The 55,040-nt window shown below is 66.7% G+C and carries 55 protein-coding genes and 1 riboswitch (1 of these 56 running past the window's edge); of the genes, 26 read left to right on the top strand and 29 right to left on the bottom strand.

Going from position 1 to position 55,040, the window contains the following annotated elements; translation table 11 throughout:
* Positions 1-868: the beginning of a M16 family metallopeptidase gene (locus ACVOLJ_RS14360; protein ID WP_481564422.1), read on the bottom strand. Its footprint begins 1,982 nt before the window's first position; 868 of the gene's 2,850 nt are visible here — the first part of the coding sequence; the start codon lies at positions 866-868; its stop codon lies beyond the left edge, outside the window.
* Between the two features lie 404 nt (positions 869-1,272).
* Between ACVOLJ_RS14360 and ACVOLJ_RS14355 the strand changes: the two genes are divergently transcribed.
* Both ACVOLJ_RS14355 and ACVOLJ_RS14350 read left to right on the top strand, forming a co-directional pair.
* Entirely contained in the window at positions 1,273-1,749 is a 477-nt protein-coding gene (locus tag ACVOLJ_RS14355) for an XAC0231 family protein (protein ID WP_475281187.1), read from the top strand.
* A 70-nt stretch (positions 1,750-1,819) separates the two neighbouring features.
* On the top strand, positions 1,820-2,299 hold the full coding sequence (locus tag ACVOLJ_RS14350) for a tRNA (cytidine(34)-2'-O)-methyltransferase (RefSeq protein WP_475281186.1): 480 nt from the start codon (positions 1,820-1,822) through the stop codon (positions 2,297-2,299).
* Between the two features lie 139 nt (positions 2,300-2,438).
* Here the strand turns inward: ACVOLJ_RS14350 and ACVOLJ_RS14345 are convergent, their stop codons facing one another.
* The gene (locus ACVOLJ_RS14345; RefSeq protein WP_475281185.1) at positions 2,439-2,831 is read right to left on the bottom strand and encodes a tautomerase family protein; all 393 of its coding nucleotides are present in this window, start codon (positions 2,829-2,831) and stop codon (positions 2,439-2,441) included.
* An 11-nt stretch (positions 2,832-2,842) separates the two neighbouring features.
* A complete protein-coding gene (locus tag ACVOLJ_RS14340; protein ID WP_475281184.1) occupies positions 2,843-3,160 on the bottom strand; it encodes a carboxymuconolactone decarboxylase family protein in 318 nt (105 codons plus the stop codon).
* A 103-nt stretch (positions 3,161-3,263) separates the two neighbouring features.
* Here ACVOLJ_RS14340 and ACVOLJ_RS14335 point away from each other — a divergent pair, with 103 nt between their 5' ends.
* Positions 3,264-4,139, top strand: coding sequence for a LysR substrate-binding domain-containing protein (locus ACVOLJ_RS14335; RefSeq protein WP_475281183.1), 876 nt, complete (start codon positions 3,264-3,266; stop codon positions 4,137-4,139).
* A gap of 151 nt (positions 4,140-4,290) precedes the next feature.
* On the opposite strand, the gene ACVOLJ_RS14330 is transcribed toward ACVOLJ_RS14335, so the two are convergent.
* Positions 4,291-5,454: an acyl-CoA dehydrogenase family protein gene (locus tag ACVOLJ_RS14330; RefSeq protein ID WP_475281182.1), complete on the bottom strand. Its 1,164-nt coding sequence runs from the start codon at positions 5,452-5,454 to the stop codon at positions 4,291-4,293.
* 305 nt (positions 5,455-5,759) lie between these two features.
* Between ACVOLJ_RS14330 and ACVOLJ_RS14325 the strand changes: the two genes are divergently transcribed.
* Together ACVOLJ_RS14325 and ACVOLJ_RS14320 are read left to right on the top strand one after the other, a co-directional pair.
* Positions 5,760-7,436 carry an electron transfer flavoprotein-ubiquinone oxidoreductase gene (locus ACVOLJ_RS14325; protein ID WP_475281181.1) on the top strand — a complete coding sequence of 559 codons (1,677 nt, stop codon included), beginning with the start codon at positions 5,760-5,762 and terminating at the stop codon, positions 7,434-7,436.
* Between the two features lie 65 nt (positions 7,437-7,501).
* Positions 7,502-7,903 (top strand): c-type cytochrome, encoded by a 402-nt coding sequence (locus tag ACVOLJ_RS14320; RefSeq protein ID WP_481564421.1) that lies wholly within the window; start codon positions 7,502-7,504, stop codon positions 7,901-7,903.
* Here the strand turns inward: ACVOLJ_RS14320 and ACVOLJ_RS14315 are convergent.
* Positions 7,897-11,499: an ATP-binding protein gene (locus tag ACVOLJ_RS14315; RefSeq protein ID WP_481564420.1), complete on the bottom strand. Its 3,603-nt coding sequence runs from the start codon at positions 11,497-11,499 to the stop codon at positions 7,897-7,899. The two genes, ACVOLJ_RS14320 and ACVOLJ_RS14315, sit on opposite strands and share 7 nt — an antisense overlap.
* Before the next feature lie 75 nt (positions 11,500-11,574).
* Between ACVOLJ_RS14315 and ACVOLJ_RS14310 the strand changes: the two genes are divergently transcribed.
* The 7 genes from ACVOLJ_RS14310 to pnuC all read left to right on the top strand — a co-directional run bounded on the left by ACVOLJ_RS14310 (position 11,575) and on the right by pnuC (position 20,341).
* The gene (locus tag ACVOLJ_RS14310) at positions 11,575-12,213 is read left to right on the top strand and encodes a response regulator (protein WP_475281178.1); all 639 of its coding nucleotides are present in this window, start codon (positions 11,575-11,577) and stop codon (positions 12,211-12,213) included.
* Positions 12,214-12,567: 354 nt separating this feature from the next.
* A complete protein-coding gene (locus tag ACVOLJ_RS14305) occupies positions 12,568-13,338 on the top strand; it encodes a hypothetical protein (protein WP_475281177.1) in 771 nt (256 codons plus the stop codon).
* Positions 13,339-13,446: 108 nt separating this feature from the next.
* Positions 13,447-15,477, top strand: coding sequence for an XVIPCD domain-containing protein (locus ACVOLJ_RS14300; RefSeq protein ID WP_475281176.1), 2,031 nt, complete (start codon positions 13,447-13,449; stop codon positions 15,475-15,477).
* 251 nt (positions 15,478-15,728) lie between these two features.
* Positions 15,729-16,127: a glycine zipper 2TM domain-containing protein gene (locus tag ACVOLJ_RS14295; RefSeq protein WP_481564419.1), complete on the top strand. Its 399-nt coding sequence runs from the start codon at positions 15,729-15,731 to the stop codon at positions 16,125-16,127.
* A gap of 118 nt (positions 16,128-16,245) precedes the next feature.
* Entirely contained in the window at positions 16,246-17,370 is a 1,125-nt protein-coding gene (locus ACVOLJ_RS14290) for a phosphotransferase enzyme family protein (protein ID WP_481564418.1), read from the top strand.
* 43 nt (positions 17,371-17,413) lie between these two features.
* Positions 17,414-17,509: riboswitch (TPP riboswitch) on the top strand.
* 70 nt (positions 17,510-17,579) lie between these two features.
* Entirely contained in the window at positions 17,580-19,760 is a 2,181-nt protein-coding gene (locus tag ACVOLJ_RS14285; RefSeq protein WP_481564417.1) for a TonB-dependent receptor, read from the top strand.
* A gap of 8 nt (positions 19,761-19,768) precedes the next feature.
* Positions 19,769-20,341 (top strand): nicotinamide riboside transporter PnuC, encoded by a 573-nt coding sequence (pnuC, locus tag ACVOLJ_RS14280; RefSeq protein WP_481564416.1) that lies wholly within the window; start codon positions 19,769-19,771, stop codon positions 20,339-20,341.
* A gap of 57 nt (positions 20,342-20,398) precedes the next feature.
* Here the strand turns inward: pnuC and ACVOLJ_RS14275 are convergent, their stop codons facing one another.
* The 7 genes from ACVOLJ_RS14275 to ACVOLJ_RS14245 form a co-directional block, all read right to left on the bottom strand.
* Complete coding sequence (locus ACVOLJ_RS14275; protein WP_481564415.1) at positions 20,399-20,815, bottom strand: TonB C-terminal domain-containing protein; 417 nt, start codon at positions 20,813-20,815, stop codon at positions 20,399-20,401.
* 160 nt (positions 20,816-20,975) lie between these two features.
* Positions 20,976-21,950, bottom strand: coding sequence for a Dyp-type peroxidase (locus ACVOLJ_RS14270; RefSeq protein WP_481564414.1), 975 nt, complete (start codon positions 21,948-21,950; stop codon positions 20,976-20,978).
* Between the two features lie 105 nt (positions 21,951-22,055).
* Positions 22,056-22,325, bottom strand: a complete 270-nt coding sequence (locus ACVOLJ_RS14265; RefSeq protein WP_481564413.1) for a hypothetical protein — start codon at positions 22,323-22,325, stop codon at positions 22,056-22,058.
* 123 nt (positions 22,326-22,448) lie between these two features.
* Complete coding sequence (locus tag ACVOLJ_RS14260) at positions 22,449-22,817, bottom strand: VOC family protein (protein ID WP_481564412.1); 369 nt, start codon at positions 22,815-22,817, stop codon at positions 22,449-22,451.
* 84 nt (positions 22,818-22,901) lie between these two features.
* The gene (locus ACVOLJ_RS14255) at positions 22,902-23,654 is read right to left on the bottom strand and encodes a DUF6597 domain-containing transcriptional factor (protein ID WP_481564411.1); all 753 of its coding nucleotides are present in this window, start codon (positions 23,652-23,654) and stop codon (positions 22,902-22,904) included.
* Between the two features lie 116 nt (positions 23,655-23,770).
* On the bottom strand, positions 23,771-24,343 hold the full coding sequence (locus ACVOLJ_RS14250) for an OmpO family porin (RefSeq protein ID WP_475281201.1): 573 nt from the start codon (positions 24,341-24,343) through the stop codon (positions 23,771-23,773).
* A 209-nt stretch (positions 24,344-24,552) separates the two neighbouring features.
* A complete protein-coding gene (locus tag ACVOLJ_RS14245; protein WP_481564410.1) occupies positions 24,553-24,783 on the bottom strand; it encodes a hypothetical protein in 231 nt (76 codons plus the stop codon).
* A 356-nt stretch (positions 24,784-25,139) separates the two neighbouring features.
* Here ACVOLJ_RS14245 and ACVOLJ_RS14240 point away from each other — a divergent pair, with 356 nt between their 5' ends.
* Both ACVOLJ_RS14240 and ACVOLJ_RS14235 read left to right on the top strand, forming a co-directional pair.
* Positions 25,140-25,409 carry a hypothetical protein gene (locus ACVOLJ_RS14240; RefSeq protein WP_475281165.1) on the top strand — a complete coding sequence of 90 codons (270 nt, stop codon included), beginning with the start codon at positions 25,140-25,142 and terminating at the stop codon, positions 25,407-25,409.
* 149 nt (positions 25,410-25,558) lie between these two features.
* A complete protein-coding gene (locus ACVOLJ_RS14235) occupies positions 25,559-26,239 on the top strand; it encodes a hypothetical protein (RefSeq protein ID WP_475281200.1) in 681 nt (226 codons plus the stop codon).
* 77 nt (positions 26,240-26,316) lie between these two features.
* On the opposite strand, the gene ACVOLJ_RS14230 is transcribed toward ACVOLJ_RS14235, so the two are convergent.
* Positions 26,317-26,691 carry a hypothetical protein gene (locus tag ACVOLJ_RS14230; protein ID WP_475281164.1) on the bottom strand — a complete coding sequence of 125 codons (375 nt, stop codon included), beginning with the start codon at positions 26,689-26,691 and terminating at the stop codon, positions 26,317-26,319.
* Between the two features lie 93 nt (positions 26,692-26,784).
* Between ACVOLJ_RS14230 and ACVOLJ_RS14225 the strand changes: the two genes are divergently transcribed.
* Together ACVOLJ_RS14225 and ACVOLJ_RS14220 are read left to right on the top strand one after the other, a co-directional pair.
* On the top strand, positions 26,785-27,099 hold the full coding sequence (locus tag ACVOLJ_RS14225; protein ID WP_475281163.1) for a hypothetical protein: 315 nt from the start codon (positions 26,785-26,787) through the stop codon (positions 27,097-27,099).
* A gap of 454 nt (positions 27,100-27,553) precedes the next feature.
* Positions 27,554-27,928: a hypothetical protein gene (locus tag ACVOLJ_RS14220; protein WP_475281162.1), complete on the top strand. Its 375-nt coding sequence runs from the start codon at positions 27,554-27,556 to the stop codon at positions 27,926-27,928.
* 60 nt (positions 27,929-27,988) lie between these two features.
* Here ACVOLJ_RS14220 and ACVOLJ_RS14215 read toward each other — a convergent pair whose 3' ends face one another.
* Together ACVOLJ_RS14215 and ACVOLJ_RS14210 are read right to left on the bottom strand one after the other, a co-directional pair.
* Entirely contained in the window at positions 27,989-28,672 is a 684-nt protein-coding gene (locus tag ACVOLJ_RS14215; protein WP_481564409.1) for an Ivy family c-type lysozyme inhibitor, read from the bottom strand.
* Between the two features lie 127 nt (positions 28,673-28,799).
* Positions 28,800-34,358 carry a putative Ig domain-containing protein gene (locus ACVOLJ_RS14210; protein ID WP_481564408.1) on the bottom strand — a complete coding sequence of 1,853 codons (5,559 nt, stop codon included), beginning with the start codon at positions 34,356-34,358 and terminating at the stop codon, positions 28,800-28,802.
* 310 nt (positions 34,359-34,668) lie between these two features.
* On the opposite strand from ACVOLJ_RS14210, the gene ACVOLJ_RS14205 reads away from it, so the two are divergent.
* From ACVOLJ_RS14205 to ACVOLJ_RS14190, 4 genes are read left to right on the top strand one after another with little or no spacing between them, the layout of a single operon-like run.
* Positions 34,669-35,169, top strand: a complete 501-nt coding sequence (locus ACVOLJ_RS14205) for a phage tail protein (RefSeq protein WP_475281159.1) — start codon at positions 34,669-34,671, stop codon at positions 35,167-35,169.
* A gap of 14 nt (positions 35,170-35,183) precedes the next feature.
* Positions 35,184-35,714, top strand: coding sequence for a phage tail protein (locus ACVOLJ_RS14200; protein ID WP_481564407.1), 531 nt, complete (start codon positions 35,184-35,186; stop codon positions 35,712-35,714).
* 31 nt (positions 35,715-35,745) lie between these two features.
* Entirely contained in the window at positions 35,746-36,279 is a 534-nt protein-coding gene (locus ACVOLJ_RS14195; RefSeq protein WP_475281157.1) for a phage tail protein, read from the top strand.
* Complete coding sequence (locus tag ACVOLJ_RS14190) at positions 36,276-36,833, top strand: GNAT family N-acetyltransferase (RefSeq protein WP_475281156.1); 558 nt, start codon at positions 36,276-36,278, stop codon at positions 36,831-36,833. The genes ACVOLJ_RS14195 and ACVOLJ_RS14190 overlap by 4 nt, the downstream gene beginning before the upstream one ends.
* Before the next feature lie 5 nt (positions 36,834-36,838).
* On the opposite strand, the gene ACVOLJ_RS14185 is transcribed toward ACVOLJ_RS14190, so the two are convergent.
* Entirely contained in the window at positions 36,839-37,132 is a 294-nt protein-coding gene (locus ACVOLJ_RS14185; RefSeq protein ID WP_475281155.1) for a DUF6916 family protein, read from the bottom strand.
* Positions 37,133-37,195: 63 nt separating this feature from the next.
* Between ACVOLJ_RS14185 and ACVOLJ_RS14180 the strand changes: the two genes are divergently transcribed.
* A complete protein-coding gene (locus ACVOLJ_RS14180; RefSeq protein WP_475281199.1) occupies positions 37,196-37,672 on the top strand; it encodes a YybH family protein in 477 nt (158 codons plus the stop codon).
* Positions 37,673-37,812: 140 nt separating this feature from the next.
* Here the strand turns inward: ACVOLJ_RS14180 and ACVOLJ_RS14175 are convergent, their stop codons facing one another.
* The 5 genes from ACVOLJ_RS14175 to ACVOLJ_RS14155 all read right to left on the bottom strand — a co-directional run bounded on the left by ACVOLJ_RS14175 (position 37,813) and on the right by ACVOLJ_RS14155 (position 40,903).
* Positions 37,813-38,838 (bottom strand): NAD(P)H-dependent glycerol-3-phosphate dehydrogenase, encoded by a 1,026-nt coding sequence (locus tag ACVOLJ_RS14175; protein ID WP_475281154.1) that lies wholly within the window; start codon positions 38,836-38,838, stop codon positions 37,813-37,815.
* A gap of 20 nt (positions 38,839-38,858) precedes the next feature.
* Complete coding sequence (gene secB, locus ACVOLJ_RS14170; protein WP_176019295.1) at positions 38,859-39,377, bottom strand: protein-export chaperone SecB; 519 nt, start codon at positions 39,375-39,377, stop codon at positions 38,859-38,861.
* A gap of 99 nt (positions 39,378-39,476) precedes the next feature.
* Entirely contained in the window at positions 39,477-39,914 is a 438-nt protein-coding gene (locus tag ACVOLJ_RS14165; RefSeq protein WP_481564406.1) for a rhodanese-like domain-containing protein, read from the bottom strand.
* 57 nt (positions 39,915-39,971) lie between these two features.
* Entirely contained in the window at positions 39,972-40,403 is a 432-nt protein-coding gene (locus ACVOLJ_RS14160) for a hypothetical protein (RefSeq protein WP_475281152.1), read from the bottom strand.
* Between the two features lie 32 nt (positions 40,404-40,435).
* Positions 40,436-40,903 (bottom strand): YiiD C-terminal domain-containing protein, encoded by a 468-nt coding sequence (locus ACVOLJ_RS14155; protein ID WP_475281151.1) that lies wholly within the window; start codon positions 40,901-40,903, stop codon positions 40,436-40,438.
* A 33-nt stretch (positions 40,904-40,936) separates the two neighbouring features.
* Between ACVOLJ_RS14155 and ACVOLJ_RS14150 the strand changes: the two genes are divergently transcribed.
* The 3 genes from ACVOLJ_RS14150 to ACVOLJ_RS14140 all read left to right on the top strand — a co-directional run bounded on the left by ACVOLJ_RS14150 (position 40,937) and on the right by ACVOLJ_RS14140 (position 44,124).
* Complete coding sequence (locus tag ACVOLJ_RS14150; protein ID WP_475281150.1) at positions 40,937-41,725, top strand: uroporphyrinogen-III synthase; 789 nt, start codon at positions 40,937-40,939, stop codon at positions 41,723-41,725.
* A 104-nt stretch (positions 41,726-41,829) separates the two neighbouring features.
* Entirely contained in the window at positions 41,830-42,810 is a 981-nt protein-coding gene (locus ACVOLJ_RS14145; RefSeq protein WP_475281149.1) for a uroporphyrinogen-III C-methyltransferase, read from the top strand.
* A gap of 6 nt (positions 42,811-42,816) precedes the next feature.
* Positions 42,817-44,124, top strand: a complete 1,308-nt coding sequence (locus ACVOLJ_RS14140; RefSeq protein ID WP_481564405.1) for a heme biosynthesis HemY N-terminal domain-containing protein — start codon at positions 42,817-42,819, stop codon at positions 44,122-44,124.
* A gap of 230 nt (positions 44,125-44,354) precedes the next feature.
* Here the strand turns inward: ACVOLJ_RS14140 and ACVOLJ_RS14135 are convergent, their stop codons facing one another.
* Entirely contained in the window at positions 44,355-45,650 is a 1,296-nt protein-coding gene (locus ACVOLJ_RS14135; RefSeq protein WP_475281147.1) for an acetyl-CoA C-acetyltransferase, read from the bottom strand.
* A 93-nt stretch (positions 45,651-45,743) separates the two neighbouring features.
* Here ACVOLJ_RS14135 and ACVOLJ_RS14130 point away from each other — a divergent pair, with 93 nt between their 5' ends.
* A complete protein-coding gene (locus ACVOLJ_RS14130) occupies positions 45,744-46,631 on the top strand; it encodes a hypothetical protein (RefSeq protein ID WP_475281146.1) in 888 nt (295 codons plus the stop codon).
* 151 nt (positions 46,632-46,782) lie between these two features.
* Entirely contained in the window at positions 46,783-47,226 is a 444-nt protein-coding gene (locus ACVOLJ_RS14125; protein WP_481564404.1) for a hypothetical protein, read from the top strand.
* 47 nt (positions 47,227-47,273) lie between these two features.
* On the opposite strand, the gene ACVOLJ_RS14120 is transcribed toward ACVOLJ_RS14125, so the two are convergent.
* From ACVOLJ_RS14120 to mltA, 7 genes are all read right to left on the bottom strand, one after another.
* Complete coding sequence (locus tag ACVOLJ_RS14120; protein WP_481564403.1) at positions 47,274-47,891, bottom strand: superoxide dismutase family protein; 618 nt, start codon at positions 47,889-47,891, stop codon at positions 47,274-47,276.
* A 31-nt stretch (positions 47,892-47,922) separates the two neighbouring features.
* On the bottom strand, positions 47,923-48,492 hold the full coding sequence (locus tag ACVOLJ_RS14115) for a superoxide dismutase family protein (protein WP_475281143.1): 570 nt from the start codon (positions 48,490-48,492) through the stop codon (positions 47,923-47,925).
* A 93-nt stretch (positions 48,493-48,585) separates the two neighbouring features.
* A complete protein-coding gene (ntrC, locus tag ACVOLJ_RS14110) occupies positions 48,586-50,034 on the bottom strand; it encodes a nitrogen regulation protein NR(I) (RefSeq protein ID WP_481564402.1) in 1,449 nt (482 codons plus the stop codon).
* Positions 50,027-51,088, bottom strand: coding sequence for a two-component system sensor histidine kinase NtrB (locus ACVOLJ_RS14105; RefSeq protein ID WP_475281141.1), 1,062 nt, complete (start codon positions 51,086-51,088; stop codon positions 50,027-50,029). Before ACVOLJ_RS14105 ends, ntrC begins: the two co-directional genes overlap by 8 nt.
* A gap of 114 nt (positions 51,089-51,202) precedes the next feature.
* On the bottom strand, positions 51,203-53,248 hold the full coding sequence (locus ACVOLJ_RS14100; protein WP_481564401.1) for a TonB-dependent receptor: 2,046 nt from the start codon (positions 53,246-53,248) through the stop codon (positions 51,203-51,205).
* Between the two features lie 79 nt (positions 53,249-53,327).
* A complete protein-coding gene (locus ACVOLJ_RS14095; RefSeq protein WP_475281139.1) occupies positions 53,328-53,630 on the bottom strand; it encodes a hypothetical protein in 303 nt (100 codons plus the stop codon).
* Between the two features lie 97 nt (positions 53,631-53,727).
* Positions 53,728-54,900 (bottom strand): murein transglycosylase A, encoded by a 1,173-nt coding sequence (gene mltA, locus ACVOLJ_RS14090; RefSeq protein ID WP_475281138.1) that lies wholly within the window; start codon positions 54,898-54,900, stop codon positions 53,728-53,730.
* Positions 54,901-55,040 lie beyond the last annotated feature (140 nt).

Here is a 55,040-nt window from a genome sequence, read left to right as displayed (position 1 = left end):
TCCAGGCGCGGTAGATGCGGGCCTGCGGCACCTTGTCGGTCATCACTTCGCGGCTGTCGGCCGCCCGCTTGGCCACGTCCACCTTGGGCTGCGCCATGCTGGGGCCGGCCGGGATGCTGCCGAAGTACTTGGCTGCCTTTTCCTTTGCCGTGGCCAGGTCGATGTCGCCCGCCAGCACCAGCACCGCATTGTTCGGGCCGTACCAGGTGCGGAACCAGGTCTTGACGTCATCCAGCGAGGCCGCGTTGAGATCGTTCATCGAGCCGATGACGCTGTGGTGGTACGGGTGGCCTACCGGATACAGCGCGCGGTTCAACTGCTCCCACACCTGGCCATAGGGCTGGTTCTCGCCCTGGCGCTTTTCGTTCTGCACCACGCCGCGCTGTTCGTCCAGCGCTGCCTGGTCGATCGCGCCCACCAGGTGGCCCATGCGATCCGATTCCATCCACAGCGCCATGTCCAGCGCGGTGGTCGGCACATTCTCGAAGTAGTTGGTGCGGTCGGTATTGGTGGTGCCGTTCTGGCCGGTCGCACCCACCTGCTTGAAGGGCTCGAAGTATTCGCCGTCGTGGTTCTCGCTGCTCTGGAACATCAGGTGTTCAAACAGATGGGCAAAGCCGGTGCGGCCAGCGGGTTCGTCCTTGCTGCCGACGTGGTACCAGATGTTGACCGCCACGATCGGCGCCTTGCGGTCGGTGTGCACCACCACGCGCAGGCCGTTGGGCAGGGTGAACTGCTCGAAGGGGATATCGACCTTGCTGGCTGCCGCCGGCTTGGCCGCCAGCGCATGGGTCGGCGCAAGCGTGCCGAGGGCGGTACTGAGGGCGACGGCGAGCAGCGCAGCGCGCGGGCGCAGGGCAAGAGACATATCCGGATCCTTGGTCACGTAGATGAAGGCCGATCCTAGCGTGCGGCTGCGGCCTCGGGTATCGGCCACCAGTCACTGGGGGTGATTGCGCACAGGGCCCTCCACGGCCTGCCCACCTCGGTCACGTACACCGCCAATCCGCGTCCGGACAGTGTCCGCGGTCCATCGAATGGACAGGTGTCCGCCCTGCGGACACTTCGACACCTCCAAAAAACCCTTTCAAATCAACGATTAAAAGTTGGCACGGGGATTGCTTTGTACTTCCTGCGCCAGGAAGGGCTTCAGACGAAATATGACTGGAGACTGAACACAAGCAGGAAATTGAAAATTCTCCTTGCATGCCCAGATTCGGTGTACTACCTTACTACCACACCACCGCTCACCAACACTAAACAGGCCCCGTCATGAACGCCAAGACCATTGCCATCGCCATCGCCCTGATCGCCGGCACCGCGGTTGTTTCGTCGGTGCAGGCCTCCGAATCCATCAAGACCCTGTCCTCGGTGCAGGTCCGCCCGGCCGCCGACCAGCTGGCCCAGCAGGCCTGGGAACAGGCCAGCGGCATCCCGACCCTGGCCACGGTTGAAGTGCGCCCCGGCGCCGAGCTGCTGGTCGAACGCACTGGCCTGGCCGCTGCCCCGGTCGCTGCCGCGCTGCCCATCACCACCCTGGCATCGGTGGAAGTGCGTCCCAGCCTGGAACAGCGCGTCGCACTGGCCGCCGAACTGGAAGCACAGCGTTATGCCGCCACCCTGGCCGCCGCCGCCACCAGCGTGGCCAACCAGGTGATCGTCAACCTGCCGGCCCTGCAGGTCCGTCCGAGTTCGGCCCAGCTGCAGGCCTTCGCCGCCGAAACCGCCCAGGTCCTGCTGCGCCCGTAAGCGACGTTCGCCCTGCCTTGCGCAGGGCGCGCGTCGTAAAGGCGGCAGCCGTCGCAGGTACACTGCGCCGATGAATGCCGCGCCCCAGTTCCACGTGATCCTGTTCCAACCGGAAATCCCGCCCAACACGGGCAATGTGATCCGGCTCTGTGCCAACACCGGCGCGCAGCTGCACCTGGTCGAGCCGCTTGGCTTCGCACTGGAAGACAAGCAGCTCAAGCGCGCCGGCCTGGACTACCACGAGTACTCACGCCTGCAGGTGCATCCGGACCTGGACACGGCGCTCGCGCGTATCGCACCACAACGATTGTTTGCCCTGAGTACGCGTGCCAGCGTCCGCTATGACAGCGTGGCGTTCGAAGATGGCGATGCGTTCCTGTTCGGCCCGGAAAGCCGCGGCCTGCCGCAGGACGTGCTCGATGCGCTGCCCGATGGGCACCGCCTGCGCCTGCCGATGCGGCCGGACAACCGCAGCCTCAATCTTTCCAACACGGTTGCCGTGGTGATGTACGAGGCGTGGCGCCAGCACGGGTTTGCCGGCGGCCAGTAGATCCACGCCATGCGTGGATGATCGTCTGGCAGATGTCGACCCTGGTCGACACGGGAGCGCCAGCCAAGGGTGACGACTACCGCCATCCCGGTAGATCCACGCCATGCGTGGATGCTTTCGCGCGCATCCTCGAAGCCGGTCAGTCCACCGCCTCCAGCAGCTGCGCGCGCCCCTGCGAGAACGACCAGTCCTCCTCGCCCGTGGTTCCAATGACGATCATCACGTCCTCCGCGCGTATGCCGGGACTGGCCGCCAATCGCTGCACCAGCCGTGCGTAGAACGCCTGCTTGCGCGCCGCACTGCGGACACGCCCGGCGGTGAGGTGGATCAGCACGAACCCATCGCTGCGCGGTCCACCCGCGTAATCCGGGTCGAATACCAGTTCGCCTGGATCGCATTGATGGAACACCTGGAAGCAATCACGCGGCGGAACATCGAATGCCTCTTCCAGGGACTGCTGCAGGCTGCGCGAGAACGCGGCCAGCCAATCACGGGAACGGCCCTTGTGCAGGCTGATGCGTGCGTACGGCATGGAGATGCTCCTCAGGGGGAAGGTTCGAGCGCGGCGAGCGCGGTCGCGGCCGAGAACGCCGCCGGCCAGCCCACATAGAACGCGAGGTGGGTGATGACCTCGGCCAGAGCGCCGCGGTCGAGACCATTGCCGACGGCACGCCGCAGATGCCCCGGCAGCTGTTCGGGGCGGTACAGCGCCACCAGTGCGGCGACGGTCACCAGGCTCCGTTCGCGCGGGGACAGGCCCGGTCGTTGCCAGACATCGGCAAACAGCACCTGTTCGGTCAGATCGACCAGCTTGGGAACCACATCGGACAGGGTCCGGAGCGTAGTGGATGTGTCTTGCATGGGGCCGGCCGATGAGAAAGAACGGCCACCCTAGCAGTCACTATCGTTCCAATAAATTGGAATAATATTGAGTGTCGATCCCCTATATGTGGACATTCGCAGCATGTCTCGTTTACATCTGGATCTGGACGTCCTGCGCAGCTTCGTGACCGGCGTGGAGCTGGGCAGCTTCGCTCTGGCCGCACAGCAGTTGCATCTCTCCACTTCGGCCATCAGCGCCCAGCTCAAGCGATTGCAGGCGCAGATCGGCACGCCACTGCTGGAGAAGACCGGCCGCGGCCTGACACCCACCGCGCAGGGAGAAGCCCTGCTCAGCTATGCGCGTCGACTGCTGGACTTGAACGACGAAGCCATCCACGCGGTGCGCGGCGCGCCGCTGCAGGGCGCCATCCGGGTCGGACTCGCCGAGGATTTCGGTGCATCGTTGCTGCCGGGCATCCTGTCGCGCTTTGCTCAGGCGCACCCACAACTGCGCATCGATGCGCGGGTCTGTCGCACGGCAACCTTGATGGAGGCATTGGCCCGCGACATGCTGGATCTGGCATTGGTCTGGGACGATGACCATGGCTGGCCCTATTCCCAACACCTGTGCCGCCTGCCGCTGCACTGGATCGGCAGCGCCGAACCGGCCCCCGCTGGCGGAGCGGTGTCCCTGGCCACGCTTGAAGCCCCGTGCCTGATGCGCCAACGCGCCTGCGACGCCCTCGACCATGCCGGTCTTGCCTGGCGGGAAAGCTTCTCGAGCAGCAGCCTGGCAGCGGTCTGGGCAGCGGTGGCTGCCGGGCTTGGGGTTACCGTGCGAACCACTGCCGGAGTGCCGGACCACCTGCGGATCCGCCAGGATCTGCCGGCATTGCCGGCGATCAATCTGCTGCTGTGCTGGAACCAGGCACACCCCGACACCGCCGTGCAGCAGCTCGCAGCCATCATCGAAAACGCCGTGCAGACGTCGCTGCCAGGGATGGCTCGAACCGCCTGACCACAGGTAGATCTACGCGCCCTGTGCTCGTGGATCCACGCCACCCGTCGATGATCGCCTGGTAGGCGCCAACCTTGGTCGGCACGGGAGCGCCAACCAAGGTTGGCGCCTACCGCCATGCCGGCAGGTCCACGCCATGCGTGGATAGCTGTCAGAACGCGCTGATGCCTGTCAGCTCACGGCCGATCACCAGCTGGTGCACGGTCTCGGTGCCTTCATAGGTGATCACCGATTCCAGGTTCAGCGCATGCCGGATCGCCACGTGCTCGGTGGTGATGCCGGCGCCGCCCAGCAGATCGCGGCACTCGCGGGCGATATCGATCGCCATGCGGCAGTTGTTCCACTTGGCCAGGCTGACCTGCTGCGGCTGCAGCTGGCCGGCTTCCTTCAGGCGCCCCAGCTGCAACGCCAGCAGCTGCGCCATGGTGATGCGGCGGGCCATCTCGGCCAGCTTGATCTGCGCGCTCTGGGTCGCGGCCAGCGGGCGGCCGAACAACACGCGCTCCTTGGCGTAGCCCAGCGCTTCGTCCAGGCAGGCAATGGCCGAGCCGATCGGGCCCCAGCTGATGCCGAAACGGGCCTGGGTCAGGCATCCCAGCGGCCCCTTCAGGCCCTTCACGTTGGGCAGGCGATGGCTGTCGGGCACGCGCACGTCATCGAAGAACAGCGCGCCGGTCAGCGACGCGCGCAGGCTCATCTTGTGCTTGATCTCCTGCGTGGTGAACCCCGGCATGCCCTTTTCCAGCACGAAGCCCTGGATGCCGTCCTCGGTCTGTGCCCAGACGATGGCCAGGTCGGCCACCGGGCCGCTGGTGATCCACATCTTGCTGCCGTTGATGCGCCAGTCGTCGCCGTCGCGCACCGCACGGGTCTTCATGCTGGCCGGGTCGGAGCCACCGTGTGCTTCGGTCAGGCCGAAACAACCGATCAGCTCACCGCGCGCCATCGCCGGCAGCCATTGCCGGCGCTGTTCCTCGCTGCCGTAGGCGTAGATCGGGTACATGCACAGCGAACTCTGCACCGACACGAAGCTGCGCAGGCCCGAATCGCCGCGTTCCAGCTCCTGGCAGATCAGCCCGTAGCTGACCGCGCCGAGGTCGCCACCGCCGTATTCGCCGGGCAGCGTGGCACCGAGCAGGCCCAGCGCGGCAATCTCCGGCACCAGCTCCTCGGGAAACCGCGCCTGGTCGAAGGCATCGCCGATGATCGGCAGCACGCGCTCGTTGGTGAAGCGGGCCACGCTTTCCTGCACCGCGCGCTCTTCCTCGCTGAGCAGGGAACGGACATCGAACAGGTCGTACGGATCCAGAGCCATGGCACTCACATGCAGTTGGGACTGCGCCATTGTCGGTCATCCCGATGGGTTGGTGTGCCGGTGGAAGCCGACCCTGGTCGGCGCGGATGTCTAGGCGAGCGCCAACCAGGGTTGGCAGCTCCCCGACCACGCGCATTACGCTGCACTGCAGCAATCATCGCGTGAACATCGGCGATCTAGCTCGATCACGCGCGGCCCGGTACCCTGACAACATTCAAACAACCGTTTCGCCGTGGCCGCACGCGCGATTCCCAGGCAACCGCCGGTGGCCCCGATGCCGGCACTACCCACGAGTCATGCAATCGATGAGTGCTGAAGCCAACGCCCTGCCCCCGCGTGAAGTAATGGAATTCGATGTGGTGATTGTCGGTGCCGGTCCGGCCGGCCTGGCCACCGCGATCCGCCTGCGCCAGCGTGCGATCGAAGCCGGTCGCGAACTGTCGGTGTGCGTGCTGGAAAAGGGCTCCGAACCCGGCGCGCACGTGCTGTCCGGTGCGGTGATGGACCCGCGCGCGCTGACCGAGCTGTTCCCGGACTGGGCCGAGCGCGGCGCACCGCTGAAGCAGAAGGTCACCCGCGACGAATTCCTGTTCCTCAGCGAGACCGGTGCGCGCGCCACGCCGCACGCCCTGCTGCCGGAGTGCTTCCACAACGAAGGCAACTACATCATCAGCCTGGGTGAGGTCACCCGCTGGCTGGCGCAGCAGGCCGAAGCGCTGGAAGTGGCGATCTTCCCCGGCTTCGCCGCCGCCGAAGTGCTGTATGGCGACGAAGGCGCGGTGATCGGCGTAGCCACCGGCGACATGGGTATCGAGAAGGACGGCACGCGCGGCCCCGCGTTTGAACGCGGCATGGCCCTGCAGGCGAAGTACACCGTGTTCGCCGAAGGCGCGCGCGGGCATCTCGGCCGCCAGCTGATCAGCCGTTTCAAGCTGGATGAGGGCAAGGACCCGCAGGCCTACGGCATCGGCATCAAGGAACTGTGGCAGATCGATCCGGCCAAGCATGAGCCGGGCCTGGTCGTGCACGCCGCCGGCTGGCCGCTGGACAGCGACACCTACGGCGGCGCGTTCCTCTACCACGCCGACGGCGGCAAGGTCGCCATCGGCTACGTGGTCGGCCTGGACTACAGGAACCCGTGGCTGAGCCCGTTCGAAGAGTTCCAGCGCTTCAAGACCCACCCGTCCATCCGCAAGCATCTGGAAGGCGGCACCCGCATCGGCTACGGCGCGCGCGCGATCACCGCCGGCGGCCTGATGTCGCTGCCGAAGACGGTGTTCCCCGGTGGCGCGCTGGTCGGCTGCGAGGCCGGCTACCTCAACGTCAGCCGCATCAAGGGCAGCCATGCCGCGATCAAGACCGGCATGCTGTGCGCCGATGCCGCCTTCGACGCGCTGGCCGCCGATCGCCAGCACGACGAACTGAGCGCCTACCCTCAGGCCTTCGAAGCCAGCTGGCTGCACGACGAACTCAAGCTGTCGAAGAACTTCAAGCAGTGGTTCAAGAAGGGCCAGACCGTGGCCACGCTGATGACCGGCATCGAGCAGTGGCTGCTGCCGAAGCTGGGCGTGCGCAACCCGCCGTGGACCCTGCGCCACAGCATTCCCGACCATGCCTGCCTGGAACCGGCGTCGCAGCACACCCGCATCGCCTACCCCAAGCCCGATGGCGTGCTGACCTTCGATCGCCTCAGCTCGGTGTTCCTCAGCAGCACCAACCACGCCGAAGACCAGCCCAGCCACCTGACGCTGAAGGATGCGAGCATCCCGGTGAAGGTGAACCTGGCCGAGTACGCCGGCCCGGAAGCGCGTTACTGCCCGGCAGGCGTGTACGAGTTTGTCGGCGACGGCAACGACGCGCGCCTGCAGATCAATGCGCAGAACTGCGTGCACTGCAAGACCTGCGACATCAAGGACCCCACCCAGAACATCGTCTGGGTGACACCGCAGGGCGGTGGCGGCCCGAACTACTCGGGCATGTGACCCGGCAGGGGCTGCGACCGCGCGTCGCAGCCCTGCTGCCCGCCCCGCCCGCTATCCTGCCGCGCATGCGTGCCCTTCTTCTGCTTCCTGCCGTTGCCCTGCTGCTGGCGACCAGTGCGTGCCAGCGCACGCCGGCGGTACCCGCCACGCCCGAGCAGTTGCGCGAACAGGCGATGCAGCGCGCGTTCGAGCTGTGCGCCGGCTGCCATACGGTGAAGGCCGGTGGCATCCATCGATTTGGCCCCAATCTGCACGGGGTGATCGGACGTCGCGCTGGCAGCCTGCCCGATTATGGGTATTCGCAAGGCATGTGCCGCGCCGATATCGTGTGGACCGCACAGACCCTGGATACCTTCCTGCAGTCGCCGACCCATCTGGTGCCCGGCACGCGCATGTACAACGCGTTCCCCAGCGCCGAACGACGCGCGCTGGTGATCGCTTACCTGCAGGAACACGCTGCTCAGTGAGCCAGGCGCTGCAGCTGCTGCTGCAGCTGGGCCACGAAGGCCGAAGCTGCGTCCAGCACCTGCCGGTCTTCTGCCGGCTCCGCCGCCTGCAGGCGCTCGACCAATGCGTTCGCGCGATCGGCCAGGCCGCGTGCGCCCACCGCACCCAGCGCGCCCGCCTGCCGATGCAGGTGCAGTGCCGCCGTCGCCCGGTCGCCCGCCTGCAGCGCGCGCTGCAGCACCGCGATGTCTTCGTCGCTGGCCTTCAACAGGCTGTCGCGCAGCTGGACGGCGATGTCGCGCGACCCGAACCGCCGCTGCAGCATCGCCAGGTCAGGCAGTACATCGCCGGCATCGGCCATATCGTCACTGCCTCCGGCCACCTGCCCAAGCACTATGCCTTCGGCACGCGGCAACCAGCGCAGCAGGGCCTGCCGCAGCGAATCCAATGACAACGGCTTGGCCAGCACATCGTCCATGCCGGCTTCGCGGCAACGGCGAGCGTCGTCGTCAAGCACGCTGGCGGTCAATGCCAGCACCGGCAGCCGTGGCTGGCCGTTGCGCCCCTCGCGCTCGCGCAGCAGGCGGGTGAAACCAAAGCCATCGAGCACCGGCATGCGGCAATCGGTGATGACCAGATCCACGCTCTCCTGCGCCAACCGATCCAATGCCTGTTGACCATCATCCAGCAGCACGTGGGGAATACCCAGCTGCTGCAGACGCCAGGCCATCATCGCCTGGTTGGTGGGGTGATCTTCAATGACCATCACCCGCCGCTGGCGCAGATCCGGCGGCAGCAGCGCGGTCTGTTCCTGCTCGGCCTGCAGCGCAACCACATCTTCGCTGCGGGCCTCCACCAGCGACAGCAGCACCTCCACCCGGGTGCCTTCGCCGAGGGTGCTCTCCAGCTTCAGCTCGCCATCCATCTTCTGCACCAGGCGCCGGCAGATGCTCAGGCCAAGCCCGGTACCGCCATGGTCACGCTGGATGTAGGCGCCGGCCTGGGTGAAGGGTTCAAACAGCGTCGGCAGCTGTTCCGGGGCAATGCCGATGCCGGTGTCGGTGACGCTCAGGCGCAGTGGCTGGCTGCCATCCTCGGCGGTGGCGCCCAGCACCTCCAGCCGCAGCCGTACCGAGCCTTTCAGGGTGAACTTGATCGCATTGCTGAGCAGGTTGAACACGATCTGGCGCAGACGCACACCGTCCACCTCGTGGGCCTGGGCCAGCTGCGGGTCTATCTGCAGCTGCAGGTCCAGTCCGCGCGCCGCGGCCTGCGGCAGCAGCAATCGATGCACGCCCTCCAGCAGCGGCCGCACCGGCAGCGGCACCGGCTCCAGGCGCAGCGCGCCGGCCTCCATGCGCGAATAGTCGAGGATGTCATCAAGGATCTGCCGCAGCATCTGCGCCGAATCTTCGATCACGCCAAGAATGCGCTGCTGTTCGGCATCCAGCGGCGAATGCGCCAGTACCTCCAGCATGCCCAGCACACCACTCATCGGCGTACGGATCTCATGACTCATCGTGGCCAGGAACCGCGATTTGGCCGCCGCAGCCTGTTCGGCCTCGGCCATGGCAGCGGCCAGTGCGTCGGCCTGCGCCCGCGCCTGGCTCACATCCACCCAGTAGCCGCTCCATGTCACCGCCCCGGCTTCGGTGGCGTACGGGTGCGCCTGGCTGCGTACCCAGCAGGGCGTGTCACCGTCACGATGGATGCGGAACTCGAATGCCAGCGGCGCGAAATTGCGCGCGGCCTGTTCCATGGCCAGCAGCACCTGCTCGCGATCATCGGCATCGATGCACGCCAGCAGCGCCTGCCCATCGCTCTCGGCCTGCTGGCGGCTGATCCCGAACATCGCCTGCACATCACCGGCAATGAAGGGAAAGCTCAACGTGCCGTCCGCTTCGCGGCGCGCCTGGTAGACGATCGCAGGCAGGTTGTCGGTGACCTCGGCCAGGCGCTGCTCCAGCGCGCGCCGCCCCTCCACTTCGCGACGCAGCCGCCAATGCCCCAGGCCATGCATCACCAGCCCGGTACCGAGTACCAGCAGCAGCGGAATTCCCCAGCGCAGCAGGGTTCCCCAATCCGGTCCATGGCGATACTCCACTGACAGCCAGTCGCCGCGCAGGGCCTCGCGCTTGCGCTCCCCCATCTGCAGCAGCAGGCGGTCGAAGGTGGTGGCCAGGGCCGCATGCTTTCGTTCCACCGCCAGTGCCAGCTGGTCGTTGAACCCCGCCGGCGCGGCCAGCTGCAGGCGGCCGGGAAAACGACTGCGCAGCAGCTGGTCCACCAGGGCCAGATTGCCCACGTAGGCGTCAGCCTCGCCGTCGGCCAGCCGCTGCAGGGCCTGTTCGGCGCTGCGCGCGGCGATGATCCTCGCCTGTGGCGCCTGCTGCTGCACGTAGCCGCGCAGCCGTTCCGGGTCAGACAGCAGAACGCGCTTTCCCTGCAGGTCGGACAGGCCCAGCATCGAAGCACTGTCGTTGCGGGTGACGATCACGTTGGGCACGGTGATGAAGGGCTGGCTGAACACCCATTCCGGCCCCAGATAGTGCGAATCGGACGGAATGCCGATCACGGCCTGCAACTGCCCGCGACGCGCCTTCTCGCGCACCTCGTACCAGTCATGGCTGGTTTCCACCTGCAGATTGGCCCCGGCCTGCAGCAGGCGTTGCAGGTACTCGTTGGCCAGGCCACTGGGCTTGCCGTCCTCGTCGGCAAACGACAGCGGGGCCGCATTGGGCGCAAAGCCGATCGTCAATGGCTGCTGCAGCACGCGCTTCTCGGCCTGGCTCAATGCCAGCTGGGCCGACGCCGACCAGCGCGGCGGCGGCAGCCAGCGCTGCACCAGTGCATCACGCTGGGCCTGGCTGGTGGCGGCAAGCGCCAGATCCAGCGCTTCGGAAAGCAGCTGCTTGCTGTTGGGTACGCCGAAGTGCAGCTGCTCGGGCGCCAGGTCGCTGGGTCGCAGCAGAACCACGCCGTCGAGGTGCTCGCGTGCGATCAACTCTGTCGCAACGTAGGCATTGCCAATGAAGATATCGGCTTTGTCGTCTCTGACCATGCGCAAGGCCGTCAACGTGTTGTCTGCGACAAGTTGCCGTGCACGTGGATACCGCGCGCGCACCTGCGGTCCGGTCATGAAGTCCTGCTCGATCACCACCCGCAGGCCATCCAGGTCAGGCATATCCGAGGCACGCAGATCCTGCGGCCGTCCGACCATGGCCAGCGGCGCCTCTGCATAGGCGGCCGTGTAGACCATGCATCGGGTACGCTCGGCACTCAACGCGATGTTCATGACCACGTCGATCTCACCGCGGCATGCCGCATCCAGTACCGAAGTCCAGTCCGGATAGCGACGCGCCTCCACTTTCAAGCCAAGCTGGCGGGCAAGATGCGACAGGTAGTCCGGACCCAGACCGACCTGCGTCCCCTCGCGGATCGACTCAAACGGAGGCCAGCCACTGTCATACTGCCCAACAACGACAACAGGATGTTCGGCCAGGTACTCGCGCTGCAGGGGGCTCAGCGGCAACGGACCCGGCATTGACTGGGCCAGCACCGGCAGTGCCAGCAGTGCGGTCAACAGGATCAGTCCACGAGCCGCCCAGCTGCGCATCTGCAACGATCTCCTGGAAGTCCTGCCAAGGGCCGCGACGGTCGCGGTCCGGCGTACCGGTGGCCATACTAGAGCATGACCTTGCGCATCATCATCGCAGACGATCACCCCGTGGTCCGCATCGGTACCCGCGCCGTCATCGAGTCCAGCGGCGTTGGCAGAGTCGTCGGCGAGGCTGACAGCGCCCAGGCCCTGATGACCCTGCTGGCAACCCAGCCCTGCGACCTGCTGGTCACCGACTACTCGATGCCCGGCAGCCCGCAGGCCGACGGCTTCGCCATGATCGGGATGATCCGGCGGCGCCATCCCGATCTGCCTGTGCTGATGCTCAGTGTGTCCAACAACCTTGCCATCCTGCGCATGGTGCTCGACAGCGGCGTGCTGGGCCTGGTCGACAAGAGTTCGTCGATGGACGAACTGCCGCAGGCCATCCAGGCGGTCTACCGCGGCCAGTCCTACATCAGCCGCAGCCTGCGCGAGCGGGTGGAGGAGGCCGGCAGCTGGCGCATGCGCGAGGGCGACGGCAAGCCATTGTCGCCACGCGAGGTGGAAGTGCTGCGGCTGCTCGGCACCGGCATGACGGTGAAGGAGATCTCGCTGCAGCTGCACAAGAGCGTCAGCACCATCAGCCGGCAGAAGGGCGATGCCATGCTCAAGCTGGGCCTGAAGGGCGATGCGGAGCTTTTCGACTACCTGCGAGACGGCAAGATCTGACGCTTTCACCCCGGCAGCCCCCTTCGCCTCCCCTCTTTGCTCGGCCTCCCCATTTGTGCCATCATCGGCATTGATGGGTTTCTCATGCGAGGTCGAAGGAATCGACCGGCCCCTCACAACGCTTCCCCCACTGTGGCGGGAGCGTTTATTGCGTTGGCCTTCCTGCCCGACGCCCGCAATCCATGGAGAGGTGCATTGAAGATCCTTCACGATTCCCGATTGGCCCGCGCCCGCCCACGCCTGTGTGCGACGTTCGCCTGCCTGTTCGTTTCGCTGCTTGCCAGCGCATGCACCCCCTCCTCCTCGACCGCGTCATCACCGGCCGCCCCCGCGCCACGACAGGATGTTGCCCCGATGCAGAGTTCCCCTACGCCCGCCGCCGCCGCAACGCCGCCCGATGCCGGCAGCGTGCTGTATTTCATCTACGACGTTGATGGCGATGGCGCTGTTTCCTACGAAGTAGCCAATGGCAGCGTCGCCACCTTCTGGTTCGGCCATGCCTTCGAACTGGCCGGCACCCGCTACTACACCGGCTTTGCCTGGAACACGCCGCAGAAATTCGGCAAGCCCGGCGAAGACGACCTCGGCCCCGACAGCCAGGTCACCCTGACCGAAGCCACCTTCACCCAGACCGGCGACAAGCCCGGCCGTCCCTGGGTGCTGAAGGGTGCCGAGCGGTCGATCGGCACGGTCGGTGCGTATGGCACCGCGCCGGAGATCGACAGCAAGCGCAAGCCCGTGGAATACCGCACCCCGGCCGGCAAGCTGGTACTGGCGGTGCCGACCAGCACCTTCTCCACCGGGACCAGCGTGGAAGGCTACACCGTGCTGATGTTCAACCCGGACTATGAAAAAACCGAGGACGGGCAGGTCTGGAGCAGCCTCGGCACGGTCATCACCGGCGAAGACAATTCGGCCGCCTGCGACGACGGCCAGGTGATGCCATGTGTCAGCAGCCGCGGTGTGCTGTCCTTCAGCGCCGGGGCCGGCAGCGACCTGCCGATCCTCAATGTCACGCCGTCGGGCACCACCATTTCCGGCCCGGGCCAGACCCGTGCGCTGGGTGCCGGTGACGCCGTGCACTACACCTACGACGCAGCCGGCAAGGCCTACGTCCAGAAGTAACCCGTTCGTTTACGCAGCACCTGTTGACCGACATGTTGATGACTCACGGATGAGTCCGGTTGGCGTATCGCGGCCCGTGGCCGCTCCATCAACCCCAGAGGAAATGTCATGGCACAACGTGACTACAGCAAAAAGGAAGTTCTCGACATCATCGAGCAGGTCGCACAGCGCAAGGGCATCCCGAGCGAGGATTTCCTGCGCTTTGCCCACATCGAGACCGGTGGCCGCTTCGATGAGCGCGCGCACAACGACAAGACCGATGCCAAGGGCCTGTTCCAGTTCCTGCCGTCGTCGGCACGCCAGTACGGCCTGAGCGGCCATGAGTACGATCCGACCCGCAACACCGAAGCGGCCGCGGAGATGTTCAAGCGCAACCTGACGGACATGGAAAAGCGCCATGAACGTACCGGGCACCCGTACCTGTCCGGCGAAGACAAGCCCACCGGCCTGGACCTGTACCTGGCGCACCAGCAGGGCGCTGCCGGCTACGGTTCGGTGCAGACCGCCATCGCCACCGGCACCTTCGGCGTGGTGCGCGACGGCCACGGCGACCCGATCAACATGCGCCCGCGCATCATGGGTCAGATCGGCAGTGACGTCGAAGCGCTGACCGGGCATACCCGTGCGGAAATGCGCACCATGAACGATCGCGACCTGGCCAGCACCTTTGCCCAGTACTACGACCGCAAGTACGACGCGATCAGCATTCCGGAAAAGAACATCGCGCCGATCACCGAAGCGCAGGCACGTCCGGCCCCGGTGCAGGCAGCGCCGGCACAGACCGTGACACCGGCCGCGCAGGCGGCCGTTGCCGCCGGTGCCGCGACCGTGGCGGCCACCGCCGCAACCGCCGCAGCCAAGCAGGACGCTCCGGGCATTTCGCTGGATGCGGCCTACAACGCCGGCGTGAAGTACGACAACGTCAAGTACGCGATCAACATCGAATCCAGCCAGTACTACCGTGGCAACGGCATCACCGGCAAGAACGTCGACCAGGGCTATGTCGACTGCTCCGGCTGGGTGGGCACCCTGCTCAACAAGACCCAGGACGAGATCAACCAGAAGGCCGGTCGCGCGGTGTTCGCCGATGCCGACAAGATCAAGCTGGGCTTCGCCGGTTCGGGCGGCATCGTGCATGACGCCTACAAGGACTCCGGCGTGCTGCTCAAGCGCGACGACATCCTGGTGCCGGGCGCGCTGAAGGAAGGCATGGTCATCGGCCTGGATACGGCCAAGACCAAGCACGAGCACTGGAACGGCATCGACCACATCGTGATGGTGGTGCGCGACCCCAACACCGACAAGCTGCTGATCAGCCAGTCCACCGGCAAGCTGGGCGTGCACACCATGCCGGTGGAGGACTATCTGAAGCAGGTGAAGGACCACCCGAACTGGAAGCTGTTCGCCTCCGACCCGCTGCACCAGGCCCGCGACCTGCTGGAAAACCGCAGCCAGAACCACGAGCAGGCACAGGGCCGGTCCGCCGCCGAGCCGAAGCCGGCCGCCGCGGAAAAGGCGCAGGCCAGCAACGAGATCTACAAGCAGGGCGCACACAGTGACGGCGTGCGCAGGGCACAGGAAAACCTGGGCCACCTGGGCTATGCCGGTGCCGATGGCAGGCCGCTGGTCGAAGACGGCAAGTTCGGTCGCAACACCGAGGCGGCCGTGCGCCAGCTGCAGAAGGACAATGGCCTGGCCGTGGACGGCATCATCGGCCCGAAGACGCTGGAAGCGATCAAGGACGCGCGTGAGCGTCCGCTGCTCAACGACGAGCGCCACCCGCAGAACCCGATGTACAACCAGGCGGTGAAGGGCATGGAAGGCCTGCCGGCCGGCACCTTCAAGGATCGCCATGCGCTGGAAAGCGCTGCGGCGGCACTGACCCGGGAAGCACAGGCCAGCGGCATGCAGCGCATCGACTCGGTGGTGCCCAGCACCAATGGCGAGCGCATGTTCGCCGTGCAGGGCACCGCCGGTGACCCGGCCGCCTGCCGGGCCGCGGTGGAAACCCGCGCGGCCAGCGAGCAGAGCATGGCACTCAGCAGCGGCGCGGTGCAGGGTGCCCCGAACGTGCTGCAACAACAGCAGGATGCCCAGCAGGAGCAGGTGAAGCAGACCCAACGCGCCATGGGTCACTGAGCCCGCCCTGTCAGGCAAGGGAAGGAAGGGAAGGGCCGCGCACTGCGCGGCCTTTTCCTTTCTGGCAGCTGAGCGGCGTACCGGCTTTCAGCCATGCTTCATGCCGCCTGACGCTAGATGAATGCGCACGCCGCACGGAGGCCCACGCAATGTTCCGACAATGTTGGAACGCCAGCGTGGTACCCACGGCAGCCGGGGCGCCCAGCGCCCTCCCTGCCCACCGTGGCATGCACCTCACAGGAGAACCCAACATGCTCAGCACTTCCGCACTCAGCTTCCGTGGACTGGCGATGGCCCTGGCACTGCTTGCCGGCCTGGCCGTGGTCAGCGATGCCAGCGCGATGTCGAGGAAGGACAAGCGCACCGTGGTCGGTGCCGTCGTCGGCGGCGTGGCGGGCCACCTGATCTCCAACGGTGACCCGGCAGCCACGGTGGGTGGCGCGGTTGCCGGCGGCGCCATCGGCAACCTGACCACGTCCGACCGCCATGACCGCCGTTACGACGGCCGCTATGACCGTCGCTACGATCGCCGCTATGACCGGGGCTACAACCGCGGCTACGGTTACGACCGCCGCGACGACCGTCGCTGGCAGCGCGAGCGCCACGACAACCGCTATTACCACGACCGCGGCCGCCATCGCGGCTGGTAAGCAGTCCTTGCCGGATGGCCCTGACGGGCGGGTCACTGACCCGCCCGTTTGCGTCTGCAGCGCGCATGGCGTTGAATGCGCAGCCTTGGATGTCCTCTTCCCCTGCAGCGGCTGTGGCATGACTTTCCCCTCCCATCGCGTACAAGGCCTCAACAACGACGAGGTCGCTGCGGACTGGCCGCCGATCACGGCGCAGGAGGTCGCGCAGTTGGCGGAGCGTTTCCCGCAGCTGAGCGCGCAGGGCACGCTGCGCTGGCACAGCCCACGACCGCTGTCGGCCGCGGCCATCGTCGACGGGGTGGACGGCCCGCTGTTCCTCAAGCGCCATCACCACAGCGTGCGCAGTGCGGGAACCCTGGAAGAAGAGCATCGCTTCATCGCCCATCTGGCCGCTGCCGATGTGCCCGTGGTGCAGGTACTTGCCGCCAGCGATGGGCACAGCGCCGTCGAACACGGCGCATGGACCTACGAACTGCACGCCCTGGGCACCGGCGAGGATCTGTACCGCGATGCGGTGTCCTGGAGCCTGCTGACCGATGTCGAGCAGGCACGCCAGGCCGGTCGCATGCTGGCCCGACTGCACCGGGCAGCCGCCGGCCATCACGCGCCACAGCGCAGCACCCATGTGCTGGTGGCACGCGATGACCTGATCCGCGCCGACGACCCCATCGCAACGCTGAAGGCCGACCTCGGCAACCGCCCCGGGCTTGCGCGCTACCTGGCGCGCATTCCGTGGGAAGCACAGCTGCGCCGGCACGTGCTGCCCTGGCACAGCGGCCTGGCCGCGCGCCTGCGCGACGAACCCCGGCTGTGGGCGCACAACGACTGGCACGTTTCCAACCTGCTGTGGCAGCACGGCACGGTCAGCACCGTGCTGGATTTCGGCCTGGCCTCGCCCACCAGCGCGCTGTTTGATCTGGCCACCGCGATCGAACGCAATGCAGTGGCGTGGCTGGAACTGGGGCGCGGCATGCAGGCGGTGCGCATCGATATCGCCCTGGCCCTGTTGCAGGGTTACCGGCAGGAACTGCCGGTGTCGGCCGCGCGCGTGCACCTGCTGGCCGACCTGCTGCCGATGGTCCACTTCGACTTCGCTCTGTCCGAAGTGGAATATTTCGAGGGCGTCACCGGCTCGACGGCCAATGCCGACGTGGCCTGGCAGCCCTTCATGCTGGGCCATCCGGCCTGGTTCACCACCGCGCCGGGGCAGGCCCTGCTGCAGGCGCTGCACGCGGCGGCGTGAACGGGAGCCGCTCGCAAATCCGTACCATTTGTAGTGAAATGGTCACCTGAAGCGGGGGTGCCTGGATCTGCCAGGCTGAGAGAGTCCCTTGGAACCTGATCCGGTTTGCACCGGCGTAGGGAGCTTTGAGCCGCAGCCACACCCCCGTCATGGGCCGGTGCACCTGCGCGCCGTCGCTTCGTCTCCCTTGTTGTCTGAAGACGAACCGAATGAACCGTTGCCTGCGCCCCACCCTGCTCGCCCTGGCCCTCTGCGCCGCCCTGCCGCTGTACGCCAGCGATGCGGTCACCGATGCTGCCGATACGGCGCCGCCTTCGCCCACCGAGCTGGCGGCGGTACGCGTGCAGGCCGGCAAGCCGGCGCCGGATACCTCACGCATCAACGCCTTCGGCAGCGGCACCTGGAAGGACACCCCGGCCTCGGTGAACGTGCTCGAGCGCGATTACCTGGACCGCCGGCAGGTGCGCTCGTTGTCCGAGCTGGCCAGCAATGACGCCTCTCTCGGCGATGCCTATGCGCCGGTGGGCTACTACCAGAACATCGCCATCCGCGGCTTCGCGCTGGATGCGGCTACCGGCTACCGCTTCAACGGCCTGTCCATCGCCGGCGAACAGCGCCTGGCGCTGGAGAACATCCAGCAGGTGCAGATCCTCAAGGGCGAAGCCGGGCTGGCGGCGGGGGTGATGGCCCCGGGCGGCATCATCAACTACGTGGGCAAGCGCCCGGCCGAGGTACGCACGGTCACCCTGGGCACCGACTCGGAAGGCTCGCGCTACGCCGCGGTGGACGTTGGCCACTGGCTGACCCCGCGTTTCGGCGTGCGCTTCAACGCGGCATGGGACGCCAGCGATTCCTACGTCGAGCATGCCGATGGCCGCCGCAATTTCTATTCGCTGGCCACCGACTGGCTGATCGGCGAGCACGGCAAGCTGGAAGTGGATGCCAACTACCAGACCAGCGCGCAGCGCTCGGTATCGGGCTACCAGCTGCTGGGCGCGAGCGCGCTGCCGCGTGGCGTGGACCGCGAGCACCTGCTCGGCTACCAGCCGTGGCAGCGTCCGGTGGATATCGCCAGCACCAACATCACCGCGCTGCACACCTACGACTTCAACGACAGCTGGCAATCGCGCGTGTCGATCGGCCACAGCCGCTCGGTGATCGATGACAACGTCGCCTTCGCCTACGGCTGCTACTACACCGCCGGCTGTGCCGATGGCAGCGTGCCTGGCAACTATTTCGCGCCCAACGGCGACTACGACGTCTACGACTACCGCAGCCCGGATGACACCCGCCGCAACCAGCAGGCGCGTGCCGAGCTGCGTGGCAGCTTCAGCACCGGCAGCGTCGGCCATCAGCTCAGCATCGGTGCCGACTACTTCCGCCGCACCGTCGACAAGCGTCCGAGCGTCAACGAGTACGTCGGCACCAGCAACATCCATGACGCGCAGGTGCCGGTGTTCGAGCCCTCGCCCAAGATGCCCGGCCCGTCGGCACGACGCCTGGACAGTCGCCAGACCGCGTTCTTCGCGCTGGACCGCATGAGCTTCGGCGATGACTGGCAATGGCTGGCCGGCGGCCGCTTCGTGCGCCTGGACGAGCGTGCCTATGACAAGCGCGGCACCCCGCAGCGCCACAGCCGCCTGTCGCGCTTCCTGCCGCAGACCGCGCTGGTGTGGAAGGCCACCGACCAGCTCAACGCCTACGCCAGCTACGTGCGCGGCATCTCGCTGGGGCAGGAAGCACCGTTCTGGACCGCCAACGCCGACACGTTCCTGCCATCGATGCAGTCGCGGCAGCTGGAAGTGGGCGTGAAGTACGTGCCGGTGGAAGCGCTGACCCTGGGCGCGGCCCTGTTCCGCACCTCGCAGCCCTACCAGTACGCCAAGCCCGACGGCAGCGACGTGGGATACACCTTCGTCGAGGAGGGCACGCAGACCCATACCGGCCTGGAACTGACCGCCAATGGCCAGGTTACCGACGCACTGCAGATCGTGGCCAGTGCCAGCGTGCTGCAGGCACGTGCGCGCGATACCGGCACGCCGTCCTATGAGGGCCATCAGCTGGTGAACGTGCCGAAGGTGCGCGCCAGCGTGCACGTGGCCTATGCACTGCCGTTCGTGCAGGGCCTGGACGTGACCGGTGGCTGGCGCTACGCCGGTGCCAACGTCGCCCGTGCCGATGGCGGCGTGCGTGCGCCGGATTATTCGGTGTTCGATGCAGGCCTGCGTTTCCAGCACCGCCTGCACGAGCGCGCCGTGACCTGGAACCTGTCGGTGGACAACCTGTTCAACCGCTTCTACTGGCGTGATACCGGCAGCAGCGGCGGTGATTACTACCTGTTCCCCGGCGCACCGCGACAGGCACGCCTGTCGGTGACGTTCGCGCTGTGAGCGGCGTCGTGCTCGAGTGGACCGCCGCGCTGTGCAGCATCCTCGGCGTCTGGCTGATGGCCCGGCGCCGTTTGTCGGCGTGGCCGGTCGGGCTGCTGTCGGTGACGCTGTACGGGCTGGTGTTCGCAGAGGCCAAGCTGTACTCGGACACCCTGCTGCAGGTGGCCTTCGGCGGCTTCCTGGTCTATGGCTGGCTCAACTGGCGGCAGCATGCAGCCGATGAAGGCAGCATCCGCATCGTGCCGCTGGCACGCGGCAAGCTGCTGCGCGACCTGGCCATCGGCCTGTGCGGCGGCGTGGCGCTGGGCGCCGGCATGCACACCTTCACCGACGCCGCCCTGCCGTGGCTGGATGCGATGCTGACCGCGCTGAGCCTGGTCGGGCAGTGGTGGCAGGCGCGCCGCCACGTAGCCTGCTGGTGGGTGTGGATCGCGGTGGACGTGGTCTACGTGGGCGCCTATCTGTTCAAGTCATTGCACGTGACTGCCGCGCTGTACGTGTTCTTCCTGGGCCTGGCACTGTTCGGGCTGCGCGCGTGGCGCGCCGCAGCGCGCGAGCCGCAGGCAGTGCCTGCGCGGTAGAGCCACGCCATGCGTGGCTGGCGGGCATCGGTAGGCGCATCCACGCATGGCGTGAATCTACCGGGTAAGCACCAGGCCAAGCCGCAGCGGCTGGCGCATGTCCTTCGGCGGTGCCGCCGGCAACGGTGCCGCCTGCAGCGTCGCGCGCAGATCGGCATCCACCTGGGCATCGCCCAGGCTGTCAAATTCCAACGTCGAGATCGTGCCGTCGCGTCCGATCCACACGCTCACCACCAGCGGCGCCGGTGCATCGGGATGTTCCTGCAGCCAGGCCAGCACCCGCTGCGCGTGGGGATCCTGCTCCTGCTGCAGCCGCTGCTGCAGCTCGCCACCCACCGATGCCGCATAGGCCATCCAGTGCGCGGGCGCCTCCTGTGCCGAAACGCTGACGTTCCCCAACGCCAGCAGGCCCAGCACCCATGCCAACGGGCGCCACCTGCGGCGCCCAGCGCGTCCATCGCCTGCAGAAACCATCAGCTGCGCCTCCACTCCCATCCAGCGCGCCATGGTCGGCGCTGTAGATGACAGGCAGATGGCGGGCGCAGTAGAGCCACGCCATGCGTGGCTGTTCTGGGCAACCGGTTCATCCATCCACGCATGGCGTGGATCTACCTGGTTGCCCCACCCGACGTGATCAGTCGCCCAGATCGGCCAGTACCCTGCGCGCGGGCGCGAAGAAGGTCACGCCGGTGGTCGCTGTGGAAAAATCGAGGATACGGTCATGCAGCGGCGCCGGATTGCCGATGAACATCCGCTCCAGCATCTTCTCGATCACCCACAAGCGGCGCGAGTAACCGATGAAGTACGTGCCGTACTCACCGCGCCCCGGGTTGGCGAATGGCATGTTGTCGCGCAGGATCTCGTGCTCACCATCGGCATCCTCGATGGTGCACAGCGTCTTGTGCGACTTCTGCGCCTCGGCCGGAGCATCGTCCAGCTCGATGTTGTCGTGCTTGGTGCGTCCGATGATCGCTTCCTGCGCTTCGGTCTTCTGGGCACGCCACGCATCAAGGTTGTGCAGGTACTTCTGCACCACCACGTAGCTGCCACCGGCATGGTCGGGATCTTCATCGCCGACGATGGTCGCCTCCGGCAATGACAGGCCTTCCGGGTTGGCAGTGCCGTCGACGAAATCCAGCAGGTCGCGCCCGTCGAAGTAGCGGAAGCCGGCCACCTCATCAGCGGTTTCCACGGCGTCGCCGAAGGCCATCAGCAGGTTGCGTTCAAATGCCACGATCAGGTCCATCGTGCGCGCGCGGATGTGGTACAGCAGGTCGCCCGGGGTTGAAACCGCCGTATGGGTGGCACCTTTCACTTCCTGGAACGGCCTCAGCTCGCGCGGCGGCGCGCTGCCCACCAGCGGTTCCCACACGCGGTGGCCAATGGCCACGTTGCAGGTGAACGTGCGCTCGATATCGCGGATGGCGGTGTTCTTGATCAGGTCGTCGGTACTGCCCAGTACCTCGCGCACCTTGGCCAGCGATGCGTCATCGTCCTTCACCGTCAACACCAGGAACGCGGCCGAATGGGTCAGCGGCGCGGTGATCTGCTGCGGCTCGTTGTCGAGCGTGTGGTTGAGGGCGGTGATGGGTGCGGGCTGGGCGTTCACGGCAGTTCCTGCTGGCTTGAGGCGGGCACATCGCATGCGGCGATGTGCGGGCGATCATAGCGGAACGGCATTGCCGGCGACGGAGCGGTTCTCAGTTCGCGGTGGTCAGCCGGCGCGCGCCAGCCACTCATCGGCAAGCACATGTGCCTGCTGCCCGCTGTCGGTGATCGAGTACTCCGGCTGCTGCAACCACCACTCCCCGTGCCACTGCGGCTGCATGTTTCCGCGCAGGTAACGTTCGACGCGGAATCCTCCGCCGGCGCGGTGGATGCAGGCCAACCGCGTGCGGTCCAGCGAGACCACGGATGCCTGCAGCTGCCAGCCGTCCGCAGCATTGCGCAACAGATTCGCCCCGGCGATCTCGATCACGTCCATGCTGCGATTGCTCTCGGGTCACTGTGAGCTGCCGTGGTGTGCACCACGCAGGCGGCGATGTACGGTTCCATCGGTCCATTGTAGAGGCAGCGCGAGCCCACGGCAGCGCGCTGCTGGCTGCAATCAGGTGGTCGCACTCCAAACCGCCAGTTCATAACCATCCAGATCGCGGAAATGGAAGCGACGGCCGCCAGGGAAGGCAAATACGGCCTGCACGATTTCGCCGCCCGCCGCGAGGATGCGTTGCTGTGCATCGGCCAGGTCCGCACAGTAGAGGATGACCAGCGCGCCGCCGCGCGCATGCACTTCGGCATCGGCGACAAAGCCGCCTTTGAGGCGGCCATCATCGAACTCGGTATAGGCTGGTCCGTAGTCGGTGAAGGACCAGCCGAAGACCTGCCCATAGAACTGCTTGCTGCGAGCGATGTCGGCGACGTTGAATTCGATGTTGTCGATGCGGCGTTCGGCATCGGCGTTGTTGGCATGGCTCATGGTGCAGCTCCGTGGTTGGAACGTGCAGCATCGGTCAGCGTCGAGCCAGGGTCTTGAACGAAACGGCCATCAGCGTCCCCATTGCTAGCGCAGCGCGCTGGCCGTCAGGCCGGCAAGCTCGCGGGTGTCGCGGCTGAGGTGGGCCTGGTCGGCATAGCCCGCCTCCACGGCCAGCATCGCCAGACGTTGCGCGGGCTGGGCCTGGCTGCAGCGCAGGAACCGCTGCAGCCGCAGGATCCGCTCCAGCGACTTTGCCCCGTAACCGAACTGGCTCTGGCTGAAGCGACGCAGGGTGCGCGGGCTCATTGCCAGCTGCTCGGCAAGCGCATCAATGCCTGTGGCGCCGGTGGACAGGTGCGCGAACAGTGCACGGGCACGCCGTGTGTGGACGTCCATTGCTGGCGCGGGCATGTTCCTGTGCAGGCTGTCGGCCAGGCATTGCAGGCGCTGGTCCGGTGCGGCGTCGGCAATCCGCGCTGCAGTCCGTGTCGCCCAGCGCACGTTGAACTCGGTCAACGGCACGGCCTGGCCCACGATCTCGCTCAGATCAATGCCAAGTGCGGCCGCGGCCTGACCCGGCCGGAAGCGCGCGCCGAGCACCTGTGCACCGGGGGCCAGCACCGGGTGCGCAGCCACACGGTCTGGGCCAACCACGAACAGCACGCCATCACGCCAGAGGATGTCCACGCAGCCATCGGGCAGCACGGTGATGCTGCCGCTGGCATCGGCTGACAATTGGCTCTGCCAGAGCTGACCGAACTGCGCGCGCAACAGCGAAGGCGCCCGATGCTCCTGGTAAGCCGTGCCGGTGCCCGCGAGTGTGGAGGGTTCGCCCATGCCCCATTGTGGCAAAGCGGCGCCGGAAAAAGAGAAGCCCGGCGCAAGGCCGGGCTTCGGTGGCGTGTGGGAGAGAGGTCACACGCCAGTTACACGCACTAACGACAGAGCGTTTCTTACCAGGTGAAGCGCGGACCCACGAACCACTCGCGGTCGCCGGCCTTGGCCAGCTTCACCTCGCCACTCACGCCCCAGTTCTGGTTGAACTTGGCGGTGGCGCCGACGCGGCCGTAGAACTCGCCGTCCGGGTTGATGCCATGCTTCTTGCTGTAATCCTCGTAACCGGCCAGGGCGTAGCCTTCCAGGTACGGGTTGAACGCGGTGCGCACACCCACTTCGGTGGAATAGCCGTTGAAGTCCAGGCCGTGCTTCATGTCGAACTTCTGGTACGCAACGCGAGCCACCAGGTCGGTGTTCGGTGCGATGCCGTAGTTGTAGCCGGCACCGATGCGCCACTGGGCGACATCATTCTTGAAGGTGTCGGTTTCCTGCTTGCTGTAATCACCGAAGACATGGAAGTTCGGGTGCACGGCAACCGAGCCCTTCACGCCCCAGCCATCGGCGTCGCCGCCCTTGGCATCGGTGTTCACGTAGCCGCCTTCAACGTAGTTGTACGACAGGCCATCGGCAGCCGATGCGGCGAACGGCAGCGCGGCCAACAGACCCAGGGCAAGCAGCGAATTCTTGATCATCGGGATACACCTTTAATTATTTTGGTTTTGCCGAACGCCCCTCGGGAGGGGGAGAGAGAAGAGGCGTTCGACAGGTGTGAATTATCCGTTTGTTGATGAAATCGATGCTGAATATTGTACTGACCGGTACATGAATGAAGTTCCGGTTCAGGGAACTCCTCTGCCGCCAGGCATGCGCCGAAAAGTGAGCTTCGACGCCGCACACCTCACTCGCCCGGCGCTTGCAGAGGCAGGTCGACGCGCGTGTCGCCAACTTCGTCAGCGACGATGAGCCGGCGCACACGTAGTTCTTCCGCGTCCAGGGAGCCATGTTGGGAGCGCGCGATTGCGATCACTGCAACGAGCAGCAGCGCCACCAGCATCGATAACGCCGCGACCATCCAGATCAGTCGTCGGATGACAGGGTGCAGATCGGCGTTGCGCGCAGCGTCTTCCATGATGAATAGCGATCCTGTTCAACGTTTGGGCGCACATCTCCGGTGCCGCTGAAAGCGTCGCAAGCAGAAGCCCCGTTCCACTGCCGCTGCACGCGCATGCGCCGGTAGCCGGGCCACGTCTGATCGTTGAAGCCTCGATTTCCCGGTCTTTTTCCGCAGATGTGATTGAAGCGTCGGCAGCGCTGCCTGAACCGGCGGCGATGCAGTTCAGCTCGCTTGCTCTCGCTTGTTAAGGCAGCGTCATCGCTCACTCTTCACAGCACATGCACGTCTTCCAACTGCAGCTGAAAGCACTTGGTAGCGCCGGGAACAAACGCCGCTATATTCCAGCTTCCCCAGACGAAGGAGGGAATGCAATGAACCTGAACCCGCAACATTTGAAGATGGCCCGCGCACTCACCGTAGCGATCATCGCCACCGTAAGCCTTGGCGCCTGTGCCACCTACAAGGAAGAGTTTGCATCGATCAACTCACGCCTCGACCAGCTCGACGTGAAGGTGCAGGGTGCGGCGCAGAGCGCCGAGTCCGCCAACCAGTCCGCACAGCAGGCCAACCAGCGTCTGGATCAGATCGAAGGCCGCGTCCAGCAGCTTGAACGCGTGCCCGGCCGCAAGCCGCGCGGTTGATGCTTCCGCGTTGTTCGTAACAAGCGTCTGACAAGGGGCCGGTGACCGTTGCTGGTCACCGGCCCCTTGTTTTTCGAAGCCTTTCAAGGAGTTTCCCCATCCGTACGCACTCCTCTCCTGCGATACGTGCCCTGTGTGGCGCGCTCGCCCTGGCGCTGGCATTGGGTGGCACCGGCGTCGCCAGTGCCAGGAATGCTGCTGCGCAACCGGCGGCGACCGTCGATGAGCTTCCATCCGGCCAGGAAGTGTCCGACACCGTGATCGAACTGGCCGGCTGGGTGGTCGCGAGCAAGGACAACCAGGGCTATCCGTTCGCGATCATGGACAAGGCGGCCGCACAGGTGCTGGTCTTCGGCGGCGACGGCAAGCTGCGCGGTGCGGCGCCTGCGCTGTTTGGTTCGGCCATCGGCGACCATTCCGCACCCAACGTGGCAAAGCTCGCATTGAGCGCGATTCCGGGCCATGACCGCACCACTCCGGCGGGCCGCTTCATTGGCGGCTATGGCCCGTCCGAAGACGCTGGGCGCGTGCTGTGGGTGGACTACGATTCCGCTGTCTCGATGCACCCGCTGCCGCCCGGCACCCCGAAAGAGAAACGCGCCGAACGGCTGGCATCCGCGTCGCCGGACGACAATCGCGTTACCCACGGCTGCATCAACGTCTCATCCGAGTTCTACGAGCAGATCGTGCATGCCACCTTCGAGAAGGGCGGTGTGTTCTACGTGCTGCCGGACAAGGACTCGATTGCAGAGACGTTCCCGGAATTCGCGCAGAGTCGCGGTGATGCAAAAGGCGATGAGGGCAAGCGCAAGCGCCACGGCAGCGACTGACGCACCACGGTGTTCGCTGGCAGACCGTGGCGCAGACTGCGGCGGGACCTGCAGGAAGAAGCAGAACCGGAGGGCTGTCAGAGCTTTCCGGCCGCCTCGTACCGCGACACGCCCTGTTCGACCACACGCTGCAGCTCCTGCAGCAGCGCCGGGTCCCACGCATCGAAGTTGAAACACGATTTTCCCTGCATGTGCTTTTTCAGGGCAGGGCTTATCCCTGCCAGCAGTTCGGGAAAGTCGTAGACCGGCATGAAGTGGAATGCATGCCGGCGACCTGACACCTTCACTGCGCCGACGAACTGCGCCTTGCCCTTGGCATCCACCTTCAGGGAATTGGCATAGAAATGGCCGTCGTCATCGTGCACGACCGAGAGCTTGTGCTGGTAGCGGTGCAGCAGGTCGCGCAGTGCACCGAACAACGCGGGCGCGGCCGCAGCGTCTTGTTTGTTCATGGGATGCCCCCGGGTCGGAACGCGCTGGTCGGATCTTGCCGGAATATTGCGGGATGAGCCTATCATCCTGCCCGTACACGCAGGGGACGTCTTGTGACCCGTTTTGAATCGCTATGGAACGCATGGCACTGGAACCCGATCCGCAATTGTCCGGGACGGTACACGTTTGTGCCTTCGCCCTCATCCAGCACCATTGAAGACCTTCTGGGCGCGGAGGTGGACGTATGCGAGTACGCCGTCACTGGGGTCCGGGATCCGGTTTTCGTCGGCCTGCTGGCCGATGGGGCAGGCATCATCAGCTATGCAAAGGCCGGTGGCTTGTTTGTGCATACCCTCAATACGCCCGCCGGCATGCAACGCAAACTGGCTTCGCTTGGCATTGAACCCGCTGCGGTTGGCAACCGCTGATCTCAGCCCTTCTGTCGTCATCGGCCGCCTGGGGCATCCGCGCGAACGCGGCAACTACGACCCGTGTCGCATATTCCTCGAACGCCGGGGGACTTTGCGCCGCCATCGTCTGCGGTTGTTGAACAGCATGCAAAAATGCCGAAAGCGTCTTTGATCATGCATTGATTGCAACTCTTCTAATTGGCGTTGCGTAGCGACAGCGGTACAGATGACGGGCCATCGAAAAAGGATGGCCGGGCATCGAAAACCCGTGAGATCACACACGTTGTTTACGCTTGCCGGCCGGCGTCACCCCGCGTGGCGCCGGCTGGCAATCCGTCTGCCGGCCATGGCGGGCGGAGCGTGGAGGCCTTGTGCCTGCCGGACTTATGCGTGATCTCCCGGTTTTCGAGCCACGTCTCCGCCCGCCACCTTTGTGTGGCGGCTACCGTCTGTCCTGCACGGAGCCCCAGCCATGACCACACCCGACGTCCCCCACCTGCATCCGCATCATCCGCCCGCCAACGCCGATGACCTGCCCGAGCACGCGCCCAACGCCGGTCCAAACGCCTTCATCGCCACGTTGAATCGCATCGGCAAAGGCGCCGCTGCCGATGGCCAACCCTGGCCCGAGCGCCATCAGATGCCGGGCCGCCGCATGGCGCTGGCCGATGCCGATTGCGCGTTGGCAGGCCTGCGCATTGCACTGGAAATGCTGCTGGCCGCCGAACGCGTGCGCCAGAACGGGCCGGACGAGGAATACGTCGGTGACCGTGTGATGGAAGGACTGATGATGGCGTGCCTGGCGATGACCGCGCAGGTCAGCGCACGCATGCGGCCGGATGGGTGATACAGCGAACATCGCCTGCCATTCCGCGAGGCATGGCCCGGCGCTACTGCGGGCGCCACATCACTCGCAGAGCGCGCTGTCTTCCTTCAACGCGGCATCCTGCAGTGGCTTGCGTTGTTCGATCCGCTCACGTTGTTCCGCCGTCGGCTCGCCCAGCCACCACACACGGCAGCGCGCGGTAAGACGGCCGACCATCTTCGACTGATCGGGCGAATACAGCATCGCCAGCGCGGTGCCGGGGCAGTCGTGGGCCTGGCAGGCGGTATAGAACCACCACGGTTCGCCCTGCAGCACCAGCAGCTCGCCGGGCCCGCTGGGTCCGCTCAACAGCCGTTCGCGCAACGAAGGGATCTCCTTGTCGCTGGATTCGGCTGCCACAGTGTGCTTCATCAAGGCATCGAACGCGGCCAGCACCTTCGGGTCCTTGCGGCCGCAGTCGTCCACGGTGTTGCCGCCGACCAGGGTGAAGAAGTGGGTCGCCAGCGGGTTGTCCGCACAGGTCAGCTCGACGGCCGGCGGCGGCGGTTCGCTTTCCGGCTCGCCTTCGTTGTCCCACACCGAAGGATCCACGCCGTCTTCGATGGAGGGTTCGGCGTCGTCCACGGTGGCGGTGGCAGCCTCTGCAGGCGCAGCGATCGCAGGTGCTGCGGGTGTGGCCGTCGTAGCGATCGATGCGTCCGGTGATTGACCACAGGCCACCAGCAACCCAACCGCCAGCGCCACACACGCATTCCGAACGTTCATTGCCAACCCTGCTCCATCCATGGGGAGTGCACGCGCCCGCTCATGCGGTACGCACCGATGGGCGTGATTGTACCCATCATGCCCACCCATGGCGGTAGCGACCCGCAGGCCGCTACCGTTGTGCCGGTCACGGCGGCAGGGTTTTCTGCACGCTGATCTGGACCCCCTGGTTGTCGCGGCTGCTGCTGTCGAGCTGGTTCAGGTACTCCGCCCGCAGCGACCATCCCTTCATGGTCTGCAGGCCGATGCCTGCACCCAGCAGCATGTGGTTGCGCGACTGCTGGTCCAGCGTTGCGCGGTAGACCGGGCCGGACATCATGTCCACATAGCGCATCAATGCCTGGCTGGAGCCCTGCATGTCGTGGCTGAACTCGGCGCGCAGCTGCGGCGTCCACATGCCGTAATCGCGCTTCACCATCCACTGCGCCAACAGACCGGCGGTACCGGTGCGGGTGTTGACGGTCTGCCGCTGGTAATCCAGCGCGTACACCGCATCACCCTGCTCCTGGTATCGATCGAGAGTGGCGCGGGCAAGATCCAGCCGCGCGTACGGGGTCAGCAGCAGGCTGTCCATGCGCGCCTGGTACCCGGTGGAGAACGAGGCGAACCACTGCTTGCCATCACGGCTGCCATGGGCGGTGTTGCCGTTGTCGGTGATGAAACGGCGCGCATCGAAGTTCAGCAGCTGGTACCCCAGCAGCGCATCCACATACACCGCGCGCCCGGGGTGGTAACTGCCGTAGGCGGCCATGCTGTAACTGTCCACCGTACTGCGGCTGCCCTTCTGGCCGATGTCCGATGCATCGTGGCCATAGCCGATGCCCACGCCCAGCGTCAGCGCCGGTCCGAACTGCTTGTCCGCACCCAGGCTGACACCGGATGTGGTGAAGTCGATGCCATCACTGCCGGCGCCGGGCTTGAGCGTGCCGAAGTTCACTGCACCGCCGGTCCAGAACGCGAGACCGTCGGCGCTGGTGTTGCTGGCCGGGGCTGCATCCAACGCCGCCACATCAGCTGGCATCGACACCGCTTCGGCATCGGACCCCATGCCTTTCCTCAGCAGCTCGGTGGGTTCGGTACGACGCTGGCTGCTGGCCGAGCCGAGGGTGATGCCATTGCTGAAACCAGCACGGTTGCCGCCCGCACGCAGGCTCTCCAGGCGGCGCTGGAAGTTGCCGATCTGGCCCATCGCCATGCGACGCGCGCCTTCGGCCTGCGCCTGCAGGATGCCCAGCACTTCGGCATCACGCGATGGGTCGCTGCGCGGCTTGACCATCACATCGACGGTGCCCGGTTCGGATACCGCGAACGCATTGCTCAGCGTGTAGCTGATGCGCACCGCACCGCCGAATGCCGCCGCCGAGGTGAACACCAGCGAGTAGCTGCCAGCACTGCCGGTGATGGTGGCCGTACCGGCCTCGGCCGGTGATACCGACACTACGCTGGCGGCGGTGAACGGACCGCCACGTGCGCTCGTGGTCAGATCGACGGTAACCGCCGCGCCGGCAATGGCCGTGGCCGTCAGTGCCGGGGCCACCGGGCGCGGGTTGACCGTCACCGTGACGCGGGCAGGTGCGGATGCACCGAAAGCGTTGCTGAGCGTGTAATCAAAGCCCACCGCACCGGATGCATCGGCGGCAGCGGTATAGACGATCCGGGTGCCCTGCACCGCGACCGTACCCGACGTGGGCGCTGCGACCACCGCAACCGCCGTGAACGGGCCATTGCTTGCACCGGCATCGGCCTGCACGGTCACCGAGCGGCCCGCCAGCACCGTGGCGGTCTGTGCCGCTGCCACCGGCACTGCCAACGCGGTAACGGTGACGCTGACCGTGGCCGGTGCCGAGCTGCCGCCTGGACCGGTGGCGATGTAGGTGAAACTGTCATTGCCGAAGAAGTTCGCTGCGGGCGTGTACAGCACCTGCAACCCATTGACCGTGGCCACGCCATGGGCCGGCGCCTGCGCCACCGCAATGCTGGTGATCGGGCCGGTGTCATTGGCGGTCACTTCGATGCTGACCGGTGTGTTGGCCGTTGTTGCCGCCGTCTCATTCACCACCACCGGCACCGGCTGGTTGACGCCCAGGGTGAAGGCCTGGCTGCCGCTGAAACCGAAGCTGTCGGTGGCGGTGAGCGTGGCGTTGTAGCTGCCGGCCGCAGTGGGCGTACCGCTGATCACGCCCGCACTGCTCAGTGCGATCCCCGGTGGCAGTGCGCCTGCCGAGAGGGCGTAGCTGAAGCCACCGCTACCACCGCTGGCCGTTACGGTCTGGCTGTAGGCCACGCCCACCTGGGCACCGGCCAGGGTGCTCTGGTTGAACACGATGACCGGCACACTCACCACGACGGTGTACGCCTGGTCGCCGCTGAAGCCGAAACCATCGGTCGCGCGCACGGTGAACGCATAGCTGCCAACGGTGGTGGGCGTGCCACTCACCGCACCGGCACTGCTGAGGCTGATGCCCGATGGCAACGTGCCGGTGGTCAGGCTGAAGGTGTAGCCGCCATTGCCGCCGCTGGCGCTCAGCGTCTGGCTGTAGGCCATCCCGCCGCTGGCGGCCGGCAACGTGGCCGGGGTCAGCGTGATCACCGGTGCGGCCACGACGAAGGTATAGGCGCGGGTACCGGTGAAGCCCAGGCTGTCGGTAGCCACGACCGTGAAGTTGAAGGTGCCCGCCGCCGTTGGCGTACCGGACAGCACACCGGTGCCGCTCAGGTTGAGACCCGACGGCAGTGCGCCGGCCGACAGGCTGAAAGTCGTGGCGCCGCTGCCGCCGGTGGCCGTGATCGCCTGGCTGTAGGCCACGCCTGCCGATGCCGCAGGCAACGTGGCGGGCGCGACGTTCAGGATCGGCGCCCCTACGATGAGGGTGAAGCTGTGTGCACCGAAGAAGGGCGCACCGGTGCCGGTGCTGCTGTCGGTGGCGGTCACGGTGAAGTTGAAGGTGCCGGACGCGGTGGGCGTGCCGGCGAGCACGCCTGCCGGGTTCATCGACAGGCCGGCCGGCAAGGCGCCAGCGGTGATCGCGAAGCTGTAGGGCGAGGTGCCGCCGCTGGCCGCGAAGGTGTGGCTGTAAGCCGTGCCGCCGGTCGCGTTGGCCAGGGTATCGGCCTGCACCACCACGCTGCCCACGCCCACGCCGCCGCCGTAGCTGCGGCTACCGGTGAAGCCGCTGCTGTCAGTGGCGGTCACCGTGAAACTGTAGGCGCCTGCGGCCGTCGGGGTACCACTCAGCAGGCCTGTGCTGCCGTTGAACGACAGACCGGCCGGCACCGCACCTGCGGTAATGGCATAGGTGAAGGTGGTCGGCTGGCCCGACGATGCCGTGATGGTCTGGCTGTAGGCAACACCCACTACGGGCACCGCCAGGATGGACGGCGCCACGTCGATCGTCGGCGCAGCGATACTGAGGATGTAGTTGCTGCCTATGCTGAACGGCGCACCGGCACCGGTGGTGCTGTCGGTGGCGCGAACGCTGAAGGGGAAATTGCCGGCCACGGTGGGCGTGCCGGACAGCGTGCCGGTGGACGACAGGCTCACACCATTGGGCAATGCGCCTGAGGTGATCTGGTAGACATATGGCGCGGTGCCGTTGCTGGTACTGAACGCGATGTTCAACGGTACGCCGGCGGTGCCGACCAACGTTCCTGCCGCAGGCGCCAGGGTCAACGTGGGCGGATTCACGGTGAACGCGTAGGTACGGAGGCCGGTATAGGGGCCGGTGCCGGTACTGCTGTCGGTGGCGGTCACCTGCGCCGAGAAGACACCGGTCGCCGTGGGCGTACCGCTCACCACACCCGTACTGGACAGGCTGATGCCTGGCGGCAGCGAACCGCCACTCACGGTGTAGGTGTAGGTGCCGCTGCCGCCGCTGGCGGTCAGGGTCTGGTTGTAGGCCGTGCCCGCACCCGCAGCGGGCAGGCTGGCCGGATTGACCGTGATCGCTGCTGCATTGACCGTCAGCAGCAGCGTGCTGCTGCTGGTGCTGACCGGCCCGCTGCCACCGCTGCTGTCGGTGGCGGTAACGGTGAAGGTGAAGCTGCCGCCGGCGCTCGGTGTGCCCGACAACGTTCCGTTGCTGCCAAGGGTGATACCTGCGGGCAGCGTGCCCGACCCCAGGGAGTAGCTGTACGGTGCGGTGCCGCCGCTGGCGCTTGCCAGCGATTGACTGTAGGCCACGCCTACGGTGGCTGGCGCAGGATTGGTCGGGGCATAGCTCAGGGTCGCCGCGGCGATGGTCAGCGTCAGCGTGCCACTGGTTGCCGAGAACGGGCCGGTGCCGGTACTGCTGTCGGTAGCGCGCACGGTGAAGGTGAAGCTGCCGTTGGCCGTGGGTGTGCCGGCCAGCGTGCCGTTGCTGGCCAGCACAAGGCCAGCCGGCAGGGCACCAGAGGCAAGCACGTAGCTGTACGGCGCGCTGCCACCGGCGGCGCCGACCAGCGGCTGGCTGTAGGCCACGCCCACCGTGCCTGCGGCCGGGTTGGCCGGTGCATAGCTGATGACCGGTGCGGCCACGGTGATCGTTACCGTGGCCGGCGTGGACGTACCGCCGGCATTGGTGGCGGTGTAGGTGAAGCTGTCCGGCCCGGCGTAGCCGGCCGCGGGTGAATAGGTGATGGTGGTGCCGCTGGCCGTTGCGGTGCCATGTGCCGCTGGCGAAGCGACGGCTACCGAGGTCGCCACGCCACCACTCAGGCTGAGCGTGATCGGGTTGCCGCTGCTGCCATAGGCAACCGTCGCGCTGACCGGACCGGCGACGGGCGGCGTCACGGTCTGCACGTTGATGGACAGATTGGCGGCCGAGAAGAAGGGCGTCGGCGTGCTGCTGTCGGTGATGCGCACGGTGAAGTTCTTCACGCCCAGCACCGTGGGCGTGCCGCTGATGGTGCCGTTGCTGGCCAGGGCCAGGCCGGTGGGCAGCGTGGTGCCGGCGTCCAGCGCGTAGCTGTAGGGCCCGGTACCGCCCGATCCTGTCAGCGTGAAGGAGTAAGGAGTGCTGATGGTCGCTGCGGTGGGCGTGTTGGTCACGCTGATGGTCGGTGCCGCTATGGTGACCGAATAGCTGGCCGTGCCGGTAAGCGGCGTAACCGCGCTGTCGGTGGCGGTGATCGAGAATGCGAACGTGCCTTGCGTGGTGGGCGTGCCGGACAGCGTGCCGCCGCTCAGAGTCAGTCCGGGAGGCAGCGCACCGCTGGTGACCGCGAAGGCATAGGGCGAAGTACCACCACCGCCGACCAGCGCGGTAGCGGGATACGCCGCGCCCACCGTGCCGCCGGGCATCGTCGGCGGTGAAATGGTGATCGGCGACGTCGCCGCCTGGATGTGCACGGTCACGGTGACGAAATTGGTACCCGAGCCGTCGTCGAAGGCGAATGTGTCGGTGGTCGCAGCGCTGCCGTTGTGGCTGTAGGTGATTTCCGAGCCGGCATGATTGGTGACCGTGGCCGTGCCATGCGTGGCCGCCGTGGTGATATCGCCGATGCCGAAACCTGGAAAGCCCTGGCAGGACGTCGCATTGATGATGATGGTGCCGCCGGAGGCCATCGGCGAGCCGGCACTGGCATTGGGCGGGGTGAACACGGTGCAGGCCGCGTGCGCGATGCCTGGCGCGGCCAGCAACAGAATGCACAGCAGCAGGAAAGCCCCGAAACGATCCAGGACACTACGGCCGAGCCCACGGGGCATCGCGTCGCGATGCTTCGACTCTGCGTGGCACATGTTTTCCCCCTGCGTGCCCGCCTTCCCGGCGGACCTGGCGCCTCGCGGCGCGGATGATGGTGCCGCCGTGGCCGCGCGCGCAGCCACGGTACCGGTATTACCGCCAGATAATCTTTTGTCCTTGCCTGACGGTGCCGCCCCGGGTCTCCCCCCCGTCGGCCAGCGCGCCATTTTCACTCCAATGGCAAGGCACTTGTCAAGACCCCGGTAAATGCGCAAGAGTTGCGCGACCGGCCAGGGGCTCGTGCCGGCACTAAATCTCAAGGGGAAAAAACATATGTCGACACCCTTTCTCGGGCAGATAATGCCCGCGGCGTTCAATTTCGCGCCCAAGGGATTTGCATCCTGCAATGGACAACTGCTGCCCATTACCCAGAACCAGGCGTTGTTTGCGCTGCTGGGCGTCTTCTACGGCGGCAACGGCACCACCAATTTCCAGTTGCCCGACCTGCGCAGCCGCACGCCGATGGGCGTAGCCAATGGCGCCGTGGGCGCGATCGGCGGGGTCGAGAATGTCACCCTGCAGACCGCGCAGATCCCGATGCATACGCATGGGTTCAGTGGTACCGGCAGCAATGGCAGCACCCGTATTCCCGCCGGCAACGTGCTGTTGGGCAAGACCGGCACGCAGAATGTCTACGGCGCTTCCGGCGGCACCCAGGTGCCCCTCAACGTACTGGACAACGCCGGCCAGTCGCAGGCGCATCCGAATCTGCAGCCGTATCTGGTGCTGAACTTCTGCATCGCGCTCAACGGTATTTTCCCCTCGCGCAACTGACCGGAGCTTCCGCCATGTCAACGCCTTATGTGGGCGAAGTCCGCCTGTTTCCCTACAACTTTGCACCAGTGGGATGGTTCGACTGCGATGGCCGTCTGCTGTCCATTGCCGAGTATGACGTGCTGTTCAACCTGATCGGCACCACCTACGGTGGTGACGGCGTCAACACCTTCGGCCTGCCCAACCTGAGCGGCCGTGTGCCGATCCACCAGGGCACCGGCAACGGTCTGAGCCCTTACGTGATCGGCCAGCTTGCGGGCAGCGAGTCGGTCACCCTGACCGGTGCTCAGTTGCCGGCACACACGCACGCCTTCAATGCCGTGAACTCCGCAGCGAGCTCACCCGCGCCGGGTCCTGCCCTGCAGTTGGGTTCGGTCAGCGGCGATACGTTGTACACCAGCAGCGTAGATGGCATCGGCAGTGGCAACCTTGCGCCGACCGCTGTTACCTACATCGGCGGCAACCAGCCGCATGAAAACACCATGCCTTCGCTGGTCGTGCGCTACTGCATCGCCTGGGCCGGCGTCTATCCGTCGCAGAGCTGACGATCACCCTCAGGCTAAAAGGACCTGCACCATGAGCGATCCCTTCATCGGCGAGATCCAGATCTTCGGCTTCACCTATGCGCCTTACCAGTGGGCGATGTGCCAAGGCCAGCTGATGCCGATCCAGCAGAACACCGCCTTGTTCTCACTGCTGGGAACCACCTTTGGCGGCAACGGCCAGACCAACTTCCAGCTGCCGAACTTCGTCAACAACATTGCGTGCGGCCAGGGCAGCGGAGGCGGCCTTTCGCCACGCACGATGGGCGAGACATTCGGCGAAAGCAGCGTGACCCTGACCACCAATGAGATTCCTGCGCATACCCACGGCGCACGCATCTACAACCAACCCAACAAGGCCCTGCGCAGCGGCATCCCCGCCGCTGGCAATGCGTTGATCACGCCGGAATCGGTGACGATCCTCGCACCCACCAGCACCGCCGACAGCGCCTATCCGCCCACCACGGTCGGTATGGCCGGTGCCAATCAAGCGCATGAGAACCGGCAGCCGTACCTTGCGTTGAACTTCTGTATCTGCCTGTCCGGCGTGTTTCCGCCGCGACCGTGAGCACATTGGCAGCGCTGGCCTTCCCCACGGTGCGGGCCAGCTGGCTGCCGGCAACGGGGGAAGCGCCCGCAACGGGAACATGCTGGCGCGAGGCCGGTGACGAGGATCTGCCGTTCTTCCGCCAGTTGTATGCCGATACGCGCGCGGCCGAACTGGCCGCCGTGCCTTGGCCGGATGCTTTGCGCCAGCAGTTTCTGGACAGCCAGTTCGCGCTGCAGCACCAGCATTACACCAGCCATTACCAGCCTGCGCACTACCTGCTGATTGCCGACAACGGGGGCGCGGTTGGGCGTCTCTACGTGCATCACGACGGGCGCGTGGCCACGATCATCGACATCGCGCTGTTGGATCGCGCGCGTGGGCGCGGCATCGGCTCGGCCCTGCTGCGGCATGTACAAGGCAAGGCGCTGGACGAGGGCCTGCAGGCAGTCGTGTTGCATGTGCAGAAGGGCAACGACGCGGCACTACGGCTCTATCAACGCCTGGGCTTCCAGACCGAGTCCGACACCGGCAGCCATCTGTTGATGCGCTGCCCGCTGCCCGTGCTCAGTTGATGTGCTCAGTTGAACAGGGCCTGGTAGATGAAGCCGCTGCGATCACGGGCGATGGGCACCAGGAAAATGCCGAACTCGCCCATTTTGTCGTGCCGCATGAGATAGGTGCGCTGCGGGAACAGCACCGCCGATTCATGGCGGAACAACAGCGAAAACGGTTCACGTACCTCGCCCACCCGCGCGTGCTGCTGCAGCGGCGCGGCCTCGACCAGCACGAAGGACGCACCTGTATTGTCGATATCGACGTTGAAGGTTTCGTTGAGATGACCTGCGAACTGCCCCAACTGGAAAAAGTGCATGTGTCCCCCCGGTTAGGATGGAGCATGCCCAAGGTGATGCCGGCTTTCAATATGTCGCTGCCCATGCGCTTGGCCCTGCCCGCCATTTTTCTGCTCGCCCCGCTGCTGATCGCACAGCCTGTGCGGGCGCAGAACGCTGTCGCCCCCGCAGTGCAGAAGCTGCCTGCCGACGCGCCATTACCGCCGGAGCTTGAGCGCGTGCTTCGCGATTACGAACAGGCATGGCACAACGGCGATGCAAAGGCATTGGCAGCGTTGTTCGCCGAGGATGGGTTTGTTCTACAAAGCCAGCAGGCGCCGGTGCGCGGACGTGCTGCGATCGAGGCGGCGTACACCGGCCAGGGCAGCAGCCCGCTGCGGCTGCGGGCGTTTGCCTACGCGACCGAAGGCAGTACGGGTTACATCATTGGTGCGTATACCTATGGCAGCAACGTGGGCGATACGGGCAAGTTCACGCTGACGCTGAGGCGCGTGGACGATGGGCCGTGGCTGATTTTCTCGGATATGGACAACAGCAACGCGGCGCCGCGGCCGCGGTGATCGCATTCCGCCGGGCATGGCCCGGCGCTACCGCGCCAACCAGGGTTGGCAGCTACCACAAGCGGGTTCCGTCATGGATCCACGCCATGCGTGGATGGATTGCACAAAAAAACCCCGGCGCATGGCCGGGGTTTTTCGATTTACTTGAACAACGTGTCCGGATACTCCGGTTTCTGTTCGCGTGCCAGCAGGGCACGCAATCCTTCTTCCGGGGTCTGCTCGCCGTGCAGCACGGCGCGCACGCGGTCGGAGATCGGCAGGTCGATGCCATGACGGCGTGCCTGTCGCATCACTTCATCGGCGGTCTGCACCGATTCAACCACCTGGCCGATTTCGCGGATGGCATCCTGCAAGGTCTGCCCACGGCCCAGCGCGAGCCCCAGGCGGCGGTTGCGTGACAGGTCGCCGGTGCAGGTCAGCACCAGATCGCCCAGTCCCGCCAGGCCCATCAGCGTTTCCGGCTTGGCACCGATTGCGGCGGCCAGGCGCAGCATCTCGTTCAGGCCACGGGTGATCAGGCCGGCACGGGCGTTGAGGCCCAGCTGCATGCCATCGGCAACGCCGGTGGCCACGGCCAGCACGTTCTTCATCGCACCGCCCAGTTCCGCACCGACCATGTCGTCGCCGGTATAGGCACGGAAGGCCGGGCCGTGCATCGCCTCGGCCACCGTCTGCGCGAATTCGGGCACGTCGCCGTGCACGGTGATCGCGGTCGGCAGGCCCAGGGTCACTTCCTTGGCGAACGACGGCCCGGTGACGACGGCCAGCGGCACGTCCTCACCCAGCACTTCGCGCGCTACTTCATGCAGGAAGCGGCCCGAACCAGGTTCAAAGCCCTTGGTGGCCCAGGCCACGCCGGCACCGGCCGGACGCAGCGGCGCCAGCGCGCGCACGGTTTCGCCGAACGCATGCGACGGGGTCACCACCAGGATCCAGGCGGCGCCCTGCACTGCCGAAGCCAGGTCGGTGGTGGCACGCAACGATTCGGGCAGCGGAATGCCCGGCAGGTAACGCGGATTCTCGTGGCGCTGGTCGATGGCTTCGACCACGGCGGCATCGCGTCCCCACAGCACGGTCTGGCGACCGTGCCGTGCGAGCAGCGTGGCCAGCGCGGTTCCCCAGGAACCAGCACCGAGCACGGCAATCTTGTCAGCGGTAATGCTCATCCGTGACGTCGCGGCCGGGATCAGGCGTTGCCGACCGGCTCGGAGTCAGCCAGCGACGGTGCGTCGCCCTGCTCCTGGCGCTGGCGCAGGGTTTCTGCGTACAGGCCTTCGAAGTTGATCGGCTGCAGGAAGAACGGCGGGAAGCCGCCGGCCTGGATCAGGTCGCTGACCAGCTGGCGCACGTACGGGAACAGGATGTTCGGGCACTGGGTGCCGAGCAGCACGTCGATGGACTGCGGGTCCAGGCCGACCAGACCGAACACGCCGGCCTGCTTCACTTCGGCCACGTACGCGGTGCGCTCGCCGGCCTTGCAGGACAGGGTCACGGCCAGCACGACTTCAAAGGCATTCTCGCCCAGACGCTGGACCTGCTGGTTCAGGTTGAGCTGCAGTTCCGGCTGCACCTGGTCGTTGAAGATCGACGGCGCATTCGGCGACTCGAAGGAAACGTCCTTGACGTAGATCTTCTCGACGGTGAACGCGGGGCCGGTGGCGGCATCGACCGGCGCGACAGCGCCGTTGGTGGTCTCTTCGGACATTTCCAGTAACTCCAGTGAATGCAATGAAAACGAGGGTCGAATTACTGCGATGGGGGCGGCGCCGGGCTCAAACAAGGCCGCTCGCGCCACCGCCTGGGATCAGTTGCGGCCCTTGACCAGCGGCAGTTCTGCCTGCTGCCACGCCGGGATGCCGCCGTCGAGCACGAAGACCTTCTCGAAACCGGCCTTCTTCAGTGCCTTGGCGGCAGTTTCGGACGCATTGCCGCTGCGGCACACCAGCACCACGGGCGTCTGCTTGGCGTTGGCCACCAGCTTGTGGTCGGCGCCGAATGCGCTGGCCTGGGCGCTGCGGCTGCCCGCGATATGGCCCTTTTCAAAGTCGGCGCTGGGCGACAGATCCACCACCACCGTGCCGCCCGCGTTCATCAGCTGGGTCAGTTCGGCGGGCTTGATGCCCTTGAAGCCACGGAAAAGGCGGCGGATTTCGGTGACGATGAGGGCCACGGTCAGGCCGACCAAGGCCGCAGACAGCATCGGGTTTCGGCCTGCGAAGGCCAGCAACTCTTCGTAATTCACTCAGGTCACGGGTCGATTAAGCGGGCGCCGATTGTCGCACAAGCCGGCGCCGGCCCGTCACTGCCCCTGCCAGAGGTCGGGCAGGCCGGCACTTTGCCACCAGCGCTTGGCTTCCGGATCCCAGCGCCAGCGCTCGGTGACCACCACGGTGCGCTCGGCCTGGGTGTTCTGGTTGATCACCCCGATTTCGACCCGGCGTTCGACCTGGCCGCCATCCAGCGCTGCCGTGCTGCGCTCGCGATAGGACGACACACGCAGCTGGGAATAGCGGTTGAGCTCGAACTCGGTGGGCGGCTTTTCCTTGCGCAGCTTGGGGTCCAGATAGGCGATGGCATCGTCCATGCTGCCCCAGCGGATGGTCGCGCCGTAGGCGATCTGGGTCTCTTCCAGCATCTTGCGCTGCTTGCGGGACAAGTCGTCGGCGGCAGCACCGGCAACGGCGCTGACCAGCAGCAGGGAACACATCAGGAACTGGATGAGGCGGCGCATCGGTGGTTTCCGCAGGGCGTCAGCCTGCCATCCTACCCTTTGGTGAAGGCAACGAAGCGACCGCTGAATTCGGCGGCTGCCTTGCCATCGGCGGCCGGCTGGCGGGCGACGATGCTGATGCGGGCCTTGCCGCGCTGGCGGAAGGTGGCCAGGAAGGTGTCCCAGCTGCTGCCCTCGGCCACCTCGGCGTGGGCGTGCAGGTCTTCGTACACCGGGGCCAGGTAGCGCAGGTTGCTGTCGGCCACGTAGACCTCGGCATCGTGACCGGCCAGGCGCAGGCGCAGGCTGACCAGTGCCCAGCCGGACAGCGTGAGCACCGAGGCCAGGCTGCCACCGAACGCGTTGCCCTTGTCGTTGACGTTGGCCACCAGCGGCGCGGTGATGCGCAGCACGCCGTCGGCATAGCCATCCAGGCGGATCTGCATCGCGCGTACCGCGGGCATGCAGTCCAGCACGTCCTGCAGGGTGGCAAGCGAAGAGGTCAGGGCATCAACAGCCATCAGCAGCAACCACGACAACAAAGGGCCCGCATAATGACGGGAATGGCCAACCATACGATACCCACTGGCTGGACCCTGATCTCGCTGCGCCCGCAGGGCCAGCACGCTGCGCTGCGGCATGCCGCGGCCGCGCTGGGAGGCTGCACCATCGCACTTTCACCGTGGCGGCTGCAGCGGCTGCAGAGCGTTGCTGCACAGCAGCAATTGAAACGGGCGCTGACCAGCGATCGGGTGGTGTTCACCAGCCCGGCAGCGGTGGCAGCGGCGGCAGGTCTTCTGCCGCTGGCCGCTGCCCAGCGCAGCCCTTGGCTGACGGTCGGTGAAGGCACCGCGCGGGCCCTGCTCGCCCACGGCGTCGCCGAGGTTCACGCGCCGCAGCGGATGGACAGTGAAGGGCTGCTGGCGCTGCCGCTCTTGGCCGAGGTGCGCGGCATGCAGATCGGGCTGGTCACCGCACCCGGTGGCCGTGGCCTGATCGCCGCGGAACTGCAGGCGGCAGGCGCCCGGATCACCCGTGCCGACGTCTATCAACGGTTGCCACTGCGCCTGTCGCGGCGCACTTTGGCGCGATTGGCTCAGTTGCCGGCGCCATGGCTGCTGGCCATCAGCAGTGGCGAGGCCCTGCAGCGCCTCTGGCAGCAGTTGCCTGTCGTCTGGCAGCAGCGGCTGCAGCAGAACAGCATCGCGCTGGTGGCCAGCGACCGACTGGGTGCACAGGCGCAGGCGCTGGGGCTGGCCCGCGTGGTGCGCAGCGAAGGCCCGACCACCGATCAGTTGATCGCCGCCGCACACGCCGCGCTCACCGGCCCGGCAGCGACCTGAACAGGCACCCGGTGCCCGCTTGCCGGTGTCGTCGGCAACAGTGATGCTGTGCACAACGCTGCCTGCCGGATCCCTTTCGGCGTCGCCGCCGACAAGGAAGCCCGATGAACGAAATCCTGCCGCCTGACCCGTCGCCCCGCCGCCCCGTGCGTTGGCTGCTGCCGCTTGCCGTGCTGGCGGTGCTGGGCGCGGGCGGCTATGCCGGCTACCGCTACTGGCAGCAACAGCAGAGCGACCAGTTGGCGCAGGCGCAGACCACGGCCGTGCAGCTGAAGGGGTTGGAGGACACGGTTGAGGGGCTGCGTCGTGACCAGCGCGCGACCAGCCAGCGCCTGCAGGATGCCGCTACCACCAATCGGGTGCTGCGCGATGAGATGCTGGGGCTGTCGCAGCGCAGCGCCCTGCTGGAAGAAAACCTGGCCAAGCTGGCCGACAGTGCCAACCTGGGCCGCCAAGCGGTGCAGCGCGACGAGGCCGAACTGCTGTTGACCCAGGCCGCACAGCGCCTGGCCTTCGCCGATGACGTGGACGGTGCGCGCCGGCTGTATGCCCTGGCCGCCACCGCGTTGGCCGGCCTTCCCGACAGCGATGGCCTGAACCTGCGCCAGGCGCTGGTGCAGGAACGCGATGCGCTGGACGCACTCGGTGCGGGCCCGCGGGTGCTGTCATTGCAGCGACTGGATGCGCTGGGCAAGGCCCTGCAGGGCCTGCCGTCGCAGATCGTGCCGGCACCGGCTGCCACGACGGCCAAGCCCTGGTGGCAGGCAGCGCTGGCGCCCTTCGTGGACATCACCCCCAGCCGCATGAACGGACCGCTGACCGTTGCCGAACGCGCCACCATCGACACAGCCCTGCAGCTGGAGCTGACCCTGGCACGCGCGGCGATCGAGCGCGGTGATGCCAGCGGCCGCGATGCCGCGCTGAACCGCATCGATCACTGGGCGCAGCAGCGCTGGCCGGATTCACCGGCCCTGCGCGCGCAACGTGCTGAACTCCAAGCCCTGCGCAAGCTGCCGCTGCAGGCTGATGACAGCGTGCTCGGCAGCACCCTGCAACAACTGCGTACCCAGACCGACCGGAGGTAAGCCCGTATGAAACCCTTGCAATCACTGGTCGTGCTGCTGTTGGCCGTGGCCATCGGCGTGGTCGCCGCGCAATGGCTCGGCACCGATGACCTCAACCGCTACGGTGAAGTAACCCTGCGCTACGGCGGCTTCGACTATCACAGCAACCTGCCCAAGGTGGCGCTGCTGTCGGTGATCGGCGTGCTGGTGCTGTGGCTGCTGTGGAGCCTGATTGCCGCACCGTTCCGTGCCTGGGGCCGCTACCGCCGCAAGCAGGGCCGGGTGCGCCTGATCGATGGCCTGCTGGCCTATGAACACGGCCAGTGGCAGCGCGCCGAGAAGTTGCTGGACGGCGCCGCCAAGGACCCGGAAGTGAGTGGCGTGGCCCTGGCCAATGCCGTACGCAGTGCGCAGGTGCGCGCCGACACCGAGGCCACCGAAACGCTGCTGCAGCGCCTGGGCGAGAGCGATGCGACCCTGCAGGCACTGCTGCGCGCCGAACAACTGCTGGCGCGCGATCTGCCGGTAGACGCGATCAATGCGCTGGATGTGGCGGCGATCCAGCCGTTGCCGCCGCGCGGGTTGTGGCTGCGCACCGAAGCCCTGGCACGTGCCGGCCGCGCGCACGAAGCCTATGGCCAGCTGGGCGCGCTGCGCCAGAGCAAGGTGCTGCCAGCCGAATCCAACAGTGAACTGGAGGCGCGCCTGGCTGCACAGGCACTGCTGGAAGCAGCCGACGTCAATGCGCTGGCCGCGCAGTGGGAAGCAACGCCGAAGGCGCTGCGCGCGACCCCGGACGTGGTGGCTGCGTATGCGAGCCGCGCCGTGGCTCTGGAGTGGGACGAACCGGCGCTGCTGGCGCTGGAACACGCGCTGGACCATCGCTGGGACGACGAACTGGTTTCGCTGTATGCGCGACTGCCTGCCGAACGCCTGGCAACCCGCCAGACCAACCTGCAGCGCTGGCGCACGGTGCACGACGAATCGGCCGCGCTGCGGCTGGCGCAGGGCCGCATCGCCCTGGCCCAGCAGCAGTGGGATGCCGCCGACGCGTTCCTGCATGAGGCCATCGCCGCCGGTGCCGGTGCGCCGGCCTGGGAGGCATTGGGCGACGCATTTGCCCAGCGCGGCGAACATGCGCTGGCCGCGCAGTGCCTGGCCAACGCGCTGCGCCTGCAGCGTGGCGAGGACAGCGTGGCACTGCTGCGTGGCTCTGCAGTCGTGGGAGAACAACCGTTGCGCGCCACGCTGGAAGAGCAGCCGACCGCTGCACTGCCGCCGGTGTACGACGCCAATGAAGAGCGCGACGAGTTCGGCAACCCACGGTTGCCGTGATCGCTGCCTCGGTGTGCCGACCAACGGTCGGCCCCCACCAGAGCAAGAAAAAACGCCGCCCATCGGGCGGCGTTTTCATGTGTGGAACCGGGTAGCCGTCAACCTTGGTTGGCGCGTGGCCTCTTCCGAACGATGCCGCTTCATGGCCGACCAAGGTCGGCATCTACCAAAGCAGATCCAGCGCCGCTTTCCGGTAGCCGCCAACCTTGGTTGGCGCGCGGTCGCGGTGATCAGCGTTCGACGATCGCCACCACGCCCATGCCGCCGGCGGTGCAGATCGACACCAGCGCGCGGCCACCACCGCGTTCGGCCAACTGCTTGGCGGCCGTGGCGATCACACGCGCACCGGTGGCGGCGAACGGGTGGCCGGTGGCCAGCGACGAACCGAGCAGATTGATCTTGTCCGGGTCGATGCGACCCATCGGTGCATCCAGGCCGAGGCGGTTGCGGCAGTAATCCTCGCTCTCCCACGCACGCAGGGTGCACAGCACCTGCGCGGCGAAGGCTTCGTGGATCTCGTAGATGTCGAAATCCTGCAGGGTCAGGCCATTGCGCTTGAGCATTTCCGGCACGGCCACGGTCGGCGCCATCAGCAGGCCTTCGCCGTGCACGAAATCGACGGCGGACACGTGCGCATCGCGCAGGTAGGCCTGCGGCTCGTGGCCATGCGCACGCGCCCATTCTTCGCTGGCCAGCAGCACCGCGGCGGCGCCGTCGGTGAGCGGGGTGGAATTGGCGGCGGTGAGCGTGCCGCGACCGGAGACCTTGTCGAAGGCCGGCTTCAGCGTGGCCAGCTTTTCCAGCGAGGTATCGGCGCGCAGGATGTTGTCCCGCTCGACGCCGCGGAACGGTGCGATCAGGTCGCTAAAGAAACCACGCTCATAAGCCGCGGCCAGCTTCTTGTGCGAAGACACCGCCCACTCGTCCTGCGAGTCGCGCGAGATGTTCCACTCCTTGGCCATGTCCTCGCAGTGGTCGCCCATGCTCTTGCCGGTGCGCGGCTCGGCCACGCCCGGGAACTCGGGCTTGAGCTCGGCGAACTTGAAGCCGGCGGTGAGCGCGCGGATCTTGTCGCCGGTGCTCTTGGCACGGTTGGCGGCCAGCAGGCGCGCACGCAGCTTCTTGCCGTACACGATCGGCACGTCGGAGGTGGTGTCCGAACCGCCACCGATGCCGGATTCGATCTGGCCGAGGGCGATCTTGTTGGCAACGGTGATGATGCTGTCCAGCGAGGTGCCGCAGGCGCGCTGCAGGGTGATGCCGGGGGTCAACGGCGACAGGCCCGAGGACAAGGTGGCTTCACGACCCAGGTTCCAGTCGCTGGAGTGCTTGATCACCGCACCCATCGCCACTTCACCCAGCTGCTGGCCGTGCAGGCCGAAACGTTCGACCAGCGCGCCCAGCGTGCGTACCGACATGCCGAGGTTGCCGACATCCGAATACGCGGTGTTCTGGCGGCAGAACGGAATGCGGACGCCACCGAGGATGGCGACGGGACGAGCGTTGGGCATGGAGATACCTGGCATGGATGAGGGTGTCTGCAACATGGCCTGCACGACAGAGCAGGCATAATGGAGCCAAGTGTAGCTGCCGCCCTGTGATGGGCCAACCGTGGAACCATGAGCAAACCCGACCCCGCGATGAATGCCCTTGGCGTGCTGGCCCTGGAACTGGCCGGCGGTGAAATCCCCCGCCAGGCGGTGCTCAGCGCTGAACAAGCCGGTGAACTGGCCGAACGCGTCGGCCGCGACCTGTCCAAGCTGGTGCCGCAGGTGGCCGAGCTGGACCTGGTGTTCGCCGCCGCCCATTTCGACCCGGCCGAAGTACTGCGTCCGGGCTGGCCGATCCACCGCCGCCTGGAAGAACTGCAGATGCGTGCACCCGGGCGCAACCAGGGCCCGCGCCTGCTGGCCTTCGGTGCCGGCGCCGATGGCGAGGTGCCGTTGCCGTTCCAGGCCGATACCACCCTGGTGGGCGGTGGCCTGCGCGTGGTGCCGTTCCTGCTGACCGGCAGCGAGGTGGCGACCACCTCGGCGGTGGCCGATGCACTGGAAGAGGTGCTGCTGGCCAATGGCATGGCCCATGCCGATACCGCGCTGATGGCGCAGAACACGTTCGGCGCGCGGGTCGAGCACGCGCGCTATTTCACCGTGAACGACCTGGCTGCGATGATGTCGATGCAGTACGACAACCAGGGCCTGGCCGCGCTGTGGCCGTTGATCGAGACCGCGATCATGGCCCCGGGCCAGGACGAGTGGCTCGCCGACGCACCCGAGCCGCTGCTGCGCTATACGCAGGGCGAGGCACGCATGGCGCTGTTCGATCCGGCTGGTTGGTGCGCCCATTACAACCACGGCAGCGGTGACTGCGATCGGCTTCAGGGCATCTACGAGCAGTTCCTGATGCGCCAGCGGCAGATGGCCGCAGTGCTGGAAGCGCACGGCGTGCCGGTGCTGTTCGTGCATTGCGAAGCCGGCCAGGACGCGCGCGAGCTGCTGGCGCGCTGATCTGCCGATCCCCATCTGCCGGGCGATGCGTGTCCGGCACCGATACCTGTTCATGGCGCCGGCAATGCTCGGCCCAGAACGACCGACGCGCGGCCGGGCGCAGCTCGACTGCGCGGAAGTACGGCTGCCGGTTACCTCAGGAGATTTCCGGATGACGCTTGCTGTTTATTGCCGCGGTGCCTTCTGCCTGTTGGGCCTTGCACTGTCCGGCCTCACCCATGCGGTTGCCCCCGTGCGCGGCGGCGATGACAGCCAGCCGCTGGAGTACGCCAACGTGGCCGCATTCGCTGCACAGCTTCACAAGCGCAAGGATGTCGAGCGACTGCCGTTGCCGACGCCCCCCGGCATGAGCGTGCTGCAAACCAGCAAGGAAAGTGTGGAGAACGATCCGGATTACACCTCCACCACCTGGGCGCTGTTCACCGCCCCGCATGCGCTGGCGCCTTCGGTGGTGCGCATGCGCACGGCGATCGGCTGGGACCGGGAGCATCCGTTGCGGCGCACCCGGAAGATATCCACGCTCTGCGAAGGCAACGCGGAAACCTGTGATGCGTTGGCGGCGCAGACCAAGCGATTGGCTGCGGCACCGTTGTAGGTCGGCGGTAGAGAAAACGCCGGCTTGCGCCGGCGTTTTCCTTTTTCTTATTCCGCCTTCTTGATCACCGCACACGCCAGGCGTGCGCCGGCGTTGCCGGTCGGCTGGGTCTTGTAGTCATCTGCGTCGGCGTGGACGATCAGGCCGCGGCCGATGATGTCGAAGTCATCACCCTTGCCGATGTTGACGTTGCTCGACACCGGACCATCGATGGTGGCCACGCCCTTGTCGTCGGCCTTGATGTTGGGCATGTCGCCGCCGTGGTGCGGATCGGCCGCGACGCTGCCGTGGTCCTGCTTGCCCGGATTGAAGTGGCCGCCGGCACTCATGCCGTCCGGCGCGCTGCAATCGCCCTTCTCGTGGATGTGGAAGCCGTGCTCGCTGCCCGGCTTCAGGCCACTGATCTGGCCACTGGCGTGCACCTTGCCATCGACCAGCTTGAAGGTGATCGAGCCCTTGGTTTCGTTGCCTTTGGTGGGCGCCAGTTCGGCGCTGGCCGAGGTTTCAGCGGCCGCAGCGGCGGGGGCCGGTTCGGCCGGGGCGGCAGCGCCTTCGGCCGGCGTTGCTGCCGGGGTTTCGGTGGCCGGGGCTGCCGGCTGCTGGTTGCAGGCCGCCAGGCCCAGGGCGGCGATGGCCGCAAACAGCGAAGTGTGGATCAGACGCATGGAAACGCTCCTTGGAAAATGCCCGGGGTGATCAGCGGATTACCCGGATCACGCCGCAGGCGATGCGGACGCCGGCATTGCCGGCGGGCTGGCTGCGATAGTCATCGGCCCTGGCATGCACGACCAGTGCACGTCCGGCGATATCGGTGGCGGCGCCACCTCCAAGCGTAACGCCCTTCAGGTGCACATCGATGTTGGCGCGGCCCTGGGCATCGGCCTGCAGGTTGTCGATGTCACCCAGGTGGTGCTTGCCGCTGCCGGCGCGACCATGCGAGGTACCGCCGGGATTGAAGTGGTTGCCGGCACTGCTGGCATCCACCGCGCTGCAGTCGCCGCGCTCGTGGATATGGAAACCGGCCTGCTGCATCGGCTGCAGGCCGCCGACCAGGCCGGTGAGATGGATGCCGCCGGGTTCCACCATCAGCGCCAGGCGGCCACTGACGATGCTGGCCGAGGCCGGTGCCAGATTGGCTTCGGCCTGCCGGGCAGTGCTGACCACGGTGGGCGGTGGCGGTGTGGGCTGCGGCTTCTTGGGGGCGCTGCCACAGGCAGACAACAGCGCGGCGGCAGACAGCGGCAGCAGGGCAAAGGACAGACGCATCGAAGACTCCTTGCAGGTAACACTAAGCATTGCATCGTCCATGAACGATCAACAGTTCGGCAAGTGGGCGCGAGGATCGCGTGCAGGCCGTGTTCAATGGCTCCCGCGGCGGCGCCCAGCGCCCAGTTTGCGGGTAAGCGTGTTTCTGCCCAGGCCCAGCCGCGCGGCGGCTTCGGCGCGACGGCCATGGGTAATCTGCAAAGCCGCTTCCAGCAGTGCGTGGTCGACGCGCTCGCGCACCTGCGCGTGCAGGCCCTCGGTGCCTTCGGCCAGCTGCCGGCGTGCCCATTCGGACAGCAGCGCCTCCCATTGGCCCGGATCGCCCCCGGCGTTGCTGCCGCGCCGGCTGCGCGCACGGTTGAGCGCGGTATCGACATCGGCCACACCGATGGTGTCGGCAGCGGCCAGCGCGGCCATGCGCCAGCACACGTTCTCCAGTTCACGCACGTTGCCGGGCCAGTCGTGTTCGCGCAGCGCCTGCAGGGCAGCGGCGGTCAGCCGCTTCGGCGGCGTGTCCAACCGGTGCGCGGCCGCGGCCAGGAAGGTGGTTGCCAGCTGCGCGATGTCCTCGCGGCGCTCGCGCAGCGGCGGCAGCTGCAACCGCACGACATCCAGCCGGTGCAGCAGATCGGCGCGGAATTTCCCCTGCGCGACCAGCCCTTCCAGGTCCTGATGGGTTGCCGCCACGACCCGCACGTCGACGCGGATCAGCTCTCGCCCGCCGACGCGGAAGAATTCGCCCTGGGCCAGCACGCGCAACAGGCGGGTCTGCAACGGCAGCGGCATGTCGCCGATTTCATCCAGGAACAGCGTGCCGCCGTTGGCCTGCTCGAAGCGGCCGATGTGGCGCCGCTGGGCGCCGGTGAAGGCGCCGGCCTCGTGGCCGAACAGTTCGCTTTCCAGCAGTTCGGCCGGAATGGCGGCGGTGTTGAGCGCAACGAACGGTTCCTGCGCGCGCGGTGATTCGCGATGCAGCGCATTGGCTACCAGTTCCTTGCCGGTGCCGGTCTCGCCGGTGATCAGCACTGCCAGCGGCGCCTGGGCGAGGCGGCCGATGGCACGGAACAGCGCACGCATCGGCGGGGTATCGCCTACCAGCTGCGGTGGCTGATCGCTGGCTGCTTCGGCGGCCGGCGCAGGCGCGGCCATGGCCGGTGCCACGGCCGGCAGCACGCGTTGCGCCAGCGCCACGGCGTCATCCAGATCGAACGGCTTGGACAGGAATTCATGCGCACCGCCGCGGAATGCACCGGCGGTGCTGGCAACATCGGTGTAGGCCGACATCACCACCACCGGCAGCTGCGGCAGCAGGGCTTTCAACTTGTCCAGCAGCACCAGGCCACCATCGCCGGGCATGCGCACATCGGTGAACAGCAGCGCCGGCGGTGGGCCTTCGTTCAATGCCTGCAGCGCAGGCGCGGCGCTGTCGAAGTCGACCACCTGGTAGCCGGCCTCGCGCAGCGCGGTGCACAGCACGAAACGCACGGCACGATCGTCGTCGACCACCCAGATGCGCTGCGGGACGGTGGAAGACTCAGACATCACGCAGGGCCTCTTCGGCAGGGGGAGCACCGTTGCCGATCGGCAGCAGCAGGGTGAATACGGTATGGCCCGGGCGCGAGCGGTAGGTGAGCGTGCCACGGTGCTCGCGCGCGACCTGCTGCGCCAGCGCCAAGCCCAGGCCAGTGCCTTCGGCGCGACCGCTGACCAGCGGCAGGAACAGGTGCTCGGCCAGTTCTTCGGGCACGCCACGGCCGTCGTCGGCGATTTCCAGCCGCAGCGCCAGCGTGTGCAGCTGCTCGGCGATGCGCACGCCGTGCTCTACGCGGGTACGCAGGGTGATGTTGCCGGCACCGGCCTGGATCGCGTTGCGCACCAGGTTCCACACCGCCTGGGTGAGGCGGTCGGCGTCGCCGTGGAATTCGGGGATGCTGGGATCGTAGTCACGCTGCAGGCGCACCGCCCAGCCGGCTTCGCTCTCGGCCAGGCGCAGCACGCGTTCCAGCGCGGCATGGATGTTGAGCGGTGCATGTGGCGCGGCCGGGGCCGGCGACAGCAGCTGGTCGAGCAGGCCATTGAGGCGTTCGATTTCCGAACCGATCAGTTCGATCAGCTCGCGCTCGCTGGCATCGCGCTGGGCGGCACGGCGCGCCAGCAGCTGGGCGGCGCCCTTCAGCCCGGCCAGCGGGTTGCGCAGTTCGTGGGCCAGGCCCTTCAGCGCGGCACTGAGCGCGCTGGGCAGGGCCTGGGTCGGGTCGAGGCCGGGGAATTCGTCGACCGGGTGCGCCTCGAGCAGCCAGCCACCATCGTCGCGACGGCTCATCCAGCCCTCGGCAAAGCGCGCCGCCTCGCCGGGCAAGGCCAGCGCCAGACGGTTCAGGCGCAGGCTGTCGCGCTCATCGCGGGCCAGGAAATGGGCCAGTGCCTCACCCTGCACTTCCAGCGCGGCCAGGGGCTGGCCGAGCAGGCGCCGGACGCTGACACCGAGCCAGCGCGCGAAGGCGGGATTGCAGCCGATGATGCGGCCATCGGGCCCGGCCCAGGCCAGCGGCGTGCCGAGGGCATCAAGGGACGGCGGCGGTGCGGGGTCGGACATTGCACCAATGTAGTGCAAAACCAGGGGCCGGGGTCGGATCCCTTTCCGCAAGGAAAGGGCTCTGACCTCTGCCGCAGGTCGAGCAAGCTCGACCACTACCAGAACCGTGGCCGGTTACAGCTTCATGTTCAGGCCGACGAAGAGGCTGCGGCCGGGGGCCGGCGAGAACATCGGGCGGGCGCTGTCCCAGAAGAAGCTGTCGTACCAGGCGTAGGCGTACTGGCGTCCGGTAACGTTCTTCAGCTGCAGGTCCACGCTCCAGCGTGGGTTGATCTGGTAGGCGGCGCTGAGGTCGAGCACGGCAAAGCCACCGAACTTGCCGGCCACGTTGCGCTCTTCCAGGTAGTAGTCGCCCTGCGCGCGTGCCTGCAGGCCCAGGCGCAAGGCGTCGCTGGCGTGGTAGTCCACGCCCAGGTTGCTGATGTGGCGCGGGGTGGCGGCCACTTCGCGGCCCTGCAGGGAAACGCTGGCATCGCGATCGTCGCGGGTGATCTTCGCCTCCTGGTAGGCGTGCGAGGCCCACAGCGTCCAGTCCTCGCCCAGTTGCAGGCTCAACTGCGCGTCCACGCCACGGCGGCGGGTCTTGCCCAGGGTGACCGTGGTGCCGGTGGCCGGCATGTTGGACACCTCGTTTTCTGCATCCTGCTGCCACACCGCCAGACGCGCCTGGCTGCCCGCGAACGGCTGGAACTTCAGGCCCAGCTCCATGCCGGTGTTGGTGGACGGCTGCATCGGTGCCTGCCCCGGGGTGAGGTAGGCCGGTGCGGTGGAACCGGTGAGCACCTGGAAGGTGCGGCCCCAGTTTGCGTAGACGTGGGTGTTCTGGCCCAGGCTGTGGATGACGCTCAGCTTGGGCTGGCCGATGCTGCCGTAATCCTGCAGGCGGCCACTGACACCGTTCATCAGGTGCGTGCTGCCACTGAATCGGTCCACGCGGTAGGCCGGCACGATCTTCCACGCTTCGGCGGGCTGGTAGATGGCCTGCACATAGGCACCCCAGTTGTCGAAGCTGTGGCGGTCGTTGTTCTGTACCCGTGCCGGGGCACGGCTGAAGTCGGTGGGTTCGGCGTAGGCGTAGCGCTCGCGGATGTAGCCGTTGTCCTGCTGCTCGTAGTTCAGGCCACCTTCCACGGTGAGCGTGGGGCTGGCCTGCCAGGTGAGCGTGCTGAGCAGGCCATTCTGCCGCTCATCCCACACCCGGCGCTGGCGCGGCAGGTTGCCGCCGGGAAGGTCACTGAAGGTCACGCGGCGGTCGTCTTCATACCGGTTGTAGTAGAGCCGTGTGCCGAAGGTGAGCGTGTCGGACAGTTTCAGATCCAGGTGCGCGGCAATCTGGCGCATGTCGCGGTCATCATCATCGTTGCCATTGCGCAGGTCGCTGCCACGGCGGTGCATGCGCATTTCCTCGGCGGTCATGAAACCCGGCTCGTCGGCTTCGTGGTGGTAGGCGCGCGCGGTCAGGCCCACGCGCAGTCCATCGTCCAGCGAGCCGTAGAACCACTTGCCACCCAGCGAGTACTTCCTGGAGGTGTCATGGTCGCGATAGCCATCGCTGGCCTGGGTACCCACGAAGTAGTTCTGCGCGACGCCATTGGCTTCGCGGCCCACCGCCAGCTGCGCATCGCGGGTGTTGTAGCTGCCGTAGGCCAGCCGCGCATCGGTGTAGTTGCCGCCCTGGCGGGTGCCGAAGTTCACGTTGCCGCCGATGTTGTGCAGCCCGTAGCGCGGGTCGTTGGTACCGCGCACCACCTCGATGTAGCTGATTTCCAGCGGGAACAGCATGTCGATGAAGCGCTGGTTGCCGCTGTTGACGTTGCTGGGAATGCCATCGATGAGCGTCTTGATGGCATTGAGGTAGCCTTCGCCGTTGAAGGCGCGGAAGCTGACCTTGCCTGATTCGGCACCCTGCCGGGTTTCGGTGAGCTGGATGCCCGGCATCTGCCCCAGCAGCTCCCAGCTGTGGGAGACGTTGCGGTCTTCGATCTGGTCTGCGCCCAGCACGTCCACCGAGGTCAGCACCTGGTGCGCGCTCAGCTGGCCTTCGCTGTGCTGGTGCACATCGACCTTGCCCAGGGTGAGCGCGGCATCCGCCGACTGTGCGAGTGCTTCAGGGGCGAACGGCGCGGCCGCGAGGGCGGCCACCAGCGTGGAGGTCTTCATGGGGAGGACGGCAGGAGGCAGAAAATGAAACTTTATAACATTTCAAATCTGCCAGCCATCCAGCCGGACCCGCCCTTCGTTACACCGGGTAGCCGGTCGCCTCGCGGGCCTTCTTCCAGGCGATGTCGAACTCGCGCGCGCTGATCTCGTCGTCTTCATCGAAATCCATGAACGACACCGGCTGGTCGGCCAGCACGAAGCGGTCATCGCTCTGCCCGGTTTCGTCGGCCCAGACCAGCTTGGCCCCGTAGATCTCCACCTGGCGCACGATCTTTTCGCCACGGGCTTCCATCAGCACGTTGCCCTTGCCCAGGCTCGATTCGGCCCAGTGCTTGTAGTACTTCTTGGTGTTGGTCTTTGCGTTGGGTTTTGCGTATTTCATTGCATTGGTCCTGGCCGCAGGTGCGACCGGAGAGTTCGGAATGGCGCCATTATCGCCCAGCACGGCGGTCGCCGAAGCGGCCGCCTGCGGCCACCGCTCAGTTGGCTGCGGCCGGCACCGGCAACGCAGCGCCCTTCGGCCACAGCATCCAGATATTGCCCTGCTGCTTCATGTCGCCGGCCAGCTTGCCGGCGGCATCGCCGCTGCCCCAGTACAGATCGGCGCGCACTTCCCCGGCGATGGCGCCGCCGGTGTCCTGCGCGGCCACCGGGCGCACCACCGGGCTGCCGTCGGGGCGGGTGGTGGACAGCCACAACAGGCTGCCCAGCGGCACCACGGTACGGTCTACCGCCACGCTGTAACCGGCGGTCAGCGGCACGTTGAGCGAACCGCGCGGGCCTTCCGGACTGTCGGCGCTGCGCACGAAGAACACGTAGCTGGGATTGCTGCGCAGCAGTTCCGGCACGCGCGCAGGGTTGGCCCTGGCCCACGAGCGGATGGCGTCCATGGTGACGTCTTCCTTCTTCAGCTGGCCCTGGTCCACCAGCCAACGGCCGATGGCGCGATAGGGATGGCCGTTCTGTTCGGCATAGGCCAGCCGCACCTGCGTGCCATCGGCCAGGCGCACCCGGCCCGAACCCTGGATCTGCAGCAGCTGCAGGTCCATCGGATCGGTCAGCCAGGCCAGTACCGGAGCCTTGGCACCCTTGCTGGCAATCGTGCCGGCATCGTCGTAGGGCTTGAGCACCTTGCCATCGACGCGACCGCGCAGGCGCTTGCCCTTCAGCTCGGGGTAGACGCTTTCCAGCTGCACCACCACCAGATCGTCGGGGGTGCCATACACCGGCACGGTGGCCTTGGCGGTACGGGTCAGGCTGCCGGGGTAGATCGGCTCGTAGTAGCCGGTGATCAGGCCGTCGGCGCGGTGGCCGCCGGCCCGCAGCGAATAGACATCCAGATCGCGCTGCAGGAACTGGCGGATCGCGGCCGGGTCCTTGTCCGATACCGTGGTGGCGGTCGCGCAGGGCCTGGCCCAGACCGCATCGTTCTTCAGGCGGGTACAGCTGCTGCGCCAGGCAACGAAGCCAGCCTGCAGGTCGGCGTCGGTCACGACCGGCAGTGCCTTCCAGTCAACCTTGGCGTAAGTGGCGGCAGGCTTGATCGCTGCTGCCGGTGCTTCGGGGCGGCTGCCGGTGGTGGAACAGCCGGCGAGCAGGGCTACGGCGAGCAACGCGCCACGCGCGCGAGGAGACGACGGAAGATAGGTCATCGTCTCAATGTAGTGCGGCCAGCGGTAGGCGGGCAACCTTCGGTAGCGCCGGGCCCAGCCCCGCGCAAAACACCTAACCCCCAGTTAGCGCCCCCGGCATGGCCCCCCGCAGCCCGCGAACCGGTCAGCACCAACCACCA

The organism is Stenotrophomonas sp. STEN046, from assembly GCF_056759755.1.
This window is presented reverse-complemented; position numbering and strand designations above follow the sequence as displayed.

Excerpts from the sequence above, each read along its gene's own strand:
- ACVOLJ_RS14355 (WP_475281187.1), top strand. The coding sequence starts at position 1,273 with ATGAACGCCAAGACCATTGCCATCGCCATCGCCCTGATCGCCGGCACC.
- ACVOLJ_RS14350 (WP_475281186.1), top strand. The coding sequence starts at position 1,820 with ATGAATGCCGCGCCCCAGTTCCACGTGATCCTGTTCCAACCGGAAATC.
- ACVOLJ_RS14345 (WP_475281185.1), bottom strand. The coding sequence starts at position 2,831 with ATGCCGTACGCACGCATCAGCCTGCACAAGGGCCGTTCCCGTGATTGG.
- ACVOLJ_RS14340 (WP_475281184.1), bottom strand. The coding sequence starts at position 3,160 with ATGCAAGACACATCCACTACGCTCCGGACCCTGTCCGATGTGGTTCCC.
- ACVOLJ_RS14335 (WP_475281183.1), top strand. The coding sequence starts at position 3,264 with ATGTCTCGTTTACATCTGGATCTGGACGTCCTGCGCAGCTTCGTGACC.
- ACVOLJ_RS14330 (WP_475281182.1), bottom strand. The coding sequence starts at position 5,454 with ATGGCTCTGGATCCGTACGACCTGTTCGATGTCCGTTCCCTGCTCAGC.
- ACVOLJ_RS14325 (WP_475281181.1), top strand. The coding sequence starts at position 5,760 with ATGAGTGCTGAAGCCAACGCCCTGCCCCCGCGTGAAGTAATGGAATTC.
- ACVOLJ_RS14320 (WP_481564421.1), top strand. The coding sequence starts at position 7,502 with ATGCGTGCCCTTCTTCTGCTTCCTGCCGTTGCCCTGCTGCTGGCGACC.
- ACVOLJ_RS14315 (WP_481564420.1), bottom strand. The coding sequence starts at position 11,499 with ATGCGCAGCTGGGCGGCTCGTGGACTGATCCTGTTGACCGCACTGCTG.
- ACVOLJ_RS14310 (WP_475281178.1), top strand. The coding sequence starts at position 11,575 with ATGACCTTGCGCATCATCATCGCAGACGATCACCCCGTGGTCCGCATC.
- ACVOLJ_RS14305 (WP_475281177.1), top strand. The coding sequence starts at position 12,568 with ATGCAGAGTTCCCCTACGCCCGCCGCCGCCGCAACGCCGCCCGATGCC.
- ACVOLJ_RS14300 (WP_475281176.1), top strand. The coding sequence starts at position 13,447 with ATGGCACAACGTGACTACAGCAAAAAGGAAGTTCTCGACATCATCGAG.
- ACVOLJ_RS14295 (WP_481564419.1), top strand. The coding sequence starts at position 15,729 with ATGCTCAGCACTTCCGCACTCAGCTTCCGTGGACTGGCGATGGCCCTG.
- ACVOLJ_RS14290 (WP_481564418.1), top strand. The coding sequence starts at position 16,246 with ATGACTTTCCCCTCCCATCGCGTACAAGGCCTCAACAACGACGAGGTC.
- ACVOLJ_RS14285 (WP_481564417.1), top strand. The coding sequence starts at position 17,580 with ATGAACCGTTGCCTGCGCCCCACCCTGCTCGCCCTGGCCCTCTGCGCC.
- ACVOLJ_RS14275 (WP_481564415.1), bottom strand. The coding sequence starts at position 20,815 with ATGGTTTCTGCAGGCGATGGACGCGCTGGGCGCCGCAGGTGGCGCCCG.
- ACVOLJ_RS14265 (WP_481564413.1), bottom strand. The coding sequence starts at position 22,325 with ATGGACGTGATCGAGATCGCCGGGGCGAATCTGTTGCGCAATGCTGCG.
- ACVOLJ_RS14260 (WP_481564412.1), bottom strand. The coding sequence starts at position 22,817 with ATGAGCCATGCCAACAACGCCGATGCCGAACGCCGCATCGACAACATC.
- ACVOLJ_RS14255 (WP_481564411.1), bottom strand. The coding sequence starts at position 23,654 with ATGGGCGAACCCTCCACACTCGCGGGCACCGGCACGGCTTACCAGGAG.
- ACVOLJ_RS14245 (WP_481564410.1), bottom strand. The coding sequence starts at position 24,783 with ATGGAAGACGCTGCGCGCAACGCCGATCTGCACCCTGTCATCCGACGA.
- ACVOLJ_RS14240 (WP_475281165.1), top strand. The coding sequence starts at position 25,140 with ATGAACCTGAACCCGCAACATTTGAAGATGGCCCGCGCACTCACCGTA.
- ACVOLJ_RS14230 (WP_475281164.1), bottom strand. The coding sequence starts at position 26,691 with ATGAACAAACAAGACGCTGCGGCCGCGCCCGCGTTGTTCGGTGCACTG.
- ACVOLJ_RS14220 (WP_475281162.1), top strand. The coding sequence starts at position 27,554 with ATGACCACACCCGACGTCCCCCACCTGCATCCGCATCATCCGCCCGCC.
- ACVOLJ_RS14215 (WP_481564409.1), bottom strand. The coding sequence starts at position 28,672 with ATGAACGTTCGGAATGCGTGTGTGGCGCTGGCGGTTGGGTTGCTGGTG.
- ACVOLJ_RS14210 (WP_481564408.1), bottom strand. The coding sequence starts at position 34,358 with ATGCCCCGTGGGCTCGGCCGTAGTGTCCTGGATCGTTTCGGGGCTTTC.
- ACVOLJ_RS14205 (WP_475281159.1), top strand. The coding sequence starts at position 34,669 with ATGTCGACACCCTTTCTCGGGCAGATAATGCCCGCGGCGTTCAATTTC.
- ACVOLJ_RS14200 (WP_481564407.1), top strand. The coding sequence starts at position 35,184 with ATGTCAACGCCTTATGTGGGCGAAGTCCGCCTGTTTCCCTACAACTTT.
- ACVOLJ_RS14195 (WP_475281157.1), top strand. The coding sequence starts at position 35,746 with ATGAGCGATCCCTTCATCGGCGAGATCCAGATCTTCGGCTTCACCTAT.
- ACVOLJ_RS14185 (WP_475281155.1), bottom strand. The coding sequence starts at position 37,132 with ATGCACTTTTTCCAGTTGGGGCAGTTCGCAGGTCATCTCAACGAAACC.
- ACVOLJ_RS14180 (WP_475281199.1), top strand. The coding sequence starts at position 37,196 with ATGCGCTTGGCCCTGCCCGCCATTTTTCTGCTCGCCCCGCTGCTGATC.
- ACVOLJ_RS14175 (WP_475281154.1), bottom strand. The coding sequence starts at position 38,838 with ATGAGCATTACCGCTGACAAGATTGCCGTGCTCGGTGCTGGTTCCTGG.
- secB (WP_176019295.1), bottom strand. The coding sequence starts at position 39,377 with ATGTCCGAAGAGACCACCAACGGCGCTGTCGCGCCGGTCGATGCCGCC.
- ACVOLJ_RS14160 (WP_475281152.1), bottom strand. The coding sequence starts at position 40,403 with ATGCGCCGCCTCATCCAGTTCCTGATGTGTTCCCTGCTGCTGGTCAGC.
- ACVOLJ_RS14155 (WP_475281151.1), bottom strand. The coding sequence starts at position 40,903 with ATGGCTGTTGATGCCCTGACCTCTTCGCTTGCCACCCTGCAGGACGTG.
- ACVOLJ_RS14150 (WP_475281150.1), top strand. The coding sequence starts at position 40,937 with ATGACGGGAATGGCCAACCATACGATACCCACTGGCTGGACCCTGATC.
- ACVOLJ_RS14145 (WP_475281149.1), top strand. The coding sequence starts at position 41,830 with ATGAACGAAATCCTGCCGCCTGACCCGTCGCCCCGCCGCCCCGTGCGT.
- ACVOLJ_RS14140 (WP_481564405.1), top strand. The coding sequence starts at position 42,817 with ATGAAACCCTTGCAATCACTGGTCGTGCTGCTGTTGGCCGTGGCCATC.
- ACVOLJ_RS14135 (WP_475281147.1), bottom strand. The coding sequence starts at position 45,650 with ATGCCAGGTATCTCCATGCCCAACGCTCGTCCCGTCGCCATCCTCGGT.
- ACVOLJ_RS14130 (WP_475281146.1), top strand. The coding sequence starts at position 45,744 with ATGAGCAAACCCGACCCCGCGATGAATGCCCTTGGCGTGCTGGCCCTG.
- ACVOLJ_RS14125 (WP_481564404.1), top strand. The coding sequence starts at position 46,783 with ATGACGCTTGCTGTTTATTGCCGCGGTGCCTTCTGCCTGTTGGGCCTT.
- ACVOLJ_RS14120 (WP_481564403.1), bottom strand. The coding sequence starts at position 47,891 with ATGCGTCTGATCCACACTTCGCTGTTTGCGGCCATCGCCGCCCTGGGC.
- ACVOLJ_RS14115 (WP_475281143.1), bottom strand. The coding sequence starts at position 48,492 with ATGCGTCTGTCCTTTGCCCTGCTGCCGCTGTCTGCCGCCGCGCTGTTG.
- ntrC (WP_481564402.1), bottom strand. The coding sequence starts at position 50,034 with ATGTCTGAGTCTTCCACCGTCCCGCAGCGCATCTGGGTGGTCGACGAC.
- ACVOLJ_RS14105 (WP_475281141.1), bottom strand. The coding sequence starts at position 51,088 with ATGTCCGACCCCGCACCGCCGCCGTCCCTTGATGCCCTCGGCACGCCG.
- ACVOLJ_RS14100 (WP_481564401.1), bottom strand. The coding sequence starts at position 53,248 with ATGAAGACCTCCACGCTGGTGGCCGCCCTCGCGGCCGCGCCGTTCGCC.
- ACVOLJ_RS14095 (WP_475281139.1), bottom strand. The coding sequence starts at position 53,630 with ATGAAATACGCAAAACCCAACGCAAAGACCAACACCAAGAAGTACTAC.
- mltA (WP_475281138.1), bottom strand. The coding sequence starts at position 54,900 with ATGACCTATCTTCCGTCGTCTCCTCGCGCGCGTGGCGCGTTGCTCGCC.